The 54206-nt window shown below is 71.1% G+C and carries 63 protein-coding genes, 1 tRNA gene and 2 pseudogenes (2 of these 66 cut by a window edge); 39 read left to right on the top strand and 27 right to left on the bottom strand.

The annotated features are described in order from the left end of the window. Positions 1–399, bottom strand: the 5' portion of a protein-coding gene (locus ACZ597_RS08330; RefSeq protein WP_471326600.1) for a Gfo/Idh/MocA family oxidoreductase. 1068 nt of this gene lie to the left of the window's left edge; 399 of the gene's 1467 nt are visible here — the first part of the coding sequence; the start codon lies at positions 397–399; its stop codon lies off the left edge, out of view. Positions 400–720: 321 nt separating this feature from the next. Between ACZ597_RS08330 and ACZ597_RS08325 the strand changes: the two genes are divergently transcribed. The 7 genes from ACZ597_RS08325 (at position 721) to ACZ597_RS08295 (ending at position 7297) form a co-directional block, all read left to right on the top strand. Next, positions 721–1494 carry an aminotransferase class IV family protein gene (locus ACZ597_RS08325; RefSeq protein WP_471326597.1) on the top strand — a complete coding sequence of 258 codons (774 nt, stop codon included), beginning with the start codon at positions 721–723 and terminating at the stop codon, positions 1492–1494. A 65-nt stretch (positions 1495–1559) separates the two neighbouring features. Further along, entirely contained in the window at positions 1560–2501 is a 942-nt protein-coding gene (locus ACZ597_RS08320) for an SUMF1/EgtB/PvdO family nonheme iron enzyme (protein ID WP_471326594.1), read from the top strand. Positions 2502–2562: 61 nt separating this feature from the next. Continuing rightward, positions 2563–3276: a creatininase family protein gene (locus tag ACZ597_RS08315; protein WP_471326591.1), complete on the top strand. Its 714-nt coding sequence runs from the start codon at positions 2563–2565 to the stop codon at positions 3274–3276. A 235-nt stretch (positions 3277–3511) separates the two neighbouring features. After that, positions 3512–4674 (top strand): IS3 family transposase gene (locus ACZ597_RS08310; protein WP_471326588.1). Its coding sequence is split into 2 segments (ribosomal slippage): positions 3512–3796 and positions 3799–4674, totalling 1161 coding nucleotides; the frame shifts between segments, so codons are not numbered across the junction. Positions 4675–5007: 333 nt separating this feature from the next. Continuing rightward, positions 5008–5244 (top strand): hypothetical protein, encoded by a 237-nt coding sequence (locus tag ACZ597_RS08305; RefSeq protein WP_471326585.1) that lies wholly within the window; start codon positions 5008–5010, stop codon positions 5242–5244. Positions 5245–5924: 680 nt separating this feature from the next. Further along, a complete protein-coding gene (locus tag ACZ597_RS08300; protein WP_471326582.1) occupies positions 5925–6860 on the top strand; it encodes a DUF6192 family protein in 936 nt (311 codons plus the stop codon). After that, on the top strand, positions 6857–7297 hold the full coding sequence (locus ACZ597_RS08295) for a hypothetical protein (protein ID WP_471326580.1): 441 nt from the start codon (positions 6857–6859) through the stop codon (positions 7295–7297). The genes ACZ597_RS08300 and ACZ597_RS08295 overlap by 4 nt, the downstream gene beginning before the upstream one ends. Positions 7298–7651: 354 nt before the next feature. Here the strand turns inward: ACZ597_RS08295 and ACZ597_RS08290 are convergent. From ACZ597_RS08290 to ACZ597_RS08225, 14 genes and pseudogenes are all read right to left on the bottom strand, one after another. Further along, a pseudogene (locus ACZ597_RS08290) lies at positions 7652–7822 on the bottom strand (site-specific integrase); the annotation flags it as partial. Between the two features lie 9 nt (positions 7823–7831). Beyond that, the gene (locus ACZ597_RS08285) at positions 7832–8062 is read right to left on the bottom strand and encodes an excisionase family DNA-binding protein (protein ID WP_471326577.1); all 231 of its coding nucleotides are present in this window, start codon (positions 8060–8062) and stop codon (positions 7832–7834) included. Positions 8063–8309: 247 nt separating this feature from the next. Continuing rightward, positions 8310–9464, bottom strand: a complete 1155-nt coding sequence (locus ACZ597_RS08280; RefSeq protein WP_471326574.1) for a DUF3631 domain-containing protein — start codon at positions 9462–9464, stop codon at positions 8310–8312. Beyond that, positions 9461–9811, bottom strand: coding sequence for a hypothetical protein (locus tag ACZ597_RS08275; RefSeq protein WP_471326571.1), 351 nt, complete (start codon positions 9809–9811; stop codon positions 9461–9463). Before ACZ597_RS08275 ends, ACZ597_RS08280 begins: the two co-directional genes overlap by 4 nt. Beyond that, complete coding sequence (locus tag ACZ597_RS08270; RefSeq protein ID WP_471326568.1) at positions 9808–10710, bottom strand: bifunctional DNA primase/polymerase; 903 nt, start codon at positions 10708–10710, stop codon at positions 9808–9810. Before ACZ597_RS08270 ends, ACZ597_RS08275 begins: the two co-directional genes overlap by 4 nt. Further along, complete coding sequence (locus ACZ597_RS08265; RefSeq protein ID WP_471326565.1) at positions 10707–11444, bottom strand: DNA methylase; 738 nt, start codon at positions 11442–11444, stop codon at positions 10707–10709. The genes ACZ597_RS08270 and ACZ597_RS08265 overlap by 4 nt, the downstream gene beginning before the upstream one ends. A gap of 78 nt (positions 11445–11522) precedes the next feature. After that, the gene (locus ACZ597_RS08260) at positions 11523–11990 is read right to left on the bottom strand and encodes a hypothetical protein (RefSeq protein WP_471326564.1); all 468 of its coding nucleotides are present in this window, start codon (positions 11988–11990) and stop codon (positions 11523–11525) included. A 201-nt stretch (positions 11991–12191) separates the two neighbouring features. Then, positions 12192–14267: a plasmid transfer protein TraB gene (traB, locus tag ACZ597_RS08255; protein ID WP_471326561.1), complete on the bottom strand. Its 2076-nt coding sequence runs from the start codon at positions 14265–14267 to the stop codon at positions 12192–12194. A 33-nt stretch (positions 14268–14300) separates the two neighbouring features. Further along, positions 14301–14930 carry a plasmid transfer protein TraA gene (traA, locus tag ACZ597_RS08250; RefSeq protein ID WP_471326558.1) on the bottom strand — a complete coding sequence of 210 codons (630 nt, stop codon included), beginning with the start codon at positions 14928–14930 and terminating at the stop codon, positions 14301–14303. Continuing rightward, positions 14930–15463: a hypothetical protein gene (locus ACZ597_RS08245; protein ID WP_471326555.1), complete on the bottom strand. Its 534-nt coding sequence runs from the start codon at positions 15461–15463 to the stop codon at positions 14930–14932. The genes traA and ACZ597_RS08245 overlap by 1 nt, the downstream gene beginning before the upstream one ends. A gap of 29 nt (positions 15464–15492) precedes the next feature. Beyond that, the gene (locus ACZ597_RS08240; RefSeq protein ID WP_471326552.1) at positions 15493–15831 is read right to left on the bottom strand and encodes an RRQRL motif-containing zinc-binding protein; all 339 of its coding nucleotides are present in this window, start codon (positions 15829–15831) and stop codon (positions 15493–15495) included. Then, complete coding sequence (locus ACZ597_RS08235; RefSeq protein WP_471326549.1) at positions 15831–16706, bottom strand: DUF2637 domain-containing protein; 876 nt, start codon at positions 16704–16706, stop codon at positions 15831–15833. The genes ACZ597_RS08240 and ACZ597_RS08235 overlap by 1 nt, the downstream gene beginning before the upstream one ends. Further along, positions 16703–16975: a DUF6303 family protein gene (locus tag ACZ597_RS08230; protein ID WP_471326546.1), complete on the bottom strand. Its 273-nt coding sequence runs from the start codon at positions 16973–16975 to the stop codon at positions 16703–16705. The genes ACZ597_RS08235 and ACZ597_RS08230 overlap by 4 nt, the downstream gene beginning before the upstream one ends. After that, on the bottom strand, positions 16972–17241 hold the full coding sequence (locus ACZ597_RS08225; RefSeq protein ID WP_471326543.1) for a DUF6284 family protein: 270 nt from the start codon (positions 17239–17241) through the stop codon (positions 16972–16974). The genes ACZ597_RS08230 and ACZ597_RS08225 overlap by 4 nt, the downstream gene beginning before the upstream one ends. A gap of 467 nt (positions 17242–17708) precedes the next feature. Between ACZ597_RS08225 and ACZ597_RS08220 the strand changes: the two genes are divergently transcribed. Together ACZ597_RS08220 and ACZ597_RS08215 are read left to right on the top strand one after the other, a co-directional pair. Then, entirely contained in the window at positions 17709–18467 is a 759-nt protein-coding gene (locus ACZ597_RS08220) for a GntR family transcriptional regulator (protein ID WP_471326541.1), read from the top strand. After that, complete coding sequence (locus ACZ597_RS08215; protein ID WP_471326538.1) at positions 18437–18991, top strand: P-loop nucleotide/nucleoside kinase family protein; 555 nt, start codon at positions 18437–18439, stop codon at positions 18989–18991. The genes ACZ597_RS08220 and ACZ597_RS08215 overlap by 31 nt, the downstream gene beginning before the upstream one ends. Positions 18992–19312: 321 nt before the next feature. Here ACZ597_RS08215 and ACZ597_RS08210 read toward each other — a convergent pair whose 3' ends face one another. Further along, positions 19313–20587 carry a competence protein CoiA family protein gene (locus tag ACZ597_RS08210; protein ID WP_471326536.1) on the bottom strand — a complete coding sequence of 425 codons (1275 nt, stop codon included), beginning with the start codon at positions 20585–20587 and terminating at the stop codon, positions 19313–19315. A gap of 381 nt (positions 20588–20968) precedes the next feature. Between ACZ597_RS08210 and ACZ597_RS08205 the strand changes: the two genes are divergently transcribed. Next, positions 20969–22465 carry a hypothetical protein gene (locus ACZ597_RS08205; RefSeq protein ID WP_471326533.1) on the top strand — a complete coding sequence of 499 codons (1497 nt, stop codon included), beginning with the start codon at positions 20969–20971 and terminating at the stop codon, positions 22463–22465. 86 nt (positions 22466–22551) lie between these two features. Here the strand turns inward: ACZ597_RS08205 and ACZ597_RS08200 are convergent, their stop codons facing one another. Beyond that, positions 22552–22719 (bottom strand): hypothetical protein, encoded by a 168-nt coding sequence (locus ACZ597_RS08200; protein ID WP_471326530.1) that lies wholly within the window; start codon positions 22717–22719, stop codon positions 22552–22554. A 93-nt stretch (positions 22720–22812) separates the two neighbouring features. Between ACZ597_RS08200 and ACZ597_RS08195 the strand changes: the two genes are divergently transcribed. From ACZ597_RS08195 to ACZ597_RS08180, 4 genes are all read left to right on the top strand, one after another. Then, positions 22813–23202 carry a hypothetical protein gene (locus tag ACZ597_RS08195; protein WP_471326527.1) on the top strand — a complete coding sequence of 130 codons (390 nt, stop codon included), beginning with the start codon at positions 22813–22815 and terminating at the stop codon, positions 23200–23202. Between the two features lie 73 nt (positions 23203–23275). Beyond that, the gene (locus ACZ597_RS08190; RefSeq protein WP_471326524.1) at positions 23276–24022 is read left to right on the top strand and encodes an ATP-binding cassette domain-containing protein; all 747 of its coding nucleotides are present in this window, start codon (positions 23276–23278) and stop codon (positions 24020–24022) included. Beyond that, the gene (locus ACZ597_RS08185) at positions 24019–25272 is read left to right on the top strand and encodes a DUF7224 domain-containing protein (protein WP_471326522.1); all 1254 of its coding nucleotides are present in this window, start codon (positions 24019–24021) and stop codon (positions 25270–25272) included. The genes ACZ597_RS08190 and ACZ597_RS08185 overlap by 4 nt, the downstream gene beginning before the upstream one ends. After that, the gene (locus ACZ597_RS08180; RefSeq protein WP_471326520.1) at positions 25269–25844 is read left to right on the top strand and encodes a hypothetical protein; all 576 of its coding nucleotides are present in this window, start codon (positions 25269–25271) and stop codon (positions 25842–25844) included. The genes ACZ597_RS08185 and ACZ597_RS08180 overlap by 4 nt, the downstream gene beginning before the upstream one ends. Positions 25845–26674: 830 nt before the next feature. On the opposite strand, the gene ACZ597_RS08175 is transcribed toward ACZ597_RS08180, so the two are convergent. Next, on the bottom strand, positions 26675–27133 hold the full coding sequence (locus ACZ597_RS08175; protein WP_471326813.1) for a MarR family winged helix-turn-helix transcriptional regulator: 459 nt from the start codon (positions 27131–27133) through the stop codon (positions 26675–26677). Between the two features lie 188 nt (positions 27134–27321). Here ACZ597_RS08175 and ACZ597_RS08170 point away from each other — a divergent pair, with 188 nt between their 5' ends. The 4 genes from ACZ597_RS08170 to ACZ597_RS08155 are packed head-to-tail and all read left to right on the top strand — an operon-like array spanning position 27322 to position 29096. Then, on the top strand, positions 27322–28164 hold the full coding sequence (locus ACZ597_RS08170) for an NAD(P)H-binding protein (protein WP_471326517.1): 843 nt from the start codon (positions 27322–27324) through the stop codon (positions 28162–28164). Beyond that, the gene (locus ACZ597_RS08165; RefSeq protein WP_471326825.1) at positions 28133–28285 is read left to right on the top strand and encodes a hypothetical protein; all 153 of its coding nucleotides are present in this window, start codon (positions 28133–28135) and stop codon (positions 28283–28285) included. The genes ACZ597_RS08170 and ACZ597_RS08165 overlap by 32 nt, the downstream gene beginning before the upstream one ends. Positions 28286–28304: 19 nt before the next feature. Continuing rightward, on the top strand, positions 28305–28718 hold the full coding sequence (locus ACZ597_RS08160; RefSeq protein WP_471326514.1) for a MarR family winged helix-turn-helix transcriptional regulator: 414 nt from the start codon (positions 28305–28307) through the stop codon (positions 28716–28718). 18 nt (positions 28719–28736) lie between these two features. Then, a complete protein-coding gene (locus ACZ597_RS08155) occupies positions 28737–29096 on the top strand; it encodes a TOBE domain-containing protein (protein ID WP_471326511.1) in 360 nt (119 codons plus the stop codon). Between the two features lie 9 nt (positions 29097–29105). Here ACZ597_RS08155 and ACZ597_RS08150 read toward each other — a convergent pair whose 3' ends face one another. Beyond that, positions 29106–30263: a PucR family transcriptional regulator gene (locus ACZ597_RS08150; RefSeq protein WP_471326508.1), complete on the bottom strand. Its 1158-nt coding sequence runs from the start codon at positions 30261–30263 to the stop codon at positions 29106–29108. Between the two features lie 286 nt (positions 30264–30549). Between ACZ597_RS08150 and ACZ597_RS08145 the strand changes: the two genes are divergently transcribed. The 5 genes from ACZ597_RS08145 to ACZ597_RS08125 all read left to right on the top strand — a co-directional run bounded on the left by ACZ597_RS08145 (position 30550) and on the right by ACZ597_RS08125 (position 33176). Beyond that, a complete protein-coding gene (locus ACZ597_RS08145; protein ID WP_471326506.1) occupies positions 30550–30846 on the top strand; it encodes a hypothetical protein in 297 nt (98 codons plus the stop codon). A gap of 148 nt (positions 30847–30994) precedes the next feature. Continuing rightward, entirely contained in the window at positions 30995–31741 is a 747-nt protein-coding gene (locus tag ACZ597_RS08140) for a hypothetical protein (RefSeq protein ID WP_471326503.1), read from the top strand. Positions 31742–31833: 92 nt separating this feature from the next. After that, on the top strand, positions 31834–32298 hold the full coding sequence (locus ACZ597_RS08135; RefSeq protein ID WP_471326501.1) for a hypothetical protein: 465 nt from the start codon (positions 31834–31836) through the stop codon (positions 32296–32298). Positions 32299–32405: 107 nt separating this feature from the next. Beyond that, entirely contained in the window at positions 32406–32744 is a 339-nt protein-coding gene (locus ACZ597_RS08130) for an SCO4225 family membrane protein (protein WP_471326498.1), read from the top strand. Between the two features lie 207 nt (positions 32745–32951). Continuing rightward, complete coding sequence (locus ACZ597_RS08125; RefSeq protein ID WP_471326495.1) at positions 32952–33176, top strand: hypothetical protein; 225 nt, start codon at positions 32952–32954, stop codon at positions 33174–33176. Positions 33177–33249: 73 nt separating this feature from the next. Here the strand turns inward: ACZ597_RS08125 and ACZ597_RS08120 are convergent, their stop codons facing one another. Continuing rightward, positions 33250–34062, bottom strand: a complete 813-nt coding sequence (locus ACZ597_RS08120) for a VOC family protein (protein ID WP_471326492.1) — start codon at positions 34060–34062, stop codon at positions 33250–33252. Positions 34063–34194: 132 nt separating this feature from the next. On the opposite strand from ACZ597_RS08120, the gene ACZ597_RS08115 reads away from it, so the two are divergent. Both ACZ597_RS08115 and ACZ597_RS08110 read left to right on the top strand, forming a co-directional pair. Further along, entirely contained in the window at positions 34195–34779 is a 585-nt protein-coding gene (locus ACZ597_RS08115) for an HhH-GPD-type base excision DNA repair protein (protein ID WP_471326490.1), read from the top strand. 122 nt (positions 34780–34901) lie between these two features. Next, on the top strand, positions 34902–35375 hold the full coding sequence (locus tag ACZ597_RS08110) for a cupin domain-containing protein (RefSeq protein ID WP_471326487.1): 474 nt from the start codon (positions 34902–34904) through the stop codon (positions 35373–35375). On the opposite strand, the gene opcA is transcribed toward ACZ597_RS08110, so the two are convergent. Further along, on the bottom strand, positions 35324–36256 hold the full coding sequence (opcA, locus tag ACZ597_RS08105) for a glucose-6-phosphate dehydrogenase assembly protein OpcA (protein ID WP_471326484.1): 933 nt from the start codon (positions 36254–36256) through the stop codon (positions 35324–35326). The two genes, ACZ597_RS08110 and opcA, sit on opposite strands and share 52 nt — an antisense overlap. An 84-nt stretch (positions 36257–36340) precedes the next feature. Next, positions 36341–38014, bottom strand: coding sequence for a helicase HerA-like domain-containing protein (locus tag ACZ597_RS08100; RefSeq protein WP_471326482.1), 1674 nt, complete (start codon positions 38012–38014; stop codon positions 36341–36343). An 88-nt stretch (positions 38015–38102) separates the two neighbouring features. On the opposite strand from ACZ597_RS08100, the gene ACZ597_RS08095 reads away from it, so the two are divergent. Beyond that, positions 38103–38399 carry a type II toxin-antitoxin system VapB family antitoxin gene (locus ACZ597_RS08095; RefSeq protein ID WP_405979649.1) on the top strand — a complete coding sequence of 99 codons (297 nt, stop codon included), beginning with the start codon at positions 38103–38105 and terminating at the stop codon, positions 38397–38399. A gap of 79 nt (positions 38400–38478) precedes the next feature. Then, positions 38479–39162 (top strand): LytR C-terminal domain-containing protein, encoded by a 684-nt coding sequence (locus ACZ597_RS08090; protein ID WP_471326479.1) that lies wholly within the window; start codon positions 38479–38481, stop codon positions 39160–39162. A 34-nt stretch (positions 39163–39196) separates the two neighbouring features. On the opposite strand, the gene upp is transcribed toward ACZ597_RS08090, so the two are convergent. Continuing rightward, positions 39197–39832 carry a uracil phosphoribosyltransferase gene (gene upp, locus ACZ597_RS08085; protein ID WP_030225496.1) on the bottom strand — a complete coding sequence of 212 codons (636 nt, stop codon included), beginning with the start codon at positions 39830–39832 and terminating at the stop codon, positions 39197–39199. Positions 39833–40015: 183 nt separating this feature from the next. Here upp and ACZ597_RS08080 point away from each other — a divergent pair, with 183 nt between their 5' ends. From ACZ597_RS08080 to ACZ597_RS08025, 12 genes and pseudogenes are all read left to right on the top strand, one after another. Then, on the top strand, positions 40016–40978 hold the full coding sequence (locus ACZ597_RS08080) for a universal stress protein (protein ID WP_471326477.1): 963 nt from the start codon (positions 40016–40018) through the stop codon (positions 40976–40978). A gap of 124 nt (positions 40979–41102) precedes the next feature. Beyond that, positions 41103–41303 carry a hypothetical protein gene (locus tag ACZ597_RS08075; RefSeq protein ID WP_471326474.1) on the top strand — a complete coding sequence of 67 codons (201 nt, stop codon included), beginning with the start codon at positions 41103–41105 and terminating at the stop codon, positions 41301–41303. Positions 41304–41556: 253 nt separating this feature from the next. After that, positions 41557–42105 carry a tRNA adenosine deaminase-associated protein gene (locus tag ACZ597_RS08070; protein ID WP_471326472.1) on the top strand — a complete coding sequence of 183 codons (549 nt, stop codon included), beginning with the start codon at positions 41557–41559 and terminating at the stop codon, positions 42103–42105. A 62-nt stretch (positions 42106–42167) separates the two neighbouring features. Further along, positions 42168–42596 (top strand): tRNA adenosine(34) deaminase TadA, encoded by a 429-nt coding sequence (tadA, locus tag ACZ597_RS08065; RefSeq protein ID WP_471326811.1) that lies wholly within the window; start codon positions 42168–42170, stop codon positions 42594–42596. A 79-nt stretch (positions 42597–42675) separates the two neighbouring features. After that, positions 42676–42763, top strand: a tRNA-Ser gene (locus ACZ597_RS08060). 81 nt (positions 42764–42844) lie between these two features. Further along, positions 42845–43138, top strand: a complete 294-nt coding sequence (locus tag ACZ597_RS08055; RefSeq protein ID WP_471326470.1) for a hypothetical protein — start codon at positions 42845–42847, stop codon at positions 43136–43138. A 376-nt stretch (positions 43139–43514) separates the two neighbouring features. After that, positions 43515–43676 carry a hypothetical protein gene (locus ACZ597_RS08050; RefSeq protein WP_164720920.1) on the top strand — a complete coding sequence of 54 codons (162 nt, stop codon included), beginning with the start codon at positions 43515–43517 and terminating at the stop codon, positions 43674–43676. Positions 43677–43915: 239 nt separating this feature from the next. Beyond that, the gene (locus ACZ597_RS08045) at positions 43916–44962 is read left to right on the top strand and encodes an RNA polymerase sigma factor SigF (RefSeq protein ID WP_471326467.1); all 1047 of its coding nucleotides are present in this window, start codon (positions 43916–43918) and stop codon (positions 44960–44962) included. A gap of 229 nt (positions 44963–45191) precedes the next feature. Next, positions 45192–46031: an RNA polymerase sigma factor SigF gene (locus tag ACZ597_RS08040; RefSeq protein ID WP_401245505.1), complete on the top strand. Its 840-nt coding sequence runs from the start codon at positions 45192–45194 to the stop codon at positions 46029–46031. 73 nt (positions 46032–46104) lie between these two features. After that, positions 46105–46935, top strand: coding sequence for a hypothetical protein (locus ACZ597_RS08035; protein ID WP_471326464.1), 831 nt, complete (start codon positions 46105–46107; stop codon positions 46933–46935). Between the two features lie 128 nt (positions 46936–47063). Then, complete coding sequence (locus ACZ597_RS08030) at positions 47064–47495, top strand: MarR family winged helix-turn-helix transcriptional regulator (protein WP_471326461.1); 432 nt, start codon at positions 47064–47066, stop codon at positions 47493–47495. A gap of 82 nt (positions 47496–47577) precedes the next feature. Continuing rightward, positions 47578–49164: pseudogene (locus tag ACZ597_RS08025) on the top strand (MDR family MFS transporter); the annotation flags it as partial. 60 nt (positions 49165–49224) lie between these two features. On the opposite strand, the gene ACZ597_RS08020 reads toward ACZ597_RS08025, so the two are convergent. The 4 genes from ACZ597_RS08020 to ACZ597_RS08005 all read right to left on the bottom strand — a co-directional run. After that, positions 49225–49872 (bottom strand): TetR/AcrR family transcriptional regulator, encoded by a 648-nt coding sequence (locus tag ACZ597_RS08020; protein ID WP_471326459.1) that lies wholly within the window; start codon positions 49870–49872, stop codon positions 49225–49227. A 101-nt stretch (positions 49873–49973) separates the two neighbouring features. Then, complete coding sequence (locus tag ACZ597_RS08015; protein ID WP_471326456.1) at positions 49974–52244, bottom strand: glycosyltransferase family 39 protein; 2271 nt, start codon at positions 52242–52244, stop codon at positions 49974–49976. Further along, positions 52241–53509, bottom strand: coding sequence for a bifunctional glycosyltransferase family 2/GtrA family protein (locus tag ACZ597_RS08010; RefSeq protein WP_471326453.1), 1269 nt, complete (start codon positions 53507–53509; stop codon positions 52241–52243). Before ACZ597_RS08010 ends, ACZ597_RS08015 begins: the two co-directional genes overlap by 4 nt. A 25-nt stretch (positions 53510–53534) precedes the next feature. Further along, positions 53535–54206, bottom strand: partial view of a sensor histidine kinase gene (locus tag ACZ597_RS08005; RefSeq protein ID WP_471326450.1) — the end only. It continues 843 nt past the right edge of the window; only the last 672 of its 1515 coding nucleotides appear in the window; its start codon lies off the right edge, out of view; it ends in the stop codon at positions 53535–53537.

The raw sequence follows: 54206 nt of genomic DNA, 5'->3' as shown, positions 1-54206 counted from the left end.
CGCGATGTACACCTTCATCGGCAGCTCTGGCTGTCGAAGCTGCCGGAGGGCGGCTCCGATCAGCTCCGGCTGGTCCTGCTGCGCGGTCGATCCACGGCCCGACTCAGGGAGGTAGACGACCTCCCGAGGCTTCAGATCGGCTCCCTGGATGCGCTCCTCGATCGTCGCCCGCTCCGACTCCAGGTCGATGACGGAGTACGAGTCGACGTGGCCGGCCTCGACGGCGGCCCTGATGCAAGGCAAGTACTTGTTGGCGACGATCTCGTCGAAGCCGACCACGACGAGGTTGTGCCGACGGGTGGCGGGGCGGGCATCGCCGACGGCGGGTCGCCCCGTCGGCTCTTCGACACAGCGGAGGGTCTGCTGCCTGGGGATCAGGGTCGCTGTCGCCCGAGACATTCGAGAGTCGGTTTTCATCCGAGTTGCTCCCATTTGCACTGTCACTGCTCGGAGCTGTTCCGAGGCAGATCAGACGTTGATCACCGCGACGGTGGTCGCCTCTCGCCCGAGCTCATGCAGGGCGCGCCCACCGCGATCGGAGCCGACGCACCGACACCGGAGAGGCGGTGGCGGGGTTCGTGCTCGCATCACAAGGCTGCTGGCCAGGCCGCTCCGTCGGAACGTCCTCCGACCGCCCCAGCACCGAACTTTCACCGAACTAAGGGGCCCTGCCAGGCCCTTCACGGCTGTGAGCCCAGCACGAGATGGCACTCTGGCCGCATGGCAGAACTCAACGGAGAACCAGTCGAGCCGTCTCAGCTTCAGACCCTGGCCCTGACCAACTACGGCCACTTCACTTCGATGCGCGTGGACGACGGCCGCGTACGCGGCCTCTCTCTGCACCTGGAGCGGCTCCGGCGTGACTGCCGGACCCTCTTCGGTGTCGACCTCGACCCGCAGCGCGTCCGCGAGCTGGCCCGCCGCGCGGCTCCCCCGACCGGGTCCACGACCGTCCGCGTCACCGTCTTCGACCCCCAGCTCGACCTCGGGCACCCGGGCGAGGCCAAAGACCCGCACGTGCTGGTGACCTCCCGCCCTGCGGGCGCCCTCCCACTGCCGCCCCTTCGGGTGCGATCCACGACGTACGTACGTGACGTACCGAGCGTCAAGAGCGTCGGCCTCTTCGCGACCCTGCACCACCGCCGTCAGGCACAGCTGAACGGATTCGACGACGCCCTCTTCGTCGACCAGCAGGACGTGATCTCGGAGGGAGGCACCTGGAACATCGGCTTCTTCGACGGCAACCGGGTGATCTGGCCGAACGCCGACTGCCTCGTCGGCGTGACCATGGAGCTCCTCAAGGGTGCCCACGACCACGACGAGCGGACGGTCCGGCTGGACGACCTGCCGAGTATGACGGCCGCATTCGCCACCAACGCAGCGATCGGCGTGCGGGCCGTCAGCGCGATCGACGGAACCGAGCTACCCGAATCCCATGCGATCATCGATGCGCTCCGCAAGGAGTACATGGAGATCGAAGGCGACTTGTTGTAGCGCTCCGGAGCCGGGCTCCCACTGGCTAGGCTGGGCGGGAACAGTCGGCAACAAGGAGTCCTGGAGTGGCGACAGTTGAGCGATGGTCCGGACTGGAGGTCCGGGCCTTACGCGAGGCATCGCGGATGAGTACCGAGGAGTTCGCGACGCGCCTCGGTGTCAGCGATCGCATGGTGTCCAAGTGGGAATCACGCAAGGACACGATCCGGCTCAGGCAGGTCAACCAGGCGGCCCTGGACACGCTCCTCTCCAGTTCCGCACCTGACGTCCACGAGCGGTTCGCGAGCCTCGCGCGCTCGCTGGGCACGGTCCTCCCCGCCCAAGAGGCTCCGAGCCCCGGGGCCCAGCCACAGCAGCACCAGGTCCGTCACCCCCGCGACGGCAAGAGCATGGCCCTCGTCGAGGCCGGCACCTTCTTGTGCGGCGAGAAAAACGCGCCAGTCTGGCTCCCGTCCTTCTACATCGACGTCTTCCCGGTGACCAACAACGACTACGCCCGCTTCGTGGCCGCCACCGGTCACGAGCCGCCCCAGCACTGGCATCGTGGCAAGTGTCCTGACGCCATCCTCGACCACCCGGTCGTCTTCGTCACCTGGCACGACGCCTCGGCCTACGCGGCGTGGGCGGGCAAGGAACTGCCGACCGCCCAGCAGTGGGAAAAGGCGGCCCGCGGCGCGCGTGGGGACTCGTACCCCTGGGGCAACAACCCCACCCCGGCCAAGTGCAACTCCCGCGAGAGCGGCACCGGCTCCACGACCCCAGTGAGCCGCTACCACAGTGGCGTCTCCCCCTACGGGGTCTACGACCTCTGCGGCAACACCTGGGAGTGGTGCTCGACCCGCTCCGAGCCGGGTCGCTACGAGCTGAAGGCCGGCGCCTGGACCAGCCCCTTCGCCCGCGCCGTCCCCGCCGTCTTCAACGACGCCTCCGCTGAGATGCTCGACGACGACACCGGGTTCCGCTGCGCGACTCCCGCGACCGTGATCGAGGCCCTGCTTGGGGGCTGATCTCCCGACAGGGTAGATCGCCGCGGCCTACTCCAAGCCACCAAGCAAAAATAAGAGACCCGTGAACCTACTACCGACCGCCACAAGCAACGACGTCCGTGAACAGCAACCGCGCGTTGCCGTCCTCCCCATCGGCTCCTTCGAACAGCACGGCCGCTACCTCCCGCTGATCACCGATACGGCGATCGCCTGCATCATCAGCCAGGAGATAGCCAGCTGCTTCCCCGTGCACCTGCTGCCGCCCATCACTATGTCGTGCAGCCACGAGCACACCGCCTTCCCCGGAACGGTCAGTATCAGCGCGAAAACCCTGTACGCCGTGATCGACGACATCCGTGCGTCCCTCGCCCGCTCCGGCATCCACAAGCTGGTGATCGTCAACGGCCACGGCGGAAACTACGTCCTGTCCAACGTCGTCCAGGAAGCCAACGCCGACGGGCCCGCGGTCTCTCTGTTCCCCCTCGGAGCCGACTGGGACCGAGCCCGCGACCACGCCGGCCTCGTCTCCGACCGCCACGCCGACATGCACGCTGGCGAGATCGAGACGTCCATCCTTCTTCACGCGGCGCCCGAACTGGTGCGCGACGGGTTCGCCGATGCCGACCATGACGGCGGCAGCCGTCCCTTCCTGCTGGTCCAGGGCATGAGTGCGTACACCGAAACCGGTGTCATCGGCTTCCCGTCCCACTCGACCGCGGATAAGGGCAAGGCCGTACTCGCCAGCTTGGCCGACAGCTTCGCGGGTCACCTGGAAATCCTCGGCCTCAACGGCTGAACCCCACCAACACCTGCATTAGAAGGGCTCCCGCTTTGACGCCTGTGCCACAGAGGTTCCCAGTCGGCTCGATCGTCCTGTACCTGGGTAACCGCGCCAATGTCACTGGTCACACGGCCGACGGCAACGTCGAGATCCGAATGCTCAGCACGGGAAGCGAGCTATCGGGTCTGCCGCACGATCGGGTGACATCTGATCTGGCTTGCCCTGTGGGGCGGGTGGGAAGGATGTCGCTGTGCCGAAGCCTTATCCGGAAGAGTTCCGCCAGGACGTCGTGCGGGTCGCGAGGAACCGCGGCCCGGGTGTGACGGTCGAGCAGGTCGCCACCGACTTCGGGGTCCACCCGATGACCTTGTGGAAGTGGATGCGCCGGGCGGACATCGACGACGGGGCCAAGCCCGGAGTGAGCAGTCAGGAGAACGCGGAGCTACGCGAAGCACGCCGGCGGATCAAGCTGCTGGAACAGGAGAACGAGGTCCTGCGCCGGGCCGCGGCCTACCTGTCGCAGGCGCACCTGCCGGGAAAAGGATCTACCCGCTCGTGAAAGAGCTGGCCGCGGACGGGACGCCCGTCTCGGTGACGTGCCGGGTATTGAAGCTCGCCAGGCAGCCCTACTACCGCTGGCTCGACCAGCCGGTGGCCGACGCCGTCCTCACCCAGGCGCATCGTGCGAACGCGCTCTTCGACGCCCACCGCGAGGACCCGGAGTTCGGCTACCGCTTCCTGGCCGACGAAGCACGCGGGGCCGGGGCTGCGATGGCGGACCGGACCGCGTGGCGGATCTGCCGGGACAACCGCTGGTGGAGCGTGTTCGGCAAGAAACGCGGCCGCGGGGGCAAGGCCGGCCCGCCGGTCCACGACGATCTCGTCCGCCGTGACTTCACCGCGGCCGGCCCGAACCGGTTGTGGCTCGCCGACATCACCGAGCACGCCACCGGCGACGGCAAGCTCTACCTCTGCGCGGTCAAGGACGTCTTCAGCAACAGGATCGTCGGCTACTCCATCGACACGCGCATGAAGTCCCGCCTGGCCGTGACCGCCCTGGACAACGCCGTGGCCCGGCGCGGACACGTCGACGGATGCATCCTGCACACCGATCGAGGATCGCAATTTCGATCAAGGAAATTCGTCCGGGCACTCGACCGCCACCGCATGGCCGGATCGATAGGGAGAGTGGGAGCAGCCGGCGACAACGCGGCCATGGAGTCCTTCTTCAGCCTGCTGCAGAAGAACGTCCTCGACCGCCGACGCTGGACCACCCGCGAGGAACTACGGATCGCCATCGTGACCTGGATCGAGCGGACCTACCACCGACGCCGCCGGCAAGCCGCACTCGGCCGGCTGACCCCCATCGAATACGAGACCGTCATGACCACACCGGCCCTCCGGGCCGCGTGACTGAACCTGTCACCCGAACCTGCACCAGACCCATCCGTCCCTCCGGACAGACTGACCTCCCTGACGCCACCTGCTACTGGAAGGCCACCACTCTCCCGGGTTGGCCTGTTCGCCGGAGCCGGGCTCATAGCCGTCATCGCCTTGGCATTTCTTCTTGACTCCGGTGGCAACGACCCGGGCGAGGCCACTTCGGCGGCTCCGCACGTGTCGGCGGTACCTCCAGCACCGAGGAGCCCCTCGGCGGCTCCACCAACGACTGCGGCGACGCCACAGGCCGATGACACGCCCACCCCACTCGTGGCCCCCAGCTACGGTGCCGGAGTGCCCCCTTGGGTGAAGCGCGTCCAGGACGTGAAGGCGGCCTACATTCTGCCTGGCAACCCTGATGAAGAAGACCCAGCCGACCGCAGGGACTCAGTTGTGATCGAGTACACCAGTGGCGACGCCGGTCAGCGCTGCACCGCGATGCGGGCATTGGCCGGGACCGAGCACGGTGTCATCGCTTACACCCCGACCGGGATGGCGGTGGACTCGAACGACTGCCAAAGCCTGAAGCTCGATGCGCCCTGACCGAGAGCACTTTGTCTCAGGGGCCAACGCCTTCCGCCTAGGTTGACGGCTAAGACTCGAGCCCGCCTGTCATCGACGTGCTCTGCGCGCAGGTTTGATTAGGGCAAGGGGATTCGTACCTGCCGGGGCGGCCGGAAGACTTGGCACAGGCACCGCCGCCGGCGGCTGATGATGGAACATGGCATCGATGCCATCGAGATCAGCCTCGGAGAACGTTACGGTCTGGCCCTTCCTCGTATGCGGCAACCGCTTGATGTTGTCCTGCAGCCACCGCTCCTTCACCCGAAGAATCTCTGCCGCCTCTGGGTACGTGTACCGCTTCGCCGGCCCACTCGCTGGCTTGTCTGTCCGTGCCACGGGTTCCATTCGGCGCCTTCCTGATACGCAGTGCTCGGCGGACGGGAGCATCAGCTTGGCGCAGTACGCCTTCCCTGCAAGCTGGACGGCTTCTTCGATGCGCTTTGAAGCCCCTTCCATGTGGCGTGCGCGGGCTTGGCCCGGTGCGCCGTGTGGCGCGTTGCCGATTCCTCCTGCCGCAACGCGCCGGAAAACGTGCCTGCCCGAAAGGGTGGCCTAGCAGGACGCTGCTTGACAGGCACAGTCAGGTCTCGTGGGCGCGGCGATGGCCGCCTGGGGCGTTCTCCTGCACCTGGCTTCGAAGACAAGCACGGGAGCCCTGTATGCCTGCCCTGGAGATCCCTCCTGGCTATACCCGCGACGAGTGGATCAACTATGTCCACCGCGGTCGACGCATCCTGCGCACCAAGAGCGCGAGCAACTTCGAGCTGGGCGACATGCTGAACGAGATGATGACGGATCGCTCGCACGGAGAGATCGGCCAGCTCACCGCCCTCTTCGCCAGGCAAATCCGTTCGTCAGAGAGCAGCCTGACGAAGTACCGGTACGTGTCGAGGAAGTGGCCCGCCGAGATGCGCCGCGACGACGTTCCCTGGTTCGTCCACCTCGTCCTCGCAGGAAAGCCCGACAGGTTCCAGCTGATCCGAGAGGAGCCATCAGACGAGCTGGACCCCCGAGATCAGGGCGAGTGGCACTCCGACCAAGCCCGGCGGGCGGTGCAAGCCCCACCGCAGGCACCGGCCACACCGGTGGAACGCATCAACACCGCCAAGCGCCTCCTCCGCAACACGGACGAGGCCGCAATGGCCATCGCCCAGCTCGCCGACCGCACGGAGGTACTCAGGCAGGCTATCGAGGACCCGGGGTTCCGGCGTGCCGTCCGTGACGCGAGCCGCGATCGCGCACAGCGCCTTGAACAGGCCGCCGAGGCTTCGACGCCGCCTGACCGCACGTGCCCTGGAGCACCGGAGTCCGGCCGTTCCGCCCTGCCTTCCGGCCCCTCGGTCAACTATCGCGACACGCCCTCCTCCGTCCTGAAGATCCTCGGCTTGTGCACCAGCTTCTGCGTGTCCATGCAGAGCGCGGTCGTGCTGGCGCAGGAGGAGATGCTGACCACGGAAGAGGAAGAGGCAGTCCTCGACAGCATCAAGAAGGTCCGCGCCGTGTGCGACTGGTGCGAGCACGTCGTCACCACCGGCCAGGCGGACATGGACGCCGAACTCGCCCGACTCCTCGGCGGGGAAGGAGAGCAGCTGTGAAGCCCCGACGCAGGTCGCCTTCCGACCTCGGCCTCGAACTATGGGACCTCGTCAAGGAGGCCGGCGAGGACGGCATGCCGCGCGAAGCCGCGCTCGACCACATGTCGCCCAGCCAGTTCGAGATCGCCAAGGTCTGGGACCGGGACAACATGTGCGAGAGGGAGCACGAGTGCTTCCTCTTCGTGCTCGGCCAGTACCTGATCTCCCGCGACCCCCAGATGTCCGTCCTAGCCCTCAACCGCGAGATCGAACTCCTCTACCGGCGCGCTGTCCGCCTGCACCGGAGCGCGATAGCTCCGCTCGGCGAGAGCGGTCGGCAGAACCCGCAGCTCAGGGTCGCGCACACCGCGCTCGCCGGGATGATCGAGGCTGCCGCGCCACTGCGGCACGCCGGCTTCTCGGCAGACGTCGCAGTTCGCCACGGCACCGGGCCCTGATCTGGATCAGTGGCGGAGCCTGGTCTCAGTTTTGGTCTCATTCGGCCCCGTCCGGCGCTGTCCGGGCGGGGCCGCCCCGAACGCTCCGCCGCAGGTCAGGACACCCATGACCCCCACCGGACCCCCGTACGAACATTTGGAAAGCGTGTTGGGGGCAACCCCTCACGAGTTCGAATCTCGTATCCTCCGCCAGCTCAGAGGGCCGGACCGCGCAAGCGGACCGGCCCTCTGGCGTTTCTGCGTCTCAGTTTCCGTCTCAGTTGGCCCCTGAGGGGCTCCTCTCCTGAGTTCCGGAGAGACTCCCGCCCTCCCTCGCCTCAGCGCCCCAGAGAGCCTCTCCCACCTGCTGCGCCACCGTGGCGAGCTGTGGACCTCGGCTCGGGTCTTCCGCTCGACGTGTCGGCGGTCAGGCTTGCCGTCAGGCTTCACACCGACGGTCACGCGGCCGTGCCACTTCCCGTCGTTCCCCAGGTAGATCGATGACGCCCCGTTGGGCTGACGGGTGCGCTTGCTCTTCTCTTCCACGGATTCCTCTCAGGCGGCCGTCGCGGCGGTGGCCCGCGCGGCTCGGAGACGGGCGACGTATTCCTCGACGGCGGCGGCGGGCACCCTGCGCAGGCGACCGACAGGCACGGATTCCAGCTCGCCGGTCCCAATCAGGCGGAAGCAGACGGTTCGGCCGATGCTGAGGCGGCGAGCGGCCTCCTCCACCTTCAGCAGGACGAGAGTGGGGTCGATCGGCTGTCGCGAGTCCGAGGTGATCATGCGTCCTCTCTCCTTGGCTCTCAGATGTCCGCTACTGCCGCTACTCCGCTACCGCGCAGGTCAGGGGCGGTGTGTTGGTAGCGGATGGGGTAGCGGTAGCGGATGAGTGCCGCCACCGGCCCGGGTGCGGCGGGGGCCGGTGGCGGGGTGGGGGTAGCGGATCTTTGCCGCTACCTCAGGTGGTTGCCGCTACCTCGGCAGGTGCTCTGACCTGCGAGGTAGCGGGGGTAGCGGAGGTAGCGGACTTTCAGGAGCCGGGGGGCGGGCAGTACCTGCTCCAGGCGTCGGCGAGGTCGTCGGCGTAGTAGCCCTTCAGCACGGTTCCGGCGGTCTTGATGTTCCGGGCGACGATCGGCCGGTTGCCGATGGTCATGTACTCGCGGAGCATCTGGCCAAGTCCACGGGCGTCGAGCGGTCGGCCGTTCATGTCGCCCCAGGGGGCTTCGTCCAGGGAGCGGAGCTGTTCGAGGACGGCGGCGGTGGGCAGGCGGGGGATGTCGCCGAAAACGTGGTCGCGCAGGTCGGTCAGGAGCCGAATCCCGAGGCTGGCCTTGTCGTCGCTCTCGGCGGCGGTGACCAGTTCCAGGCAGGCGGCGCGGGCGCGGTCGGGCCAGTCGCCGCCGGCGGCGTCGGCGACGGCGAGGAGGGGCTCCCAGACGTCGGCGGGCCGGTCGGTGACCCCGTCGGGCATGACGGGGAAGGCGCCGGTGATGCGGTCGCGGACGTTGTCGGCCCAGGCGGCGAGCCGGTCCCGCAGGGCGTGGCCCTCGGTGGTGTGGAGGCGGGCGCGGAACGGCTCGACCTTCTCGGTGCGGGCGCGGCGGCGCATGCGGATGACTACGGAGCGGGTCAGGATCGTGTCGGGCAGGTTGCCCAGTCCGGCGACGGCGAGCGCGCAGTACGAAGGGAAGCCGACGACGGACTGGTTGCCGGCGCCGTCGCTGACGCACCGGTAGGTGACGCCGGAGCGGCGGTGCCCGGCGTTGATGAACCCGCGGAGTTCCTCGTTCTCCCCGGCCTTGGGGCCGAAGACGGTGTCGATCTCGTCGAAGAGGATCGTGGGCCGTCCCTCGCCGCTGGAGACGGCGCGGAAGAGCGCGGCCGGGGAGGCGTTGACCGCCACCATCGGCGCGGGCACCAGCGTCTCCACGATCTCCAGCGCGCGGGACTTGCCCGAGCCGGGCTCCGGCGACAGGAACGCGATCCGCGGCGTGGCGTCGAACGCTTCCAGGAGGTGCGCGTGCGCGTCCCACAGGGCGACCGCCACGTAGGCGGCCTCGCTGGGGAAGACGTTGAACCGCCGGTGGAAGGCCTCCACCGCGTCGAGAAGGGCCGCCCCCTCCGGAGCCTGCTCCGGGATCTGGGTCTCGGCGGGGGCGGGGTGGATGGTGGTCAGGGTCATGCGGCGGCACTCCTGTCGTCGGCCCGCAGGGGGCAGGCGGTGCGGTGGTCGGTGTGGCGCTGGACGAGCGCGAGGATCTGCCGGGGCCCGTACGCCGTCTCGTCCCGTCCGCAGGCGCAGACCGAACGCGCGGAGGGGACCGCCCCGTACGGGGCGCAGATGTGGAGCGTGGCGACGATGTACCGGCCGTCCGCCGGGCGCGGGTCAGGGCGAACAGATGAAGGGACGCCTTCGGCGACGACCTTCGGCGCCCCACTGCCGTCCGCGGCCGGGGTCGGTTCGGCGGAGCTGGGCCCGGCGGGTGTGGAGGCAGGGCTGTTAGCCGGGGGCTGTTCGCGGGCGCTCACGCCGTCCGCCGGCTGCTGGAGTTGTTGCGGATGGACCAGTTGAGGGCGCTGGTGATGGCGGAGCGGTACTCGTAGCGCTTCAGGCCGGCCGCTTCCGCCCCCCGGCTAAGAGCCTCCACCACCACCGCGTGGTCGAGGTCGCCGGACGCCACCAGCCGCCCCAGAGCCCGCGCGGCCCGGACCAGCGCGGCGTTCCGGGTTCCCTCGGGGGCACCCGCGACGTTCGCCTCCTCGTTTCGCAGAGCGGCGGAGGCGTAGTTGGCGCGGCGCCCCGCGGACGGGCCGACGAGCGGGTAGATCGGGCTGGCCTTGATGCGCGGCGGTTCGGTGAGCTTGGCGTGCACCCAGGCCGGAAGCGGCGCGACGGGCCGGTCGTCGGTGACGGTGTAGGTGCCGGTGGGGATGGTGCTGCCGGGGGCGACGACGTATCCGCCCCAGGCGCGGTGGTCGATGTGCCGGCCGAGGATGTCCTGGTTGGACCGGACCTTGGGACCGGGCGGGGCGGCGAAGTACAGATGCCGTCCACCGGACGGCGTCGTCACCGTGAACGTGGGCGACAGAGTCTCGCCGGTCGCCTGGCACAGGGCGTCGAGGATCTGGGTGCCGCTGAGGGTGCCGGGCGGGTCGGACGGCTTGGGCGGGTCGAGGTCGACGACGACCAGCCCGGCCGGACCGGTCGCCAACCCCACGTTGAACGGCTTCGCGGTCCAGGCGGCGTGGATCCGGTTGGGGTCGATGGTGGCCCGCCGCTCAGGCTTGGCGTGCCCGCCCGCGCAGTCCCCGGTGCCGGGGCAACTGGTCTCGCCGTGGAGAGCGGACACCTTGGTGCCGGGCCGGAGCGGGATGACGGGCCAGCCCCGGGCGGCGGTGGCGAGGGCGGCGTTCAGGAGGTCGCTCATGCCGCCACCTGCCCCATGCCGAGGTTGTCGAGGAGGGCGCGGCCGATCCACTGGCTGTAGGCCGGGGGGATCGCCTCGGTCAGTTCCTCGTGGACGTCGGTCCAGGTGATGCCCATGGCGGTCTGCATCTCGGGGACGGTGGCCTTTCCGCCGCCCTTGCCGTAGGCGGCGACGTACGGGCCGTCGCGGTAGACGCCGTGGCGCCACCCCCGCACGTAGCCGCGGTGCTTCACGTGCCGGGGCTTGCCCGTGCTCCAGCCGCCGAGTTCGAAGTTCCGGTGCCGGAGCACGGCGAGCCCGAACATCTCGCCGCACAGGCTGATGTCCTTGCGGACCTCGGCCTTCCCGTCGGGCTGCTCGATCACGTACGGCAGCCCGGACGCGTCGAGAAGCTCCCGGGTGGGCGCGACGAGGTCGACGTGCTCGCCGCCCCACCCCTGGGACCGGTTCGTGCCAACGGTCAGGGCGCACTTGTCCTGGCAGGGCGGGGAGGCGTGGATCGCCGCGTACGCGCCGATCTCCCCGGACGCGATCAGGTCGGCGAGGACGGTGAGCGCGTCGCCCTGGTGGAAGGTGAAGGGGTAGCGGTCGGAGCGGTCGACGATGTCGACGCCCACGACCGCGAACCCAGCGCGGTGGTAGCCCATCGCGGCTCCGCCGGCGCAGCAGAACAGGTCCAGGAGTAACGGCCGTTTGGCCTTGTGGTCTCGCCGAATGTGGATGGGTTGGGTCATGCTGGTGTCTCCAGTTCTTGTGGGTTCTGGAAGACGAGGGCGGCCCGGCTTTGGCGAGACGGGGCCGCTCTCGGCGTTTCAGCGGTAGTTGATCGAACCGGTGGCCTTTCCGAACCAGCCGGTGGCGGTGATGTGCTGGGTGATGTGCGTGGCGGCCGGGCCGCGACGGCCCCGGCGGGGCCGGGCGATGGCGACGAGGGCCCCGGCGGCGATGAGGGCGACGGTGGCCCAAAGGGCTTCGGTCAGGGCGATCAGTCCCGGGGCGGCGTAGGCGATCCCGAACCCGGCCGCGGCGATGCCCCCGCCGATCGTCGGGGCGAGGAGCGCGGTCGTCTTCGCCCATGCCGGGATCGGCCGGGTGGGCGGGGTCTCGGGGAGGGGGGTGTAGGCGAGGGTGCGGGTGCCGTCGGGGAGGGTGACGTACTGGACGCCGGCCGGTATCTCGGCGAGCGGCATCCGCGGTTCGGGGATGGCGGGCGGGTAGAGGACCGTGTCCCCGTAGCGGACCGGTTCGGGGACGGCCGGGCGGGTGCGGTAGTCGGGCATGGTCGGCTCCTGGGGAAGACCGGCAGGGCCCCGGCGCGTGTGGCTGGGGCCCTGTCAGGGCTGGGTGTCTGGGGGTGTCAGGCCGGGTGTCTGGTGGGGGTGTCAGACATGTCAGGCACCCGTCTGACACCCCTCGCGCGCACGTATGACCCGGGTTTCGGGGTGGTTGCTGTCAGGGGTGTCTGACACTGTCTGGCGGTGTCAGGCGGCCACGTCGTAGGGGACGATGCGGTAGCGGCCGGCCTCGTTCGTCTCGGCGAGACGTCCGGCGAGGAGGAACTGGGTGACCTGTCCGGAGACCCAGGAACGGCCCCGGCCGTAGCGGTCGCAGTACTCCATGAAGTCCCGGGTTCCGACCGTGTCGCGGCCCTCCTCCTCGAACGCGTCGAGGACTTCCTCCATCGCGGCCCGCGCTTCGGCGGTCGAGATGGCCCGCTGGGGTTCCTGCGGGGGGCGGGCGGCGAACTGGAGGACTTCCTCGACCTCGGGAAGTTCGGCCTGCGGGTCGACGTACTCGCCCTCGTCGTCCTCCTCGTGCTCGTACCCGGCCCCGGCGGGAAGGGGGCGCGGGTCGTAGCCGTCCTCGTCGTAGTCGTCGTCCTCGTAGTCCGCGTACCCGTCGTCCGGCTGCTGGGCGGGCATGGTGGTCTCCGGCTGGTCGGTGGTGCCGGGCATCGGGTAGCGGGTGCGGGCGGTGAACGCCCGGTCCACGGCGCGGGCCGCCGCGCCGGCGGTGACCGGGTCGATCTTGGCGCGGATGTCAGCGAAGGTGACGACGACCCAGTTCAGGTAGTCGACGCTGCACAGGTAGTCCCGCAGCGGCGTCGCCCACAGTTCGTCCTCGACGCCGTTGGCGACGAGGTAGGAGTAGCCGGGCTTCTTGTCCTTCCACACGTGCGGCGAGGCCCCGGCGTCGAGTACCTCGTCGTCCAGGGCGAAGCGGGCGTCTCCCTCGGTGCGGACGCCGTGGACCCAGGACGAGCCGAAGGAGGCCCGGGTGTCCGTGGAGACCTGGTTCCCGGAAGCCCGCTGCATGGAGATGACCAGGGAGACGCCAGAGGAGCGGGCTTCCTGGGCGATGCCGGTGAAGACGTCGTCGTCGGTCTCGCGGATCGTCTTGGCGGCTTCCTCGAACCAGGCCACCAGGTAGGGCATGCCCGGGGAGCCGTCCGCCTGTGTCTCGGCGCAGCCCGGGACCCACTGCTTGTAGCCGTACTTCGCCATCCACGCCGTACGGGCCGGGATGACGGCCTTGAGGGCTTCGATCATGGCCTTGGTGGAGGGCATGTCGAGTGCGGCCCAGTCGATCGCCGGGAGGAGCGGCCCAAGGGTCTGCTCCTTCTTGGCCGGGTCGGACGCCCACACGATGACGTCCTTGCGGCTCAGGATCTCCGCGAGGGCGGTCAACCCGCCCTCGGACTTTCCGGACCCGGTCATGCCCATGAGCAGGAGCATCATGGCGTTGCGGGCCGCGTCCGGGTCCCCGGGGAACCACATGGTGACCGGCGCGCCGTCCTCGTAGATCCCGACCACGACCGGGTAGCTGATCGACTCGCCAGGGGCGCTGGGGCCGGGGCAGGGGACGGTGTTCTTGAGGAGGTCGAGCGGGACCACGGTGAGCATGACCCGCGACGCGGAGTCCGGGTTCTCCTGGATCCGGATCGCGGTCTTCGGGACATCCAGGGCACCGGCGATGCGAGTGAGGTTCTTGCTGACGTCGTCCGGGGTCAGCTCCCCGCGCGGCAGCTGGAGGTCGAAGGAGGCCTTGTTCGGGCCGACCTCGGAGCGGAGCACCTGCGTCTTGGCCAGGCCGACCTTCTCCAGGAATCCCCCGTCCGCGCCGGCGGTGGGGCCGTCGACGTTCTTGCGGAGGATCTGACGGATGTTCCACGACAGGGCCAGCGCCGGGGCGCCGATGAAGTACAGCTCCCCCAGCGGCCCCGCCGCCGGCCCCGCGATGGCGGCCGCCGTGAACCAGGTCGAAGCCGCGGCGACCGTGACCGCCGAGTGCAGGCGCCGCTGCTGGGTGGTGGAGCGGCCCGCCCACCAGGTGAGGCCGGTGAGGGCGACGGAGGCGAGGGTGAGGCCTGCGGTGGTGCCGGGCTGGCCGGACCAGAAGTAGTGGGCGGGCAAGGAGGCCAGACCCGTTCCGGCGCCGGCCAGCCACGGCGGCAGGTGCGGCTTCGCACGGTGCAGCAGGTACTCCCCGACCCCACCGCCCTCACCGTGGGCGTCGTGCGGGGGCGGGTGTTCGTCGGTCTGGACGCTTCTAGGCATGCTCTGACCTCCCTACGGAGCCGAAATGGGCGGTTAGCCGTTGAAGTCGAAGTGCCTGTTCTGGCGCGGGCGCCGGTTCTGCGCGAGCTGGGGGTCGAACTCCCGCTGGAACGCCGCGTAGGTCGCGGCGAGGTTCTTCGCCGTGCCGAGGGCGTCCTCGGCGGCCTTCTTCATCCGCCGCGACACCCGCCGGGCCCGCATCCGCGACCCGAAGGGGTGCCCGTCGGGGTCGGGGATCTCCTTGAGGACGGCGTTGAGCATCTCGGCGGCGTTGGCCAGCTCGAACGACATCTGCAGGAACAGCCCGCGGCCGCCCTCGCAGTAGTTGCGGATGTCCACGTTGTTGAAGAACTCCGGGTCCCCGAGCGGCGAGTGCATCCGCCCGCCGCCCCGGCCCCGCCCGCCGCCGCCCTGCTGCTGGAAGCCGGCCTGCTGGCCACCGGCGCCGGCGCCGGTGCGGGGGCCGGAGTCGTTGATGTGGAAGTGGTACTCCCGGGTGCGGTTCGAGGTCCGCGACCGGCTGTTGCCGCCGGGGGTGGCGCCGGGGCCGGGCTGGCCCGGCTGCTGCCAGCCGCCCGGCTGGGCGCCGTAGGGCTGGCCGTTGCCGTTCGGGGCGCGGCGGGGGCCGGGGGTCTGGCCGTTGTTGGGCATCCAGTCGGACATCAGCAGGTCCCCTCAGGAGCGGTGACGGTCTTGGCGGTGTGGGTGGTGCGGCGGCCGATCAGCCACATGACCTGTCCGGCGAGCGTGGTCAGCGTCCACAGGCCCATCAGGGCCGGGCTGGCGGGGCCGGACCACAGGGCCAGGCAGAACCAGACCAGGGCGGCCAGAGCGAGGACGGCCACGGCGGTCCGCCAGGCGGAGACGGTGCGGGTGGCGGGGGTGGTCTTGGCCTTCCAGACCCAGAACGCGAGCGGCACCAGGCCGGCCGGGGCGGCGATGAACGCGGCCCACGGCGCGATCAGGTGGACGATGCCCGCCAGGGCCAGCAGGAGGACGGCGATACCGGTGGGGGCCCAGGCACGGCGGTGCTTCCACACCCACCGGCCGGTCGCGGCGGTCGCGCGGGCGGTCAGCGTCGGCTCCTCCGAGACGACCACGATCACCTGCGGCGCCTGACGGCCCCCGCGCTGGCGCGGGATCCGCACCACGCCGGGCGCGGCCTGGGCGGACTTCGAACGTATGCGGCGAGACACAGCAGAACTCCTTCGAAGACAGGGAGGGTTCAGGCGACGCGCTGATCAGGAGAGTCGTGACAGGCCACGCACATGCCGAGCGAGGCCGGGATCACGTACGGGAGGTGATCGCGGCAGACCGGGCACCGGCGGCGGGCGGCATCCGCCTTGGCGAGGGCCGCCCACCGGTTCTGGGTCATCGGACGGACCGGCTTTGCGAGGTCGATCCGGTAGAGGAAGGCGACGAGCGGGCCGCGCCGGCGGCGGGGCCGCTCCAGCTGGGCGACGACGTCCTGACCCCCGGGCCGCAACCCCAGGACGCGGAGCTGTCGGCGGGTGGCGAGACCGTCCGGGGCCAGGCGCCAGCGGTAGACGGGCAGGGTGCCCATCAGCCGGTGGCGGCGGGGACGGCGGTCAGGTGAGGGCGCTCGCCCTCGCGGGCGGCGAGGATCTGCTTGCGGCCCCACGACTCGCTCATGCCGAACGCCTCACCCAACGCACGAGCGGACAGCGGGCGTGCGGCCTGTACGGACTCGGCGTACGCACGGCGTGCGTCCTGCCGCATCCGCTCCAGCTCCGCCTCCTCGAACACGTCCACCACCACCCCGGCACCCTCGGCGGGTGTGGGCTGCGCGGGGACGGCGTGCGGGGTGTGCGGACCGTCGTCCCGCACGCCGTCCGCATAGGCGGCCAACTGCGGCAACGCCTCCCGCACCAGCAGATGCCCGGACTCGGAAGCCGGGGCCGGATCTCGGTCGACAGCGACCGCGTCGGGGGTGTGCGGGTGCTGTGCGGGCACCTCCGCACGCTCCTCGTCCAGCACCGGTTCCACCAGTTCGGGGCGGTGGTGGAGAACCTTGGCGACGAGGTCGGAGCCGAAGTAGATCGACCCGACCGGAAGGCTCGTGGCGAGGAGTACGAGCGCCCAGTTCGCCGGATCCCACTCCGCCAGCCGCATCCAATCGACCGTCCGGTCGTGCAGTGCGGGCACCAGCCCGTGCACGTAGTTCAGGACCAGGGAGGCGACCGTGTAGGCGGCGAGGACCCGGAGGGCGAACCGTCGGGCATCGTCGGTCAGGACCAGGGTGGCGACGAGGGCGAGTGCCATCAGGCCGTCCACGACGAAGGGGTAGAGCGTCGCGGCCGTGGTGTCCGCGCCGATCGCGCGGGCCACGTCCCGCAGCGCGTTCCACGAGACCCGGAACGCCATGCCGACCACGGCCACCAGCGCCACCACCAGGAGGGCCTTCGGGTCGCGCTTCATGAGTCGTCCCCCGTCTGGTGGACGTCGAGCGAGGCGAGGAGCGTCACGTCGGCCCCGGTGCCGTTGTGCATCTCCTGCCACTCCCAGACGGCCTCGTCGACCGCCTCGTAACCGAGGTGGGCCAGCGCCGTGGTCCGCTCGGCGACGGTCGGGATCGGCTCGATGCGGCGGAACTGGTACGACGGCCAGAACTGCGAAAGGCGGTGGTTGACGACGTAGATCTCCCACTCCCCGAAGGGGGAGTTGGTCAGCCGGGCGGAGTGCGTCATGCCGCGTCCCCCGACTCCATCAGGCCGGCGGCGCGGTTGGCCAGGTCCCGGCGGGCGTCCAGGACCCGGTTGCGGGCCCGGCGGATCCGGCGGGCGTCGAACTCCGAGGGCGTCCGGTCCAGCTGCGCGATCAGCGCGTCCAGCAGCTCGACCTCGGCCAGGACCACCGGCATCTCGGTCTCGATCGCGTCCAACTCCGCAGCCGTCGGCTCCAGGTCCGGCGGCAGACTGGTAACGGGCTTCTGACGTGCAACGATGAACTTCATTGGGTCTTGCTCCTCTCACACAGGAACGGGCCCGAACAGCAGCCCCGGCGTTCCCGCGCCGGGGCTGCACGTCGTTGTGAAGCAGGAAGAACTCCGGCTCCCCTCAACCCCGCCCGTACGAGCGCCAAAGGCGCCGGACGGGCGGAGGAGGCAACCGGCCGCGGCGACGCTGCGGCGTGCTTCAAGGTGGTGCGGTATCTCCTTCTGGCTGCGAGCCGAGGCGTATGGAGACGTGACCTTTCGGTCTAAGCCCTCCGGTTAATGACCAGGCGCCGGGTTCACCTCGGCCCGCTCTATCCCGGGCCCCTTGACCTCGAACGGCCCATGACTCAGGGCACATTGAGGTCCCGCCCCTTCCGTCCGGCGAACCATCCGGCGGGGACATCCCTAAGGTTCCCTAGGGTTCCCTGTGGTGTCAAGCGGTAAGCTAGGGAACCCCAGGGAAGTCGTCGCGAGGAGCGGACAACATGGCAGGCCAGGCCGACAATCGGGCGCCTTACGCGAGGATTGCCGCCCACTACTCGGAGCTGATCACGTCCGGTCAGCTACAGCCCGGGACCCTCTTGCCGAGCATCAAGAACCTGTCGGAAGAGTGGAAAGTGAGCACGGCGACAGCGGAAAAGGCGCTGCGCAAGCTGCGCAACGAGGGGCTTGTCCGTGGCATCCACGGCATCGGGACCGAAGTGCTGGACCGGCCGGCCTCCATGTCCTCGGGGTCCCAGCGGCAGGATCGGGGACGCCGTACCGGGTCCAGCTGGGGAGCAGGCGAGCGGTCCGACTCGCACCAAGCGGCCGTGGTACCCGCGCCCGAGGACGTGGCGCAGGCGCTGGACATCCAGCCTGGCTCAGACGTGGTTCGGCGCAGTCGCGTGTACAGGGACCGACACGGCATCGTCGCTCACAGCACGTCGTGGATCCCGGCTCGGTACGGGAAGCTGATCCCCCAGCTCGCAGAGAGCGAGCGACTGACCGGGGGCACCTCGCTTCAGCTCATCGCCCAGGCAACCGGCCACCCGATCAGCCACCGCATCGACACCGCTTCAGCCCGTCCGCTGACGCCGGAGTACGCCCGGCTCTTGGAGCTGGACCCCGACGAACCGTCGACGGAACCGGTAGTCGTGATGACGGCCAGGTTCGTGGACAGCGAAGGCAACGTCGTGGAGTACGGCGTGGACCTCGGGGGCCCCGGCCGGACATGGCGAACCGAATCAGAGGTGACCGCGTGACGGTCTGCGTCCTGATGGCCGGCCTTCCCGGCTCCGGCAAGACGACCCTCTCCCGCGCTCTCACCGCTCGCGGCTTCGTACGGATGTGTCCGGACGAAGAGATGTTCCGCCGGCACGGCGTCTACGGGGTGGACTTCCCGCGGGGTGTCTTCCCTACCCTTGAGCGCCCCGTCCTGGAAGACGTCGCGGCCGAGCTGAGGGAGCAGCTCAAAGCCGGGCGCGACGTCGTGGTGGATCACGGTTTCTGGACGCCGGAGGAGCGGGCGAAGTGGCGGGCGACCGCTGCGGATGCGGGTGCCACGCCCGTACTCGTTTACCTCGCCGCCAGCCACGACGAACTGTGGGCGAGGATCAGCAAGCGAAACGAGTTCCACGCCAACGATCCCAACTCGATCTACTTCTCCGAAAGCGATCTACAGCGGTACCGCGCGAGGTTCTTCCCCCCGGCAGCAGATGAACCGCATGTGCTGTACGACGGCGATCCGGCAGCTGTGATCGCAGCTGTGGACGACCTTCGATCCTGACGCCAGCGGGTACGGAAGCGCGGCTACCCGGACGGTCCCCCGTCTCAGTTTCCGTCTCATTCACCCCGGTACATCGGCGTTCACGGGCGTCCACGCAGCAGCTTTCCGCTGCGGCGCGAACCTCCCCGAACGCAGGTGAACGCCCCTGAATCTTGCTCCGAGGTGCGGCAACAGACTTGGAAAGCGTGTTGGGGGCAACCCCTCACGAGTTCGAATCTCGTATCCTCCGCACTCGCCCACCAGGGCACACGAAGGACCCGACCGCACTGCGGCCGGGTCCTTCGTCGTTCCGTGGTTGCAGTTCTGGTTGCAGTTCCCGATCTACGCCCCTCGCTGCCTCGGGATGGCCGATGCCCGGCATGCCGCACAGGCCATCGCCGCGTTGCGCCCGTACCGGCGCATCAGCTGCCCGCAGCCGATGCACGGACCGACCTCCCACAGAGGACATCCCAGGGTGGCCGCGGCCGCAGCCCGCTCGACCTGTGTGATCCACGTCGCACGCCGCTTCCGCTGGGTCGGCATGCGGGCGAGCGTGAGGCCGCCGGTGGGCTGCCCAAGGTCCCTGACCGGCCTGGCGTCGCTCCGAAACCAGCCCTCCTCGCCCGCTCGGCAGGAGCGATCGATCTCCTGCTCGGAGAAGGTGATCTCGTCGTCAGCCTCCGGCTCCTGCACCTCGGGCAGGGGGTCCCACTGACCGGTCAGCTCCCGCCAGGTCCGGCAGTCGGTGCGCGGAACCCACATGTGGCGGCCGGCCCGACCGCCGCCACGGCTCGGTACGAAGACCGGCACGCTGTCGCCGGTGGCGCTGGTCAGGATCAGGTCCTCGATCCGGACGGGAGGCTTGGGCGGGTCGCAGAGCGCCGAGAGAAACCACTCGGCGTGGATCGCGCCGCAATGGCCCGCGCCGCCGCTGTCGGGGCAGTGGAGCGCGCTGCTCGACAGACAGCGCCAGACCTGTAGGTGCCGATATCCGCCGCGGATGACCATCTCGCTGCCGTCGGCGATCTCCCGCCAGGACATGTCGTCGACCCTGGCCCAGGGTGCTCGGTCGATCAGGGCCGCCGTGTCGTCCTTGGCGACCCACAGCGGTGTGATGTCGTGCTCCATGGCGTTAACCGACCTGCGGTGGACGCTGCTGGGGCTGAGCGGGGAGTACTGGATCTCCCAGCCGACCTGAATGCCGGAGGGCCCGGTGACCAAAGCGTCGGTGACACCGCGCCGGTTGGCCATGCCCACCTCGGCGTTGGCGGTCAGCCCGTACCCCTCGGCGGTCTCGACGATCCGTTCCTTGGTGGCCTTGTGCTGATCGCTCTCCGCCGGCGTCGGTTTGTGCGTGATCGGCAGGTGGGCGGCGACCAGCGGTGAGCGGCCACCGACACGAGCGCGCCGGATGAACATCCACGGGGACTTCCCGCCCGCCTCAGACGCGCATGGCTTGCCTCGGCGGTGCGCGAGGCACTCCAGCAGCTGGGGGTTCCGCTCCGAGACGCTGGTCATGATCTCTTTGAGCAGACCGGGGTAGCCGCGGACCCCCAGGTCTGGCTGGGTCAGGTTGATCTCAATGCCGTATTCGGTGTGCCACACGCCATTGGCCATCCATCCACGATAGGAACGTCCACTGACAGGCAACAGAGCGCGGTACAGCATCACTTCGACAAGGTCGCCTTCAGCCGACCTTGCATCCACCGCTTGGCACGCCCCTAGGCTGCGGCGCAGAGGGTGCCGTTGGGGCCCTTCTCGCCCAACTCGAACTCCGCCGCAGGTGGGCGACCATCAGGGACTCGGCCTTCTCCCGAGGCGGTCGCTTTCGAATCGGCAAATGATCGGTTACACGCCGCCTGCGCGCTGAGCCTGCGGCGCACCGACCGAGTACATGCTTTGCCAGAAGCCGTCCCGCTTCTGGAGCTGTTGGCGAGAAACCTCCCGCGCACACCGCCAAGTGCGTCACCATCCGAACCATGAATTACGGAGCAACGCGTGGGTAAGCGCGAACGTCGGCGCAAGCGGGAACAGGCGAAGAGGAAAAGCCAAGCCCAGCCGCGGCCGGCCACCCCGCAGCCGATCATCTTGGAGTACCCAGAGGAAGCCCCCCGCATCCGCGTCGTGATCAAGCACGACGCGCCGGAGGACGCCCACAAGGTCAGCGCCCTCTACTGGGAGATCAAGACCGACGGCAGCTGGACACGGACCGTCAGCAGTATCGGGGTGTCCAGCAACGTCGGCGCGGTGGCAACGACGTACTCTCACGCCGTCCTGCTCGGCTGCCCGTGCGCGAGCTGCTCTGAACCGATCAGCGTCACCAACAGATCCTGGGCCAACAAGGTCGGCGGCAAGTACCTCGACGCCGAGGCCCCCACCTACCTCTGTTGGGACTGCTCGGCAGTTCAGAAACGCCAGGAGACGGAGCGGCAGCAACGCCTCGCTGAGGAGAGGCGGGCCGAGCAGGAACGCGAGAAGCAGAAGGCCGAAGAACTCAAGCGCCTGATTGCCGATGCCATCGAGGACGAGGAGGGAAAGTCCGAGACCATCAGCCGCCTCCCGGAGGACAACGCCCCAGCCTTGGCCCTCTACGTGGCGCTGGTCAACTACGCCGCACACAACCCCGGCAAGTCACTGCCCAGCATCACGAGCATCGGTTCCACGGGGTGGACGGGTGACACCGCGCAGGACCGGGAACTCCTCCTCGTGCTCTACTACGCAAACCTGCTCGCCATCTCCCAAGAAACCCCGGCACAGGCTTTCAGCCTCTCCAAGGACGGCGATGACATCACGTTCGTCGCCAAGAAGGTGGCTTGGCGTCTTATCGGCGGCGTCCCGATCGCTCAGGAACGCGTCAGGGAGATCACGTACAGCTTGCAGACCGAGCCTGGACCCCGAGGATCGGAGGCACGTAAGGCGGTCGCCACGCTCGTGGAGCAGATCGAAGTCACCAACATCGCTACGTACCTCAATGGGCTGCTCACGAAGAAGTACAGCTACCCCGAAGTGCCCGAGGCCCGGCGCGAAGAACTCACCGACGTCATCCGCAAGGGGTTTAGCCACGGCTACACCCCAGGGCAGATGATCTGTTTTGCGTGGCGGGCGGCTGACTCGGCCGCAGCCTGGAAGGAGCGCAACGCCCGGATGGGGCCACCGGAGGCAGCTTCAGCCTCTGTGACGAGCCTCAACGGGAAGATTGACAAGGCGATCGAGCTGCACCACGCCATCCCTGAGTACGAGGCGCCTCGCTGGCACACAGCACCCCTCGCGCTCGGCAGCCTCCGACGGCTGCATGCGGATATTCAGTGGGTCTACAACCGGGAGGTCATCGAAGCCTGTACCCACTGCGATCACCACGGCCTCGAGGACACCGTTCACCCCGAAACCGGAACAGGGGCTGTTTGGCGCTGCACGCACCCCGTCGAGATTCCGGCCCAGCAGGAGGAAGAAGAGCCGAACTGGTGGGATGACGCCCCTGAGCCGGCCGATACATGAAACTGCCCAGCCGCTCTCCGAAGGTCATCGGGGACCGGCTGGCAAAGGTCATCGGCTACCGAAGGCGATCAGCGGCGCCACCGGTCCTAGAACCACCCAATGGCCGTGACCGTCACGAAGCCGAGCACCTGCTGCGCCTCGTTGCCGATGCCAGCGGTGTAGCCCGCCGCGTAGCCGACCGCGACCGCGGCCACGAACATCTCGAACCTGGGCGGCCGCTCGCTTCCGACCAAGGGGACACGCATACTGGACATGGTTCTTCTCCTCATCAGATGGGTTGGACCATCCGCCGGACCCCGGAGATCTGTGGAAGGTGACACGGGATCCGGCGGAAGCATGTGGGCTAGTTGTCGTCGCCGCGCTCCTCAGCCACCGGCAACTCCTCGTACAGCTCGGAGCTCACGAGCTCGCCGAGCCTCGCCGCCATTTCACGACGCTGCCGCTCGGACGGGCCGCGGAAGGCACGCCATGCGAGTTCGGCGGGGGAGCTGGGTCGGCGGCCCATTGCGATCCTGGCCAGGATCAGCGACCTCTCCTCCAACGTCGCCCTACGCAAGGACCTCGACTTCCAGCCGGACCCGCAGTACACCACGGCAGCCTTCACCAACTGCTTCAACGGCTACAACTCGATGTCTTCGGGTAACTGGGACGACAAGGGCAGCGGCAACTACTACTTCGCCGTGAACTACGGCGGATGGGCGTACCTGTCGGTCAGAGTCGTGGACGTCTACTACTGATGCACTCCCTGTTCGGGCGGGAAGGGGCCTTCCCGCCCGAACGGGCTTTCCCTATAGCGCACTTGAGGTCTGCATGCCCCTGCTCTACCAGGACTGTACGTTTCGCTACGGTCGCCGCACACGTCCTGTCCTGAACGGGCTGGACTTGGCGTTCGCTCCAGGTCACACCGTCCTGCTCGGCCCCAACGGCGCCGGGAAGAGCACACTGCTCTCGCTCGGCGCCGGCGCCTTCCGGCCTGGCACGGGGCGGGTGGACCTCGGCAGGCTGTCCACCAGTGACTCCCGCGACGCCCGCACCTACCGGCGCAAGGTCGCCTGGCTGCCGCAACGGCCCGGCTTCATGCCGGGACTGACCGCTCGTGAACACGTGGCCTACATCGGCTGGCTCAAGGGAATGCGGGAGCGTGACGCCTGGACAGCTGCCCCCGCAGCGATCGATCGTGTCGGGCTTGCCGACAGGCTGAACGACCGCATCAAGACGCTCTCCGGCGGTCAGCAGCAACGCGTCGCCATCGCCGGCGCCCTCGTCCACGAGGCCGAGGTACTGCTCCTGGACGAGCCCACTGTGGGGCTCGACCCGCACCAGCGCCGCCGCTTCCTCGATCTACTGGTGTCCCTGCGCGGCACCATGCATGTCATCGTCTCCACCCACGACATCGGTGACCTCGACCAGGCCTTCGACGAGGTGGTCGTGTTCGAGTCGGGCAGGGCTAGGTTCCAGGGTCCGGTGTCGCTGTTCGACAGCTATGCTGCGCCCGACTGTGCGCCCGGCCGCCGGTTGGAGAGCGCGTACGCGTCTCTGCTGGAGGCCGCGGAATGATCACCTGGGCCAACCTCCGTGCGTCGGCCGCCCCTTGGATGGTGCTGCCCGCCCTCGTCTTCTCGGGCCTTTACATCACCGCCAACCGCATCACTGTGCCGACCGCCTACGGGGTCGAGGCCGGTGAAGTCGTTGCGCAGGCCTCACCGATCGTGGTCGGCGCCGTGGCCGCGGTCGCGGCGTGGGAGGCCGGACGACACCGTCTGCTCGGCGCGTTCCCCACGACGGCCGCACGCGGTGCGCTCCGCCGCTTCGTCTGGGCCGTTACACCTGTCGTTGTGCTGCTGGCGGTGCTCATTGTCGGCTCCTTCCTGCTGGCCGCCAACACGGTCGGGACGCTGCCGAGCGGCGCGGCCGGCTGGCTGGGTGTCGCCCATGCCGTCGTGCTTCCGCTCGGATGGACGGCCATCGGCTGGCGGCTGGGACACATCCTTCCCCGCAGCCTGGCCGCCCCCATCGCGGGCATCGGCGGCTGGATGTTCCTTTCCTTCCCGCAGGGCATGGCGAACCCGTGGCTGCGGCACCTGGGCGGATTCATCGACGGTCTCTCCTCCCCGACCGACACGCGATCGCCGCTCGCGTACCTGATTCCATGGGCAGTGCTCGGCGGCCTGGTCCTCGCGTTCTGGCTTCCCACATTGGTCCGGCAACGGGTTCCCGCAATCTCCCTCGGGTTCGCCCTCGCACTCGCCGCGATCTTGCTCGGCCGGGGGGCGGTCGCGGACTGGGGCTACTTCCGGCCTTCGGATGCTCGGGTCGTCACCCCGGTGTGTGCCGGCGAGGCGCCCCGAGTGTGCCTGCCGCCCGAATACGCAACCTACACAGACGGGATACGCAAGGACCTGACGGAGCCGCTGACCAAGTTGCGCGACGCGGGCGTGCCCATGCCCAGTGAACTGCTCCTGGCATCCTCGAAGGAGTCACTGAAGCCCGGAGTCTGGCCGCTGATCTGGTCGCTGCCGCTCGCCAATGGACAGACGAACCCCGACTCCTTCCGGGCCGACCTGGCGGAATCCGCCGTCACCGGCACCTCGGCGAGCGCCGGGGTCACTCCCTGCCGCCGCCCCGGCTCCATGCCTGCAGCCTGGGCCGCCCTCGTCGTCGGCGTGAACGAAGAGAACGTACGGAGGGCGATGCCGCCCCCGGCCTGGCAGGAGATCACGAAGATCCGCACCCTCCCCAGGGAAGAGCAGGTCGCGTGGTTCACCGAGGCAGCCCGGGCACAGAAGCACTGCGGAGCAGGTTCGTGAGGCTGTACGCGCTGTCGGTGCGCCGCTGGTGGGTCATGGTCCCCTCAGTGCTTGTGCTCGTGCTGATCACCTGGGTGATCGGGGCGAGCCAGGTGCCTGTTCCCAGCCTTCTGGGAGGTGGGGGCATGGCCCAGATCAAGCATTTCGTGCCGGTGATCGCGAGCGTCGCCGTCATGTACTGCCTGGACCGGCGGCTGCTGCAGGCGGAGCAGACGGCGGTCGTGCCGATCCGCCGTATGGACCGAGCGGCGATATCAACAGGGGCGGTGCTCCTACTGGCCGCCACACCCGTCGTCGGACTGGACGTGGCCCGCAACACCCTTCTCATCCTGGCTCTGGCCCTGGTGGTGCGTCGGATCGGGAACGAGGCCACGGCAGTGGCTGCCGGGCTTCTGTACATCATCGCCAACGTGATGCTCGGACAACCTCCTGACCCACTCGGCTACCGGATCGGCTCTTGGTGGGCGCTGCCCCTCTACCCCGCCGGCAGCATCCCCGCCCTCGTGATCGTCGTCGTCCTGTTCGCCGGGGCGCTCGCCTGGGGCCTGGCACCCCGTGCTCGCATGCGCTGAGGCGCAAGGCCGGACGACGCTTCTATCGACGGGGCACCAAGGGCCGCATGCGTGAGCGATGCGTGAGCGGACGGGATGGGGAGACCCGGTACGGAGTGGATCAAGCGGCATGCTCCATTCCTCTGAACAGGCAGTTCCCGACCTCAGCGGACCGAGCGGGAGCGGCCCGCCTCCTCGCCTGCCAAGAGGCGGACCACTCACCTTCGGTATGCACGGAGACGCCGGGCATCGGGACCTGTCAGACCGCATCAAGCAGGGGACGCAGGGCGTCCATTCCGGCCGCTCGTGGCGGTGTCAGTACGCCATGAGAGAGTCGGGCCCTGGCCAAAGGATCACGGGAGGGGCTGACATGTTGCCTGAGGTCGTCGGACGTGACGAGTTCGCCGCCTTGATCATCAGGACCGACTACAACGATGCGGCGGCATGGCAGACGGTGACGGTGGACCTACGTCAGCCGTGGGGAGACGACGGGGAGTTCGAAGCCGTCGTCCAACGAGTTCGAATCTCGTATCCTCCGCCAGCTCGAAGGGCCGGACCGCATCAGCGGTCCGGCCCTTCGGCGTTTTCCGGCCCGGCCCCGTCCGCCGCGAGGGCCGCCCAGCGGTGGAGGAAGGCGGGCAGGGCGTCGGCTTCGGTGTCGGCGATTTCGGCGTCGAAGGCGGCGAGCCGGTTCCCGGGGAGGGACTCGCGGATCCCGCGGATCGTCGGGCGCGGGCGGGCGGGCCGGGGCGACGGGGGCCGGGGCGGCGGCCGGTGCCGTGCTCATCAGCAGCCCCTCCACGCCCGGCAGCCGGCCGAGGCATCTATGCACGGCGCACGCGCCGGGCGGCTCAGCCCTCGCGGCGGCGCAGGGACTCCTGGGACGCGACGTACCTCAGCATCAGGCGGGCGAAGTCGAGGCGTTCGCGCTCGTCCCAGTCGGCGGTGATGTACTCGAAGGCCGAGCGCTGGTGCCGACGGAAGCGGACCATCAGCTCCTGGCCCTCGGGGCTGAGGTGGAGGACCGTACGGCGGCCGTCCTGCTGGGAGGCGGCGCGGACCAGGTAGCCGGCGGAGATGCAGTCGGACACCATGCGGCTGGCCACCGAGGGGTCCGTGCCCAGGTGCGCGCCCACGCCGCCGACGGTGACCTCGCGGGCGCCGCCCTGCCCGATCTCCAGGACCACGTTGAGGACGAGGGTCCGGCCCAGGTCCTTCTGGGAGATCGGGTCCTCGACCTCCAGGAGCGAGGAGCGCCGCAGCTTCCCGAACGCCGGACCGACGGCGTTCAACAGCTCTTCGTCACTCATGTCCGCCGAGTTCGCCAGGTCCGTTTTCGTGTTCGCCGTGTTCGCCGCGTCCGGCCGCTGCTTCGCCATGCCCTCGATCGTATATCCGTGACTGCCCGCAAACATGTGTTGACGTGAAAACGTGTGCATGTAAGCATGCATATGTTGGCAGCCACCGAAACGCTGCCGCCGCCACGAACGGAGAACCCATGACCACCCTCGTCACCGGCGCCCGCGGCAAGGTCGGCCAAGCCCTCGTCAACCGGCTGCACTCCGCCGGGCTCGCCGTCCGCGCCGCCAGCGCCAACCCCGCCGGACTCACCGTCCCGGCCGGCGTCGAGACGCACGAGCTCGTCCTCGACCGCCCCGAGACCTTCGCCGCCGCGCTGGACGGCGTACGCCAGGTCTTCCTCTACCCCGAGCCCGCCGGCATCCACGAGTTGATCGCAGCCGCCGGGGCCGCCGGCGTCGAGCACGTCGTCCTGCTCTCCTCGTCCTCCGTCCTGGCCCCCGGCGCCGAGGACGACCCGCTCGCCGGCCACAGCCTCCAGGTCGAGCGCGCCCTCGCCGCCTCCACCCTGACCTGCACCTTCCTCCGCCCGGACGCGTTCGCCAGCAACTCCTTCGGCTGGGCGTACCCCATCGGCCGGTCCGTGCCGGTCCAGCTCGCCTACCCGGACGCGCACATCGCGCCCATCCACCCCGAGGACATCGCCGACATCGCCTTCGAGGCCCTCACCGGCGACTCCCTCACCGGCCGCCGGCTCACCCTGACCGGCTCGGAATCGCTCACCTTCCGCCGCCAGCTCGCGGTCCTGGCCGACGCCATCGGCCGCGAGATCCCCGTCGAGCACATCACCCGCGCCGAGGCCGAACGGCAGATGGGCACCCACATGCCCGCGCCGATGGTCTCCTCGCTGCTCGACCTGTGGGAGGCCGCCTGCCACGGCCCCGCCGCCGTCGCCGACACCACCCAGACCCTCCTCGGCCGCCCCGCCCGCACCTACGCGCAGTGGGCCCGTGAGAACGCCGCCGCCTTCACCGGCCACTGAGCCGGCCCCCGACCGGCGGGGCGCCGCCGCGCACGGCCCGGCCGTCGTCGCGGTGGCCCTCCTCGCCTGCTGCGGCCTCGTACGGCTGCTGCCCCGGCACGCCCGCACCCGTCACCACTGACCTCAGGAGGAGCACCGTCGTGAAGCCCGTCGGCTACTGGCTCAACCGCACCGACCAGGCCCTCACCGCCGCCATGGACGCCCTGCTGGACGGGTTCGGCCTCACCCGCCTCGGCTGGCAGGTGCTGAACGTCCTCCGCGACGACCCCGCCGCCGGCGACACCGCCGTACGGACCGCCCTCGCGGCCAACGCCGAAGCCGCCGCCCTGGACTCCGCCATCGCGGCCGTCCTCGACGGCGGCTGGGCGGCACGGCCGGAGCCGGACCGCCTCGCCCTGACCGACGACGGCCGCGCCCGGCTCGTCCTGGTGGCCGAGCGCGTCCGCGCCTTCCGCGAGGTGTCGACGGCCGGTATCTCCCCGCAGGACTACCGGACCGCCGTCGGCGTCCTGGAGCGGATGACCCGCAACTGCGGCGCGGGCACCACCCCCTAAGCCGCGGACCTGCTGTGCGTGAGCCCCGAGACCGTCCGCCGCTGGGCCGACGCCGGCCGGCTGCCCTCCCTGCGCGCCGCCGACGGCACCCGCTCCGTGGACGGCGCGGCGCTGGCCGCCTTCGCCGCGCAACGGGCCGCCGGACTGCACCCCGTGCCCGGCCGGACCGTCGCCACCTCCGTGCGCAACGCCTTCGCGGGCATCGTCACCGCCGTACGGGTCGACGAGGTCGCGGCCCAGGTGGAGGTCCAGTCGGGCCCGCACCACATCGTCTCGGCGGTGACCCGCGAGTCCGTGGAGGAGCTCGGGATCGCGGTCGGCGTCAGCGTCACCGCCCGCGTGAAGTCGACGGAGGTCCACGTCGACGTCCCGGCGTAGCGCACGGGGTCAGCGGCAGAGCAGCGCCGCGTACAGGTCCAGCTTGTGGTCCAGGCGCGAGAGGTCACGGCCCGTCAGGGCCTCCACCCGCTCCATCCGGTAGTGCACGGTGTTCACGTGCAGGTGGAGCGCCTCCGCCGTACGGGCCCACGAGCAGTTGTTGGCGAGGAAGACCTCCAGCGTCTCCCGCAGCATCCCGTCCCCCAGCGCCCCCAGCGTCGACGTCCCGAACACGGAACGGACCTCCCCCGGCACCCCCGACAGCAGTTCGGCGAGGGTGTCCAGCTGCTCGACCGCCCGCACCCGGCCCTCCCCCTCGGCGGCAGCCGTCAGGGCGAACCGGGCCTGGCCCAGGGAAGCCCGCAGCCCCTCCGGCCCCGCCGCCGGGGCGCCCGCGCCGAGGCGCAGGTCCGCTCCCGGGGCCCCGCAGGCCTGGAGCAGCGGCCACAGTGCGCGCAGCTCGGCGGCGACGTCCGCGTGCCCGCGCGGGTCCTCGTACAGCACGGCGGCCGCGTCGCCCGCCGCCCACGGGACGCCCTCCAGGTGCGCGAGCGCCTCGGCCAGCGCCGTCCCGGAGGTGGCCGCGAGCACCCGGTACGGGCCCGCGGCCGGCAGTCCGGCCCCCGCGAGGGCCTCCTCCAGCGCCGCCGGGTCGGGCTCCGCCGGGCCGGACAGCAGCCCGGTCAGGGCCTGCCCGGCCGCCCGCGCGCCGGCGGTGTCGCGGCGCTCGCGGCCCTCCCGGTACTGGGCGAGGACCTCGGCGATCTCGTGCAGCACCCGGGGCGGGGCCGCGTCGGCGTCCGGGACGTGGAGCTGCCAGGCGTCGTACGGGGAGCTGTCGGCCTGGACGCGCAGGGTGAGCCCGCCCCGCGCCGGGGCGGCCGCCCGCTGTGCGGGTATCGCGGGGGCGGTGGCGGTACGGGCCACCGTGCGGCCGCTCGCGGTCAGCAGGTAGCACGCCACCCGGCCGAGGTGCGCGCAGGCCCGGTCCAGCAGTTCGGCGGGCCCGGCACCGGCCTCCAGCAGCCGGCTCAGCTCGCCGCGCACGTTCTCGGGGAGGGCGAAGGGCCTGGTCGGGCGGCGGCTGAGGTCGCCCCACTGGCGCAGGTACACCGCTTCGGTGACGGCCCGGAAGCTGGTACGCCCGGGGACGGCCACGATCGGCATACGGTGGGCCCGGCAGGAGGCGACCAGTTCGTCGGGGACCCGGCGCTGACCGCGGTGTGAGGACCCCGGGACCGGGCACGCCCGCGTGCGCCTCCACGAGCGGCCGGCCGTGCAGGTACGCGGCGGCCTGGAGGCCGGCCTCCTCGCCGGAGGCGACCAGCGCCTCCACCACGCCCTGAAGCTCCGCGCGCCCCTCCTTCACCACCGCACGCCGTATCACGCATCGTCACATCGCCCCTACCGTGGGTCACAACTGCTGGTCGGACGAGAGGAACGAGGCGGGCGGATGGCTATGCGCAGGAAGGCAAGGCTGCTCGGGGCGTGCGCGGCGGCCGCGGTGCTGGCACTGGCGGCGCCCGGCACGGCACAGGCGGCCCAGGGGGTCCTGTTCATCGACGGCGCCCCGAACGCCGATCCCGGCGGCTGCTTCCCGCTGGGGGACTTCGCCCCCTCGGAGGTCGTCAACCTCACGGACGGGGTGGCCTGGGTATGGAGCGGCCCGGCGTGCGACGGCCGGGTGGTACACCCGATCCTCCCGGGCCGACTGGCGATCGGACACGGCCGGAGCCTCTACATCGAGTGACACTCCGCACGGCTCCCCGCCTTCTCGTCGACCGCATCACACCTCGGTTCCGAACAGCCGTCCCTGACTTCGCATCAGGGGCGCGTCAGGGTGGCTCCGGGGCTTTCCCGGTGACCTTCCGGGCGGACCGCGCGGCACCTTTGGGGGCATGCAGACCAACGCCCTCCTCCGCCGGACCGCCGCCGGGCTCGGCCTCGCCGCCGCCCTCACCGTCGCCGGCGCCGGTACCGCCGGCGCCGCCCCCGTGCCCGCGCCCAGCCCCTCGTACGACTTCACCGACTGCCCGGCCATCCCCGCCGGGGTCGACGCCACGCAGTGGAAGTGCGAGGTCCTGACCGCCACCGGGTCCCTCGAACTCGGCAACCGCACCCTGCCCGAGTTCGCCCCGATGACCATCACCCACGCCGAGGGCCCCATGCCCGACGGGAGCAAGGGCCAGGTCTGGGGCGCGCTGCGCAGCGGGCCGACCGCGGTACCCGGCGGACTGTTCGGCAACCCCGGCGGCGACCGCAGCCCCGTACTCGGGCTCTCCGTCCAGCCGGAGTACGGCGGGCGCTCGGACTTCTACAGCGTCGGCGACGACATGGGCCTCTTCACGCTCCGCTACCGCGCGCTGAGCCCGCTGCTCCCGCAGGGCTGCACCATCGGCGCGGGCGACGCCCCCATCGAGATCCGGCTGAAGCGCGTCGGCAAGTCCGAGCGGATCTCGAAGAACCCGCCGGTGATCAAGTTCGCAGCCGCCGACGACTCCTTCGCGGTGCCGGCCGCCGAGGGCTGCGGGCCGCTGGGCAAGGTGTTGAACGACAAGCTCGGCCTCCCCGCGAAGACCGGCAACTCCATCACCCTGTCCGCGCTGTACACCTTCAAGACGTACGACCAACTGCCCCCGCGTTGACGGCGTTCCGGCCCGCCTCACCGGCCCGCGGGAAAGCGCGGGCCGGTGGGCCCGTACGTTTCAGTTGCTACGCAGTACCAAGGGAAAGCACCTTGGGCGCGTACATCCAGTCGCTGCCTCCCGGGACGCCGATCAGCATCAAGGAGCTGGTCAAGCGGGTACCGGAGGGGGAGATCCGGATCGCGGCGGCCCTGCGCGAGCTGGAGGCCCACGGCTATCTGAGGCGCTTCCGGGAACAGCTGCCGGACGGGCCGATCGTCACCCGTATGCAACGCGGGGCGAGCAAGGAGGCGATCGTCTCCGTGCTGACGGCGAACATCCCCCACCCGGTCCGCAATCCGGGCGGACTGATCGCCCACCGCCTCGGCGTCCAGGAACCACCGGCACTGGCCGCCGCGTTCCGCAAGGCGGCCTACGTCCCGCCCGACCCCTTCCAGACCTGCGACACATGCGACCTGGCCTTCCGCGGCCCCGCCCCCGGCACCTGCCGCTCCTGCGCGGCAGAGATCACGCCGGGTCCGGACCCATGGCCCCGGACCGCCAGGCCGCGAGGCTGAACCACACCGCAACTGCTGCCGTACCGAGTGGAATTGGGTACGGGTACTCACGACACCGCGCTCGTCCGGGCCGACTCTTGAGGCACACCACGCACCCGGGAGAACCGATGAACAAGCGCACGCTGATACGCCTGGCCTTCGCCAATCCCGCCTCGGCGGTCTACCTCACCGTCGTCGCCGGTGCCATCGCGGTCGCGACGGGCGTCTCCCTCTTCGGTCAGGACCCGGGGTTCATCTGGATGTGGCCCACCCTCTTCACCGCTCCCTCCTCCTTCGCCACCATGTCCGTCGGCATGCTGATCTGGGGTGCGTCGAAGCCTCCCCTCTGGTTCTCCGTCGGCGTGCTGGTCGCCTGCGCCCTCGTGCAGTCCGCGGCCCTCGGCGCCGCCTGGGAGGCCGTCCGCCGCGGCCGCCGCCACCCGCTCACCGGCCCCCAGCACGGCTGACAGACCCAGCCGAGGAGCAACGGGACCCAGCGGGGCAGCCCCGCGGGCCGGCCCCCCACCTCCCCCAGCAGGGGGAACCCGGTCCTCCGCACGGGGGGAGGGAGACGTGCGAGTGATCGATTCTGCGGTGAATCGGCTGCGGCAACCGGGTGATCAGGAGTGTCCTCGGCTGGTGGGCGCGAGCGGGCCGGCGATATCTCTGCACGCATGATCAAGAACATCGCCGCCGCCGCGGCGCTCGCTCTCAGCACCGCCCTGTTCACCAGCACCCCCGCCGAGGCCGCGCCGGGCTCCTTCCCGCTCCCGCCCTTCGGCTATCCCGTCGTCTACACCGTCAGCTCGGCCCCGACCGCCTGGGACGGCCCGCTGGTGCTCCACCCCGCGTACCAGCCGCCCTTCCAGAGCGCGTTCACCGTCCACACGCTGCGCTGATCCCCCGCACGCCCGTGCCCCCGCCGTGTTGACCGGCGGGGGCACGGGGCCGACACGGCCCAGAGGACACCCCCTAGCCGAAGCTCGGCATCTCCCCGACCGTCGTCGACAGGTCGATCACCGCGAACGCCGCGCCCTGCGGGTCGGCGACCGCCGCGAAGCGGCCGAAGGGACTGTCCATCGGCCCGAAGTGCAGCTTCCCTCCGTGCTTCTTGGCCTTGGCGACCGCCTCGTCACAGTCCGGCACCGCGAAGTAGACCTGTACGTAGGACGGGACCTCCGGCGGGAACTCCTCGCCCATCCGCATCCGGCCCAGCACCGGGTTCTGCGGGCCTCCCACGCTGAAGACCTTGAAGTCCATCCCGGCCGCCTCCGGGTCGTCACCGGGGTCCATCTGCTGGGACTCGTACGGGAAGACCTCCGACAGGAACCCGTCCGCCTTCTCGGGCTCCCGGGTGAAGACCTCCGCCCAGGCGTACGCGCCGGACTCGCCGAGCTTCTCGAAGCCCTTGTGCTCGCCGGGCTGCCAGACGCCGAAGACCGCGCCGCTCGGCTCCTTGGCGATCGCCATCGTGCCGAACGCGCCGACCTGCATCGGCTCCATCATCAGCGTGCCGCCCGCCGCCTTGATCTTCTCGGCGGTGGCGGCGGCATCGGACGAGGCGAAGTAGAGGCACCACTGCGAGGGCGCGTCACCACCCGGCATCGGCGGCACCACGGCCGCGACCGCCTTGCCGTCGGAATAGGCCTGCGTGTAGTTGCCGTACTCGCTGCTGGACTCGCCGAAGGTCCAGCCCAGCACATCGCCGTAGAACTCCTTGGCGCCCTCCACGTCGGTGAACATCGCGTCCACCCAGCACGGGGCGCCTTCCGGGAACTCAGCCATGGTCGATCGACTCCTGTGTCGTGCGTCGTCCGTACGCGTGCTTGCTCGTCCTGTCGCAACCACGCTAGGCGGGGGGTCCGACGATCGCGCGCCGACCGGGCGCAGACACCCTCGCTGGGGGAGGCTGGGGGCATGGACGACATCACCATCCGGCTCGCGCAGCAGCCCGAGGCCGACGCCCTGCTCGCCCGCAGCCCGCTGGCCGCGCTCACCGGCATGCTGCTCGACCAGCAGGTACCGATGGAGTGGGCGTTCTCGGGGCCGTGGACCATCGCCCAGCGACTCGGCGCCGACGACCTCGACGCGCACGCCATCGCCGCCCACGACCCGGAGGCCTTCGCGGCGCTGCTGTCGCAGAAACCCGCCGTGCACCGGTACCCCGGATCGATGGCCAAGCGGATCCAGCAGCTCTGCGCGTACCTGGTGGAGCACTACGACGGCGACGCGTCCGCCGTGTGGGCCGACGCCGCGAGCGGCACGGAGCTGCTGGCCAGGCTGAAGGCGCTGCCGGGCTTCGGGGAGCAGAAGGCGCAGATCTTCCTGGCCCTGCTGGGCAAGCGGTTCGGCGTCCGCCCGCGGGGCTGGCGCGAGGCCGCCGGCGGCTACGGCCTGCCGAACGTCCACCGCTCGGCGGCCGACATCACGGGCCCGGAGTCCCTGGCGAAGGTCCGCGAGTACAAGCAGGCTCAGAAGGCCGCCGCCAAGCGCTCCGCGTAGCCGTGCGCCCGGTTGGAACGCGGCGCCGCTCCGCGCGCCCGTTCCCTGCCGGGGAACGACAGTTGACGGACCGTCGACCCCGCCGGGCAGGGCTGTGCACGGGGCGACGTAAGGTCGGCCACATGACCGAGAACCTCATCCGCGCCGCCGGTGCCGAAGTCATCTCCGACGGCCCCGGCAGCTTCATCACGCTGCTCACCGACACCCCCGAGCTCACCTGCAACACCGCGTGCTTCGAGGTCGGCGCGGCCGGCGCCCCGGTGCACTTCCACACCAAGGCCACCGAGTTCTTCCACGTCACCGACGGCAGGCTCGACGTACTCGTCGGCGACGAGATCCACACCCTCACCAAGGGCGACTTCATCAGCGTCGCCCCCGGTGTGAAGCACGCCTTCGCCCCGGCCGCCGGCCACACCGCCGAGGTGTTCGTCGGCTTCACCCCCGGCATGGCCCGGTTCGACTACTACCGCCTCCTCGGGCGGGTGCGCGCGGGCGAGGCCACCGTGCAGGACATCATCGACAGCCAGCCCACGTACGACAACCACTACGCCGAGAGCGACGCCTGGGCCGCCCGGCCGCGCAGCGCCGACGCGTAGACCTCGTCGGCGTCGAGCCGCCGCAGCTCCTCCGCGATCAGTTCTGCGGTGCTGCGGATCTTGAGCGCGACCTTGCGGTCGGGCCAGCCGGGGAGCACCAGGGTGGCCAGCGAGCCGGTCGGGCGGTCCACGACCACCTCGCCGGCGGAGGTCTCCAGCCGGGCCCGGGTGATGACCGGCCCGTCCGTGGGCACCCGGGCCACGGACACGCCCAGGCGGTCCTCCAGCCAGCGCGCCAGCAGCTCGGCGCTCGCGTTGTCGGGCTCGCTCTCCACCGCCGCGGCGGTGACCGGCAGCGGCTTCTGGTCGAACGCGCAGGCCAGCAGGGAGCGCCACGGCGTGAGCCGGGTCCAGGCCAGGTCGGTGTCGCCGGGGGCGTACGAGGCGGAGCGCGCGTCCAGCACGCCGACCGGGTCGGGTGCCTCCTGCGAGTCGGTGATCCGGCGCTGCGCCAGCGCGCCCAGGTCGTCGCGGGCGGGATCGGCGGGGGCGTCGGCCGGCCACCACGCCACCACCGGCGCGTCCGGCACCAGCAGCGGGAGCACCACCGAGCCGGCCTGGGTGGTGAGGTCGCCGTGCAGGCGCAGGATCACGATCTCCCCGGACCCGGCGTCCGAACCCACGCGCAGCTCGGCGTCGAGCCGGGTCCGGCGCCGCCGTTCCGGACCCCGGTGGGTCCGCTTGATCACCGCGATGATCCGGCAGGGGTGCTCCCGCGAGGCCTCGGAGGCCGCGCGTACGGCGTCGTAGGCGTTCTCCTCGTCGGTGACTATGACGAGGGTCAGCACCAGCCCCATGGTCGGGCTGCCAACGGCCCGGCGGGCGTCGAGCAGCGCCCGGCCGATCTTGCTGGACGTGGTGTCGGTGAGTTCGGTCCGCATGCCCCCGAGTCTGTCAGCGCCCGCCGCCTGGCCGACAGCCGGTTCGCTCGATTCCGTCTGGAGGGGGGACCCTGGCGTCCCGGGTCAGCGCCGGCGCCGCGCCGTGCCGAAGACCGACCGGGAGATCTCGCGCCCCAGCTGCGTGCCGATCGACCGCGCCAGGGAGCGGAACAACCCGCTCCCCACGACCTGTTCGGCCAGCGAGGGTTCCGGTTTCGGGGCGGAGCGCGCTGCCTTCGCCGCTTCTTCGCTCTGCTTCCCGGCCTCCTCCGCCGCCGCGGCGGCCTCCGCCGCGGCCTCTGCGGCGGCCTGTTCGGCGGTGATCTTCTCGTACGCGGACTCGCGGTCGACCGGCTCCGCGTAGCGCGAGTGGAGCAGCGAGGACCTGACGGCCCGGTCCAGGGCTCCGGCGTCGATCGGCCCCATCAGCGACTGCGGTGCGCGCAGCCGGGTGGCGGCGACCGGGGTCGGGGCGCCGTTCTCGCTGAGCACCGTGACGACGGCCTCGCCGGTGCCGAGACCGGTGAGCGTCTCCTCCAGGTCGTAGGCGGAGTTGGGGAAGGTCCTGACCGTGGCCTTGAGGGCCTTCGCGTCGTCCGGGGTGAAGGCGCGCAGGGCGTGCTGGACGCGGTTGCCGAGCTGGGCCAGCACGTCCGCCGGTACGTCCTTGGGGGTCTGGGTGACGAAGAAGACGCCGACCCCCTTGGAGCGGATCAGCCGGACGGTCTGGGTGATGGATTCCAGGAACGCCTTCGAAGCCCCGCTGAACAGCAGGTGCGCCTCGTCGAAGAAGAACACCAGCTTGGGCTGCTCCAGATCGCCGACTTCGGGAAGTCCTCCGTAGAGGTCGGCGAGCAGCCACATCAGAAATGTAGAGAAAAGCTGCGGTTTGTCCTGAATTGCCGGGAGTTCCAGCACGGAGACCACTCCGCGCCCGTCGGCGGCGGTCCGGAGCAATTCACCCGTGTCGAATTCGGGCTCCCCGAAGAATTCCGTGGCGCCCTGCTGCTCGAATGCGGTCAGGGCGCGCAGGATCACTCCGGCGGTCACCGTGGAGAGCCCGCCGATTCCCTTGAGCTCGGGTTTTCCCTTGTCGGAAACGAGGAAGGCGACGACCGCCCGAAGGTCCTTGAGGTCGATCAGCTCCAGGCCCTTGGAGTCGGCGTAGTGGAAGATCAGGCCGAGGGACTGCTCCTGCGTCTGGTTCAGCCGGAGCACCTTGGACATCAGCACCGGCCCGAAGGCCGTGACGGTCGCCCGGACCGGGATCCCGGGGCCGATCCCGCCGAGGGAGTAGAACTCGGCGGGGTATCCGGTCGCCCGCCACTCCTGCCCGACCTCGCCGGCCCTGGCCGCGGTCCTCTCGTTCGCCGCGCCGGGGGCCGAGATGCCGGAGACGTCGCCCTTGATGTCGGCCAGGAAGACGGGCACACCGTTCGCCGACAGCTGCTCGGCGATCAGCTGGAGGGTCTTGGTCTTTCCGGTGCCGGTGGCTCCGGCCACCAGGCCGTGCCGGTTGAGCATGGCGAGGGGGATCCGGATCTGCCGCTCCGGCAGGCACTTCCCGTCCCAGAGCAGGGCTCCGAGGTCGAGCGCGGGGCCGGTGAAGGCGTACCCGGCGGCGATCGCGGCGACGGCGGGGTCGGCCGCCCCGCTCGGTCCGGGCGCACCGGGCGGCTTGGGCGCACCGGGCGGTTCGGGTGCCCCGGGCGGTTCGGGCGAGCCGGCCGGAACGGCCGGGTCGGTGCTCGGGCTCATGCATCCCTCCCGGAATAGACCTGTCTGCCACTTTTGCACCGACGGCGCGAGGCTGCGCCCGGAGGCACCGGCCCGGTAGGCTTTCCGTGTGATCTTCAAGCGCATCGGAAACGGGCGGCCGTACCCCGACCACGGCCGGGAGAGCGTCCGGCAGTGGGCGGACGTCGCGCCGCGCCCGGTACGGCTCGACCAGCTCGTGACGACCAAGGGGCAGCTGGACCTCGAAACCCTGCTCGCCGAGGACTCCACCTTCTACGGGGACCTCTTCGCCCACGTCGTGAAGTGGCGGGGCGACCTCTACCTGGAGGACGGGCTGCACCGCGCCGTGCGCGCGGCCCTCCAGCAGCGCCAGGTCCTGCACGCACGCGTCCTCGAGATGGACTGATTGCGCCTTTCGGGTCTGCCTTACCCGATCAGCAGATCATTTAGTAGGCATCGTTCCGGTACGGCACTACGCTGCGCCCATGAGCATGCTCACTCCCCCCGGCATGGGCGGAAAGTACCGCGTAACGGGAGCTGCCTACCCCCGTATGAGCCGCCCCCGGCGGCGTCGGAAGATCGTCCTCGCCCTATTCGGATCCGTCCTGGCCCTGGCCCTGCTCGGCTACGGGGCGCTGCAGCTCATCGACGTGTTCAGCGCCGACGACAGCGGCAGGCGCAATACGGCGGCGGCCAACGGGAACTGCCCGACGGCCTCCGCCAAGCCCGCGAACGCCGTGAAGCCCGCCACCGCGCCGGACGCGGGCCCCGCCGCCTCCAAGGCCCCGGCGGCCGCCCTCCCGCAGCCCGGCCAGATCACCGTCAACGTCTACAACGCGACCCCGCGCGCGGGCCTGGCCAAGGCCGTCGGCGACGAGCTGAAGAAACGCGGCTTCGCCATCGGCCACGTCGGCAACGCCCCCGCCGACTTCGACAAGAGGGTCCCCGGCCCCGGGATACTGCTCGGCTCGCCGACGACCGACAAGGCCGCCTACTCCGTCCTCGGCACCCAGCTCGCCGGGGTCACCACCCAGACCGACGCCCGCGAGGGCGCGGACATCGACCTGATCCTCGGCGACTCCTTCAAGGAGCTCAGCACGAAGGAGGACGCGGACAGGGCGCTGGCCGTCCTGGCCAACCCCGCGCCCGCGCCCTCCGCGAAGTGCTGATCCCCCTGTCACAGGGGAACGGGAACTGCTCCGACTACTCCGCCGAGCCGTACATGCGGTCGCCCGCGTCGCCCAGGCCCGGCACGATGTAGCCGTGCTCGTTGAGCCGCTCGTCCACGGCGGCCGTCACCACCGTCACCGGCGTGCCCGCGAGCTCGCGCTCCATGACCTCGACGCCCTCGGGCGCGGCCAGCAGCACCACGGCGGTCACGTCGTCGGCGCCGCGCTTGATGAGTTCCTGGATCGCGGCGACCAGCGTGCCGCCGGTGGCCAGCATCGGGTCCACGACGTACACCTGGCGGCCGGAGAGGTCCTCGGGCATGCGCGTCGCGTACGTGGAGGCCTCCAGGGTCTCCTCGTTGCGGACCATGCCCAGGAAGCCCACCTCGGCGGTCGGCAGCAGCCGCACCATGCCGTCCAGCATGCCGAGGCCGGCGCGCAGGATCGGGACGACGAGCGGGCGCGGGTGCGACAGCTTGACGCCGGTGGTCGGGCCGACCGGGGTCTCGATGTCGGACTGCTCGGTGCGCACGTCGCGGGTGGCCTCGTACGCGAGGAGCGTCACCAGCTCGTCGGCGAGCCGACGGAAGGTGGGGGAGTCGGTGCGCTTGTCGCGCAGCGTGGTGAGTTTGTGCGCCACCAAGGGGTGATCGACGACCTGCAAACGCACAACATCCTCCAAGACTCAGCCGGGCTTCGACCTGCGATCTGCGAACTGCGAGACCCTGCTACCTGCGAAAACGGTCGCCTGTTCGCGACCCACTTGGCAAAAGGCTACGCGCTGTGCGCACCGCCGCGCGTCCGCCGCGGGCCCTGAGATGCGGGCCGCTCCGCCGCCCAGCACCCTTGACTGGTGAGCAACGGACTGGTGATCGCGGCCGTCGACGGATCCGAGCACAGCCTCCGCGCCCTGGAGTGGGCCCGCACGGCGGCGCTGCGGCACGGCACCGGGCTGATGGTCGCCCACGTGCTGCCCGAGGCCACCCAGCTGTACGCCGGCCGCCGGTCGGCCCTGCACGACCCGAACGAGCCCGAGGAGTACGCGGACCCGGTGGGCGACCGCGTGCGCGCCATCCTGGAGGCCTCCCCCGGGCGCCCCGCGGAGATCCGCTACGAGGCCTTGGAGGGCTCGGTGCCCGCGGCCCTGCGGGTGATCAGCGGCGAAGGCTCGCCCCGGATGCTGGTGATGGGCTCACGGGGGCGCGGCGGGTTCGCCGCGCTGCTGCTCGGCTCCAACAGCAGGGCCGTGGCCACCACCGCCTCCTGCCCCGTGGTGGTGGTCCCGCACGCCGACCGCGAAGCGGCCGCCGACCCCGCCGGGGCGGCGGCGGGCGCCTCGGCCGGCAAGGTGGTGCTCGGGCTGCACGTCACCGAGACCCCCGACGACGTGCTCGCCTTCGCCTTCGCGGAAGCCGCCGCACGGGGGACCACCGTCCAGGTGGTCTCGGCGTACGCGATCCCGCCCGGCCCGGCGAACGTGCTCGGCGGCCCCTTCGCGGTGATCCCGCCCGAGGCGCTCGCCGACGACGGGGACGCGGTGCCGGCCGAACGGGAGATGCTGCGGGCCCAGACCCGGCGGCTGGAGGCGGTGCGGGCCCGCTACCCGGACGTGGCCGTCGAGCAGGCCTCCGAACCCGGGAACGCGGCGGGGCGGCTGGTGGAGGCGTCGCGGTCGGCCGCGCTGGTCGTGGTGGGCCGCCACCACCCGCGCGTGCGGTCGCTGCTGATCGGGTCGGTGGCGCACGCGGTGCTCCAGCACGCGCACGGTCCGGTGGCGGTCGTACCGGCCCTGACGGAGGAGGACGACGGGGTCTGACCCCTGACCTGGGACTCTCTGCGCGGCGGTGGCATCAAACGAGCCGGCCGGGGGAAGGTGGGAGCCGGGGGGTCTGCTCCGTGACGGCGGAGGAGGACGACCGGACCAGCCTGGGGTGGTGCCGATGCCCGAGACGCAGCCCAACGACACCGACGGGAGAGAGGCGTACGAGTCGCCGGAGACGGCGGCGCAGCGCAGGGCGCGACGCGCGCAGTTCCTGCGCGACCTGAACGAGGCCAGGGAGCTGCGCGACCGGGTCCAGCCCCGGCGCGCCCGGGCGGCCCGGATGCGGCAGCAGATGCGGATGCGCACCTTCCGCTGGTGAGCGGGGGTGCGGCCGGGCGCGTCGCCGGACGTGCCGCCGGGCGTACCGGCGTGCGCGCCGACGGCCCCGCGACCGGGTGCGCCGCCGACGCCGCGACACGGCCGCCGCGCGGAAGACCTCTCGCAAAGCCGCTGTTTCTGCCACGATGCCGATTGGGCGGGGTGCGGACGGCAAGCGTCACGGCCGTTCACACCCCAACCTCCGGCCGGGGGGACCTCCAACCGGCACGCCTATGACCAGTGGGAGAGTCACGGTGTATTTCGCCGCACTGCTCGCGCGCACCGAAGACGGGTGGGAAGCGAGCGACCTGGAACTCGACGACGTCGAGTCCCTCAGTGATCTGATCGATCTCGCACGGTCCGCCGCTGTCGACGACGACACGGTGGTCGCCCTCATCGAGCAGGAGGACGCATGGTTCGGCGTCATCCGCGTGGACGGAGAGGAGGACCCCCGGTACTTCGTGTCGAACGCCTCCGTGGCCGACCGCAGCTCCTACGGATCGATGCTGACGAAGGAGCTGCTGGGCACCGACGAGGAGGACGACGACCTCGACGAACTGGACCTGGACGGCACCGAGGACGGCGAGGACGAACCGGTCACCGCCTACACGGACGAGGACGACGACGCTGACGACGAGCCGCGCGCCGGCTCCGAGCCCCTGCCGGCCGGACCCCTCGGCGACCCCCGTCTGCTGGACGATCTCGGGGTCGGCCACAAGGAACTGCTGACCCTGGACGGAGACGCCCTCACCGAGATCGCCGACTCGCTCGGCGCCACCGACGTGCTGGAGGCCGTCCGCTAGTGATCGCCGAGCACGACATCACGTACGACCCCGATCCCGTACGGGATCCCTGGCGGGACTCCATGCGCCTGGCGCTGAAGGAGGCCGCCCTGGCGGTACCGGCCGGCGACGTGCCGGTCGGTGCCGTCGTGCTCGGGCCCGGCGGGGAGCTGCTCGCCACCGGACACAACGAACGGGAGGCCGTCGGAGATCCCACGGCGCACGCCGAGGTGCTGGCGCTGCGCCGGGCGGCCGCCCGGCTCGGGGAGTGGCGGCTGACCGGCTGCACTCTGGTGGTGACCCTGGAACCGTGCGTGATGTGCGCGGGCGCGCTCGTGCAGTCCCGCGTGGCGCGGGTCGTCTACGGCGCGGGGGACGAGAAGGCGGGCGCGGCCGGCTCGCTCTGGGACCTCGTGCGCGACCGCAGGCTCAACCACCGTCCCGAGGTGATCCGCGGGGTGCTGGAGCGGGAGTGCGCGCGGCAGCTCACCGACTTCTTCCGGGATCTGTGAGCCCCTCCCGGGGCTGGTGAGCCAGGCCACGTACTGCGGATTTGCAAAGCACTCCCCACCTTGGGCTAGGATCTCTCTCGGTGGTGTGTCCGAGTGGCCGAAGGAGCTCGCCTCGAAAGCGAGTATGGGGCAACCCATCGGGGGTTCAAATCCCTCCACCACCGCCATTGAGAGCCCCGGTTCGTACGAACCGGGGCTCTCGTGCGTGCCCGCCGTGACCGGCCGCCCGCCCGGGCCGTTGTCACGGCATGACCAAGACCCAGCGCATGCTCGCCGCCTTCGCCCTCGCGGGGGCCGCCGCGGGCCTCGCCGCACCCGCCGCCTCCGCCGCGCCCGTGGACGCGGCCCCGCTCAGCCTCCCCGACCTCCCGGCCGCCGCCCCGGGCATGCCCGCCGGCGCCCAGCCCTCCGTCCCCGAGATCGGCGCGCGGCTCAGCGAGGGCGCCAACCAGCTCAACCAGCTGATGACCCTGCCCGACCAGCTCGCCCCCGTGATCGCGCCCGTCGAGCCGGTCCTGGGCCTCGCCGGCGCCATCCAGTAGCCCCCGGCCCTCCCGGCACCCGGACACGAAGAAGGTCCCGACCGGAGTCGGGACCTTCGACGGTGGGGACGGGGGAAGTGGCGATCGGGGGGACAAGCCACTTCCCCCGACGGGGACCGGACCTGCCAGCCCGAGCCGCAGTCAGGGGGGAAGCTTGCGGCTCGGACCCCGCAGTGAGGTCCTGTCCCTCACCCACCGGTTTCCTGCCAGAACCGGTGGGCTCGTGTTCCATCCTGCGCCCGCCCCGACCGGCCACCCAGCGGCAAAGGGCCCCAACCACCGGGTCATTGGTCCTTAAAGGACAGGTGAGTGACCAAACCTGACCGGTTAGACTCACCCGACTTTGCAGCACCGGTTGGGGAGGCCGACACCGTCCATGGACACCAAGAAGCTCATCACGGGCGTCCTCACCGTGTTCGTCCTCTTCGTGATCATCACCCAGCCCAAGCGGGCGGCGGAGATGGTGGGAATAGGCTTCCAGGGCATATCCGATGCCGCATCCGGCATCGGAGAGTTCATCACCGAACTGGTGAACTGAAACCGTACGCCGAAGCGATTTCCGGACCTCCAGGTCCCTCACTCCGACGGGTGAGGGACTTTTCGCGTTCACGGTCGGCGGAGCCGGTAAAAAGAATACCCCGAAATGCCCAACTTGCCCTCAACACGGCCATATACGGTGCTTGCACATAGTGCACATCTCTTGTGATGCTATGACCGCTTTTGACCGATGAGTTGATCGAAGGGGTGGCGTCCGTGCCGGCCAGTACTGCGCCTCAGGTGCCTCCCCAGCAAGAGCTCCGTCCGCACGAGCCGCGCCACCAGGAGCCGCGCACCGCCGAGCCCCGTCCGGGCGGGCCGCGGCCGGGAGAACCCCGGCCGGGGGAGCCGCGCCCCGAGCCGCGTCCGCAGGAGGCGCTCCCCGGGGTCCTCCCGGGCACCCCGCGGGAACCGGCCCAGGACCCCGCCCGGGACCCGGCCCAGGAACCGGCCCGGGACCCGGCCCAGGAACCGGCCCGGGACCCGGCCCAGGAACCGGCCCAGACGCCTCCGAGGCCGCAGGGCCGGGGCGCCGACACCCGGGCCCTGACCCAGGTGCTCTTCGGCCAGCTGAAGGACCTGGAGCCGGGCACCAGCGAGCACCACCGGGTGCGCGGGGCCCTCATCGAGGCCAACCTCCCGCTCGTCCGGTACGCGGCCGCCCGCTTCCGCAGCCGCAACGAGCCGATGGAGGACGTGGTCCAGGTCGGCACCATCGGCCTGATCAACGCCATCGACCGGTTCGACCCGGAGCGCGGGGTCCAGTTCCCCACCTTCGCCATGCCGACGGTCGTGGGGGAGATCAAACGATACTTTCGCGACAACGTCCGCACCGTTCACGTCCCGCGCCGCCTCCACGAGCTGTGGGTGCAGGTCAACGCCGCCACCGAGGACCTCACCACCCTCCACGGCCGCACCCCGACCACCGCCGAGATCGCCGAGCGGCTGCGGATCGGCGAGGACGAGGTGCTGTCCTGCATCGAGGCCGGGCGCAGCTACCACGCGACCTCCCTGGAGGCCGCGCAGGAGGGCGACGGCATGCCCGGGCTGCTGGACCGGCTCGGCTACGAGGACCCCGAGCTGGCAGGCGTCGAGCACCGCGACCTCGTGCGCCACCTGCTCGTACAGCTGCCCGAGAGGGAGCAGCGGATCCTTCTCCTGCGCTACTACAACAATCTGACGCAGTCGCAGATCAGCGCGGAGCTGGGCGTCTCGCAGATGCACGTGTCCCGGCTGCTCGCCCGGAGCTTCGCCCGTCTGAGATCCGCAAACAGGATCGAGGCTTAACCGGATCGGGTGGAGCTGTTCCAGCGTTTCCCTACAGAATCGGCTCATTCCGCTCGGTCGGCCTTCTGTCGCTGGAGATACTTGTCGACATGACGCTACAGCGTGTTGCCGACATGTGACATTCTGCTGGAACCGCGTTTGCCGCAGCCCCGCCTCCGGTATTCAGGTGGAGGCTGCGTTCCTCCGACGGGCGCAGAGACGCGACCGTCCGCGACCTCAAGGGGGTGGCATGTCCGCAGAACAGGGCAGCTCCAAGGTGCTCACGCTCGACAAGCGTGAGCTGCCGGCAGTGGCCGACCGCTCGGAAGCCATCGACACCCGCACCCTCTCCCGCTCCCTCTTCCAGCGACTCGCCGCCCTGGACGCGGACAGCCCCGAACGGGCCTACGTACGAGACACCCTGATCGAGCTGAACCTGCCGCTGGTGCGCTACGCGGCGGCCCGGTTCCGCAGCCGCAACGAGCCGATGGAGGACATCGTCCAGGTCGGCACCATCGGCCTGATCAAGGCGATCGACCGGTTCGACTGCGAACGCGGCGTGGAGTTCCCGACGTTCGCGATGCCGACCGTCGTGGGCGAGATCAAACGATTCTTTCGGGACACTTCCTGGTCCGTCCGCGTCCCTCGCAGGCTCCAGGAACTGCGCCTCGCGCTGACCAAGGCGAGCGACGAGCTGGCCCAGAAACTGGACCGGTCCCCGACCGTTCCGGAGCTGGCGGCCGTGCTCGGCGTCTCCGAGGAGGAGGTCGTCGACGGGCTCGCCGTCGGCAACGCCTACACCGCCTCCTCGCTCGACTCGCCCTCCCCGGAGGACGAGGGCGGCGAGGGCTCGCTGGCGGACCGCCTCGGGTACGAGGACACCGCGCTGGAGGGTGTCGAGTACCGCGAGTCGCTCAAGCCGCTGCTCGCCAAACTCCCGCCCCGGGAGCGGCAGATCATCATGCTGCGGTTCTTCGCGAACATGACCCAGTCGCAGATCGGCGAGGAGGTCGGCATCTCCCAGATGCACGTCTCCCGGCTGCTCACCCGCACGCTCGCCCAGCTGCGGACGGGCCTGATCGGGGACTGAGCCCCGGAGCGCCGGGCCGCCCGGTCACGTGCGCGGGGTTCACATTTGACATGGCGTCAGGAACACTGGCGCGATGCGAACGGGACCCCGCGCCGCCCTCACCCTCGCCCTCTGCTGCGCGGCCCTCGCCGCCGTCACCGGCTGCGGTCAGGACCGGGACGGCTACGTCGTCGTGGGCGCCGCCGCCGCGGGCCCCGAGCGGGGCGCGGGAGAGAACGTACCGCCCCGGGGCCAGGTGGAGTTCCAGCCGCTGGCATCCGGCGGACCGGCCTCCTCCGCCGGCGCCCACGCCTCTACGCGGCCCGGCGCGCCCGGGTCCCAGCCGGCCGACGGCTCCGCCCAGGGCGGAGGGACGGCCACCGCCCCGGTCGGCTCCGCGCCCGCCCCCGGCACCCCGCCGGACCCGGGCACTCCGGCCACCCCCGGCGGCACCGGGGGCGCGGGCACGGGCGCCACCACCCCGGGCGCGCCCGGCACCCCGGCCCCACCCGCCCCGCCGACCTCACCCGGCACACCCGGCGGCCCCGGCACTCCCGGCACCCCGGCCCCTCCGGCCCCGAAGCCGGGCACCCCGCCGCCGCCCGCCCCGCCGGCCACCCCGGCGCGGCTCACCCTCGGCGCCCCGGTCCGCGCGGCCGCGTCCGCCCGCTGGTGCGAACGCGTCACGGTGACCTTCACCAACGCCGGCACCACGGCGGCCCACGCCGGCACGGTCAGCTTCGCGACGCACGTCATCGGCGCCCTCGGCGTCGACTGGGCCACGATCACCACGACCCAGCCCCTGCCGGCCCCCATCGCTGGCGGCAGCTCGAAGACGCAGGCCTACACGGTCTGCCTGGAGGCGTGGCGGGTCCCGCTGGGCATGCACGTGGAAACCAGGAACGTCAGCGCCACCTGGAGCTGAGGCCGGGACCCCCGGGCCCGGCCCGGCGGTTTTCCGATTCCTTTACCGCCCCACCCGCGAATTCATTTGCCTGTAGCAACCATGCGCTTATATGGTTGCCCAAAGCAACAAGATGGGGGCGGTTCCCGGTGACCACGCAGACGGCCCAGCACACCCGCTACGAGGAGCTGGCCCGCCGGCTCACCGGGATCGGCGCGGTCAAACGCGACCTGGCCCGGATGCTGCCCCCGCACTGCCCGCCCGGCTCCGCCGCCGTCCTCACCATCCTCGACCGGCACGGCGAGATGCGGCTCAGCCGGCTCACCGAGTTCATGGCCGTCGACACCTCGGTCAGCAGCCGGCACGTCGCCCACGTGGTGCAGCACGGCTGGATCGAGCGGGAGACCGACCCCGGCGACGGCCGCTGCCGGATCCTGCGCCTCACGGACGCGGGGCGGGCCGTGCTCGCCGAGCTCGGCGCCCGCTACACGGACGCGCTGGAGAAGGCCCTGGCCGACTGGTCGGCCGAGGACATCGACGTACTGAACACCCTGCTGGCCCGACTCCGATCGAGCTTCTAGGCAAAGGAAACACATGGCTACGACCACACCCAACGGTGTGCGGGGAGGCGGCCAGTCGGAGACCACGTCCGACGGCGCACCCATGACCCACCCCCAGATCATGAAGGCGCTGTCCGGGCTCATGCTCGGCATGTTCGTGGCGATCCTGTCCTCCACGATCGTCTCCAACGCCCTGCCCCAGATCATCAGCGACCTCGGCGGCACCCAGTCCTCCTACACCTGGGTCGTCACCGCCGCCCTGCTCTCGATGACGGCCGCGACCCCGCTGTGGGGCAAGCTGTCCGACCTCTTCAGCAAGAAGCTGCTGGTCCAGATATCCCTGGTGATCTACGTCCTCGGCTCCGTGGTCGCGGGCATGTCCCAGAACACCGGGATGCTCATCGCCTGCCGGGTGGTCCAGGGCATCGGCGTCGGCGGCCTCTCCGCCCTCGCCCAGATCGTGATGGCCGCGATGATCTCCCCCCGCGAGCGCGGGCGGTACAGCGGCTACCTCGGCGCGGTCTTCGCCGTCGCCACCGTCGGCGGCCCGCTGCTCGGCGGCGTCATCACCGACACCGAGTGGCTGGGCTGGCGCTGGTGCTTCTACGTCGGCGTGCCGTTCGCGGTCATCGCGCTGATCGTCCTCCAGAAGACCCTGCGGCTCCCGGTCGTCCGCCGCGACGTCAAGGTCGACTGGCTGGGCGCCTTCCTCATCAGCGGGGCCGTCTCGCTCCTGCTGATCTGGGTCACGCAGGCCGGGGACTCGTACGACTGGATCTCCTGGACCACCCTGGCGATGACCGGCGGCGCCGTCGTGCTCGGCCTGCTCTTCCTCCTCGTCGAGTCCCGCGCGAGCGACCCGATCATCCCGCTGCGGCTGTTCCGCAACAAGACCATCAGCCTCGCCTCCGCCGCCTCGCTGTTCGTCGGCATCGCGATGTTCTCCGGCACGGTCTTCTTCAGCCAGTACTTCCAGCTGGCCCGGGGCGAGTCCCCCACCATGTCCGGCATCCTGACCATCCCGATGATCGGCGGCCTGTTCGTCTCCTCCACGGTCTCCGGCCAAGTCATCACCAAGACCGGCAAGTGGAAGGCCTGGCTGGTCTCCGGCGGCGTGCTGCTGACCGCCGGACTCGGACTGCTGGGCACGCTGCGCTACGACACCCCGTACTGGCACATCGCGCTCTACATGGCGCTCACCGGGCTCGGCCTCGGCATGATGATGCAGAACCTGGTCCTCGCGACGCAGAACCAGGTGGCCCCCGAGGACCTCGGCGCCGCCAGCTCCGTCGTCACCTTCTTCCGCTCCCTCGGCGGCGCCATGGGCGTGTCGGCGCTGGGCGCGGTCATGGCCAACCGGGTCACCCACTACGTCCAGGACGGCCTGGCCGCACTCGGCCCGAAGGCCGCCGCCCTCGGGCACGGAGGCACGGGCGGCGGCGGGATCCCCGACCTCGACAAGCTGCCCGCGCCGTTCCGGACCGTCATCGAGTCCGCCTACGGGCACGGCGTCGGCGACGTCTTCCTGTACGCCGCTCCGACCGCGCTGCTCGCGCTGCTGCTCGTCCTCTTCATCAAGGAGGTCGCGCTGAAGTCGAAGCCGGCCCTGCACGACCCGGCCGCCGAGGGCGGTACCGGGGCCGCGGCCCCCGCCTCCGGGACGGCCGAGAGCGCCGCCAGGGCCAAGGCCTGATCGACGGTTCGCCCCGGCCGGACATGAGGCGGCCCGGGCCGGGACCCCCGACGGGGTTCAGGCCCGGGCCGCCGACGTATGCCCGGCCTTGGCCTGGATACCGGCGATCAGGACGTCGAGGGCCAGGGCGAACTCCGCCTCGGGCGCCCGCCGGACCGTGCCGCCGCAGCCGTTCAGGGCGCAGCCGCCGAGGAACTGGGAGACGGCCAGGTGCGCGCCCGTCCGGGCGGCGTCCACCAGACCGGTGGCCTCCAGCAGCCGGTGCAGGGCGGCGTCGAAGGCCCGCGCGTGCGGCCCGATGTTCGGATAGGCGACGCTGAGCGGAGCCACCCACGGATGTTCCGCCAGCAGCCGCCGGTAGCCGCAGGCGAGGGACCGCAGCCGGGCCGGCCAGCCCTCCCGAGGAGGTTGGCCGGCCGGCAGCCGCTGCTGGCCCAAGGCGCTGTCCAGGGCCAGTTCGAGCAGATCGTGCTTGGTGTCCACGTACCAGTACAGGGACATCGCGGTGACCCCGAGCTCGCCAGCCAGCCGGCGCATCGAGAACCGGCCGAGCCCCTCCGCGTCCAGGAGCCGTACGGCGGCGGCGGTGATCCGGTCCCGGTCCAGACCCGTGGGCGCCTCGCTGCGGCGTCTGGTGGGGGCGGCCGGCCTGGCGGCCAGCCACACACTGGTCCTGGCCTCGCCCGGATCAGCCTCGGTCACCATGGAGGCGCCCTCCTCACCACAAGGGAATCAGCCCGGAATGCCCGGTCCGCCCTCTTGATGCTAGGGGGTCACGCGTTGATCGGGGTCGGATCGGGGGAGGATCAGGACGGGTCGGCCGAGGGGGCCGTCAGGTCGTAGAAGGTGGCTCCGCCGATGGTGACGGCCTTGAAGTTCGCCTTCACCCAGCTGTCTATGGCGGTACCCGCCGTTCCGCCGGGACCGCCCGTTCCGCCGGGCCGGTTCGCACCCCTACCCCCCTCCCCGGAAGCGCCGTCGAGGCCGCCCTGGGCGATGAACCAGTGGATCTTCCCCGCCTTCACGTACCCCTTGAACCGCTCCAGCGTGGGCGAGGGGTCGCTGCCGTTGAAGCCGCCGATCGGCATCACCGGCGCGCCGGAGGCCAGCTGGTAACTCGCCGCGTTCTGGGAGCCGATGGTGGCCGCCGCCCAGGTGTAGCGGCCTGCGTCGGTGCTCAGCGCGGCCTTGGCCTCCGCACCGACCCGGGTACCGCCCAGCAGTCCCCCGGGTCCGCCGCCGGCACCGCCCGGACGGCCGCCGCCCGCCTGCGCGCCGCCCGGGACACCGCCCTGGACACCGCCCGGGGCGCCACGCCCGTTGGCGCCGCCCGCCTGGCCGCCGTCCGGCCGCATCGTGCCCGGGCCGCCCATCGGGCCCCCGCCCTGCTGTGCCCCGCCGGGGAACCCGCCCGGCGCGCCCTGGCCCGACCGGCCGGCGGGGCCGCCGGGGAACTGCTCGGCGCCGGGGGCGAAGCGCATCCCGCCCGGTCCGCCCCGCCCCCCGGCCACCGCCGGGCCCGCCGTCGGGATGGACCCGGTGTGGCCCGTGCCGACGGTGGTCAGGCAGTAGGCCAGCGGCCCCGCCAGGGCCGCGCCCAGCCCCAGCGCGGCCGTCGCCAGCAGCACCCGGCGTCCGAAGCGGGCCGCGAACGGCAGCAGCGCGGCGGCGAGCAGGCCCCCGACCAGCACCGCCCAGCGCAGCCACGGCAGATGGCCCGAGGAACGGCCGAGGAGCACGTACGACCAGACGGCGGTCAGCGCCAGCGTCCCGGACAGCGTGAGCGCCGCGGCCCTGCCGCCCCGCTCCTCCCACAGCACGGCCGTGCCCATGCCGACCAGAGCGGCCACGAAGGGCGCGAGCGCCACGGTGTAGTACTCGTGGAAGATGCCCTGCATGTAGCTGAAGACGAGCACGGTGATCAGCAGCGAGCCGCCCCAGGCGAGGAAGGCCGCACGGCCCATGCCCTCCAGGGAGTCGGTGGCCCTGCGGGCCCGCCAGGTGACCACCAGCCCGGCCAAGAGCAGCACCAGCGCCGCCGGCAGCAGCCATGAGATCTGGCCGCCCACATCGGCCGAGAACAACCGGTCGATGCCGGTCTCCCCCCAGCCCCCGCCGCCCCGAAGGCCCGGGCCGCCCTCGGGCATCCCGTACGCCCCGGCCCCGCCGGCCGCGGCACGCCCGCCGCCGCCCACACTGCCCGTCTCGTTGCCGTTCAGCCGGCCGAGGCCGTTGTAACCGAAGGTCAGCTCAAGGAAGGAGTTGTTCTGCGAGCCGCCGATGTACGGGCGGGAGGAGGCGGGCCACAGCTCCACCACGGCCACCCACCAGCCGCCGGACACCACCGCGGCCAGCCCGGCGAGCAGCAGCTGCCCGAGCCTGCGGCGCAGCCGGGTGGGCGCGCAGACGGCGTACAGCAGGGCCAGCGGCGGCAGGATGACGAAGGCCTGCAGGGTCTTCGTCAGGAAGCCCAGGCCGATCGCCGCGCCGGCCGCCACCAGCCAGCCCGTCCGCGCCCCGTCCAGGGCCCGGAGCACGCAGTACACGGTGACGGTCAGCAGCAGCGTCAGCAGCGCGTCGGGGTTGTTGAAGCGGAACATCAGCGCGGCCACGGGCGTGAGCGCGAAGGCGGCGCCGCTCAGCAGGGCGGCCCCGGCCCCGAACTGGCGCCGCACCGCCGCGTGGAGCACGGCGGTGGTGCCGACGCCCATCAGGGCCTGGGGTACGAGGATCTGCCAGGAGCCGAGCCCGAACAGCCGGACGGACAGCGCCATCGGCCACAGGGCGGCCGGGGGCTTGTCGACGGTGATGGAGTTCCCGGCGTCGGAGGAGCCGAAGAAGAAGGCCTTCCAGCTCTCCGAGCCGGCCTGCACGGCGGCGGAGTAGAAGGAGTTGGCATAGCCGGAGGCTCCCAGGTCCCACAGCAGCAGGACCGCGGTGGCGAGCAGCAGCGCCGCGTACGCGGGCCGTTCCCAGCGCGGCCGTGCGGCGTCCGCCCGGTGCGCGGCGGTCCCGGCGGCCGCGGCGGGCGGCCGTTCGGGGAAGGGGGATCCGAAGGGGGCTGGTGCGGTGGTCATCGGTGGTCGTCCTTCACGGGAGTGGTGCGCCGCTCGGGGAAGACCCAGGCGCGGAAGAGCAGGAACCGCAGCACGGTGGCGGCGAGGTTGGCCGTGATCAGGACGGCCAGCTCGGTGCTGTGGGCGGGGTCCGCGGCGGCCGCGTCCAGGGCGGCGAGCGAACCGCCGGTCAGGGCCAGTCCGATGGCGAAGACCACGAGCCCTTGGGCCTGGTGGCGGACGGCCCGGTCGCGGCCGCGGACGCCGAAGGTGAGCCGCCGGTTGGCTGCGGTGTTGGCCACGGCGGAGAGCAGCAGGGCGGCCGCGTTGGCGGGCTGCGGGCCGGCGCCGAGCCGGAAGAGGGAGTACAGGGCGAGGTAGCAGAGGGTGGACAGCACCCCGACCACGCAGAAGCCGAGGAGCTGGCGGGCCAGCCCGCGCGGTACCCCGGGCAGGGCCGTGCGGTCGCGCGGGTCGTCGCCGAAGGGGCGGGCGAGCCGGTCGAGCGGGAGCGCTCCGACGGCCAGGGCCCGCCCCACCCGCCAGACGCCCTTCAGGTCCTCGGCGGCGGTCTTCACGATGTGGACGGTGGAGTCGGGATCGTCCACCCAGTCCACCGGCACCTCGTGGATCCGCAGCCCGGCCCGCTCGGCCAGCACCAGCATCTCGGTGTCGAAGAACCAGCCGGTGTCCTCCACCAGCGGCAGCAGCCGCTCCGCCACCTCACGCCGGATGGCCTTGAACCCGCACTGGGCGTCGCTGAACCGGGCGGCGAGGGAGGAGCGCAGCAGCAGGTTGTAGGCGCGCGAGACGAACTCCCGCCTGGCTCCCCGTACGACCCGCGAGGAGCGCGCCAGCCGGGTGCCGATGGCCAGGTCGGAGTGGCCGGAGATCAGCGGGGCGACCAGCGGCAGCAGGGCGTTCAGGTCGGTGGAGAGGTCCACGTCCATGTAGGCGAGGACGGGCGCCTCCGAGAGCGACCAGACGGTGCGCAGGGCACGTCCGCGGCCCTTCTCCTCCAGCCGGAAGCTGCGTACCCCCTCGACCGAGGCGGCGAGCCCGGCCGCGACCTCGGGGGTGCGGTCGGTGCTGGCGTTGTCGGCGATGGTGATGCGGAAGGCGTACGGGAACGTGCGGGTGAGGTGCGCGTGGAGCCGGCGTACGCAGGGCCCCAGGTCCTTCTCCTCGTTGAAGACCGGGATCACCACGTCGAGTACGGGCTCGCCGGGCGCGGACGCGAGCGGCGCCCGGGCCGGGAGGGCGTCGGGAGAGGTGTCGGTTGGCATGCTCCGACCCTCGCCGGGCGCCCTGTCACCTCGGTGTGGTGAGCCTGTGCACCGTCTGTGAGTGCGTGCCGGGGTCGTGGGCCGCCAGGGGGAGCAGCACTTCGAAGCAGGTCCGTCCGGGCTCGCTGCGTACGCCGACCCGCCCGTCGTGCGCACAGACCACGGCCTGGACGATGGCGAGGCCGAGCCCCGTCGACCCCGCCGCGCGGGAGCGGGAGGCGTCGCCGCGGGCGAACCGCTCGAAGACGTGGGGCAGCAGCTCGGGCGGGATTCCCGGCCCGTCGTCCTCGATCCGCAGCCGGACGGCGGATGTTTCACGTGAAACAACCGCCGTGACGGTGGTACCCGGCGGGGTGTGGGTGCGGGCGTTGGCGAGGAGGTTCACCAGGACCTGCTGGATCCGGGCCGGGTCGGCGCGGACGGGTGCCGGCTCGTCGGGGAGGACGAGTCGCCAGTGGTGGCCGGAGCCCGCGGCGCGGGCGTCGCTGACGGCGTCGACGACGAGCGGGGCCAGTTCGGTGTCCTCGAAGGACAGCGGGCGGCCGGCGTCCAGCCGGGCCAGCAACAGCAGGTCCTCGACCAGCCCGGTCATCCGGGTCGCCTCGGACTCGATCCTGCCCAGGGCGTGCCGGGTGTCGGGTCCGGGTTCCTCCCGTCCCCGGCGGGTGAGTTCGGCGTAGCCCCGGATGGAGGCGAG

The organism is Streptomyces sp. NPDC040718 (assembly GCF_055593565.1).
Note: the sequence above shows the minus strand (reverse complement) of the source record. Positions and strands in the feature narration are given on the sequence as shown.

Excerpts from the sequence above, each read along its gene's own strand:
- ACZ597_RS08325 (WP_471326597.1), top strand. The coding sequence starts at position 721 with ATGGCAGAACTCAACGGAGAACCAGTCGAGCCGTCTCAGCTTCAGACC.
- ACZ597_RS08300 (WP_471326582.1), top strand. The coding sequence starts at position 5,925 with ATGCCTGCCCTGGAGATCCCTCCTGGCTATACCCGCGACGAGTGGATC.
- ACZ597_RS08285 (WP_471326577.1), bottom strand. The coding sequence starts at position 8,062 with ATGATCACCTCGGACTCGCGACAGCCGATCGACCCCACTCTCGTCCTG.
- ACZ597_RS08280 (WP_471326574.1), bottom strand. The coding sequence starts at position 9,464 with ATGACCCTGACCACCATCCACCCCGCCCCCGCCGAGACCCAGATCCCG.
- ACZ597_RS08270 (WP_471326568.1), bottom strand. The coding sequence starts at position 10,710 with ATGAGCGACCTCCTGAACGCCGCCCTCGCCACCGCCGCCCGGGGCTGG.
- ACZ597_RS08265 (WP_471326565.1), bottom strand. The coding sequence starts at position 11,444 with ATGACCCAACCCATCCACATTCGGCGAGACCACAAGGCCAAACGGCCG.
- ACZ597_RS08260 (WP_471326564.1), bottom strand. The coding sequence starts at position 11,990 with ATGCCCGACTACCGCACCCGCCCGGCCGTCCCCGAACCGGTCCGCTAC.
- traB (WP_471326561.1), bottom strand. The coding sequence starts at position 14,267 with ATGCCTAGAAGCGTCCAGACCGACGAACACCCGCCCCCGCACGACGCC.
- traA (WP_471326558.1), bottom strand. The coding sequence starts at position 14,930 with ATGTCCGACTGGATGCCCAACAACGGCCAGACCCCCGGCCCCCGCCGC.
- ACZ597_RS08240 (WP_471326552.1), bottom strand. The coding sequence starts at position 15,831 with ATGGGCACCCTGCCCGTCTACCGCTGGCGCCTGGCCCCGGACGGTCTC.
- ACZ597_RS08235 (WP_471326549.1), bottom strand. The coding sequence starts at position 16,706 with ATGAAGCGCGACCCGAAGGCCCTCCTGGTGGTGGCGCTGGTGGCCGTG.
- ACZ597_RS08230 (WP_471326546.1), bottom strand. The coding sequence starts at position 16,975 with ATGACGCACTCCGCCCGGCTGACCAACTCCCCCTTCGGGGAGTGGGAG.
- ACZ597_RS08225 (WP_471326543.1), bottom strand. The coding sequence starts at position 17,241 with ATGAAGTTCATCGTTGCACGTCAGAAGCCCGTTACCAGTCTGCCGCCG.
- ACZ597_RS08220 (WP_471326541.1), top strand. The coding sequence starts at position 17,709 with ATGGCAGGCCAGGCCGACAATCGGGCGCCTTACGCGAGGATTGCCGCC.
- ACZ597_RS08215 (WP_471326538.1), top strand. The coding sequence starts at position 18,437 with ATGGCGAACCGAATCAGAGGTGACCGCGTGACGGTCTGCGTCCTGATG.
- ACZ597_RS08210 (WP_471326536.1), bottom strand. The coding sequence starts at position 20,587 with ATGGCCAATGGCGTGTGGCACACCGAATACGGCATTGAGATCAACCTG.
- ACZ597_RS08200 (WP_471326530.1), bottom strand. The coding sequence starts at position 22,719 with ATGTCCAGTATGCGTGTCCCCTTGGTCGGAAGCGAGCGGCCGCCCAGG.
- ACZ597_RS08190 (WP_471326524.1), top strand. The coding sequence starts at position 23,276 with ATGCCCCTGCTCTACCAGGACTGTACGTTTCGCTACGGTCGCCGCACA.
- ACZ597_RS08185 (WP_471326522.1), top strand. The coding sequence starts at position 24,019 with ATGATCACCTGGGCCAACCTCCGTGCGTCGGCCGCCCCTTGGATGGTG.
- ACZ597_RS08175 (WP_471326813.1), bottom strand. The coding sequence starts at position 27,133 with ATGAGTGACGAAGAGCTGTTGAACGCCGTCGGTCCGGCGTTCGGGAAG.
- ACZ597_RS08170 (WP_471326517.1), top strand. The coding sequence starts at position 27,322 with ATGACCACCCTCGTCACCGGCGCCCGCGGCAAGGTCGGCCAAGCCCTC.
- ACZ597_RS08150 (WP_471326508.1), bottom strand. The coding sequence starts at position 30,263 with ATGCCGATCGTGGCCGTCCCCGGGCGTACCAGCTTCCGGGCCGTCACC.
- ACZ597_RS08145 (WP_471326506.1), top strand. The coding sequence starts at position 30,550 with ATGGCTATGCGCAGGAAGGCAAGGCTGCTCGGGGCGTGCGCGGCGGCC.
- ACZ597_RS08140 (WP_471326503.1), top strand. The coding sequence starts at position 30,995 with ATGCAGACCAACGCCCTCCTCCGCCGGACCGCCGCCGGGCTCGGCCTC.
- ACZ597_RS08130 (WP_471326498.1), top strand. The coding sequence starts at position 32,406 with ATGAACAAGCGCACGCTGATACGCCTGGCCTTCGCCAATCCCGCCTCG.
- ACZ597_RS08125 (WP_471326495.1), top strand. The coding sequence starts at position 32,952 with ATGATCAAGAACATCGCCGCCGCCGCGGCGCTCGCTCTCAGCACCGCC.
- ACZ597_RS08120 (WP_471326492.1), bottom strand. The coding sequence starts at position 34,062 with ATGGCTGAGTTCCCGGAAGGCGCCCCGTGCTGGGTGGACGCGATGTTC.
- ACZ597_RS08115 (WP_471326490.1), top strand. The coding sequence starts at position 34,195 with ATGGACGACATCACCATCCGGCTCGCGCAGCAGCCCGAGGCCGACGCC.
- ACZ597_RS08110 (WP_471326487.1), top strand. The coding sequence starts at position 34,902 with ATGACCGAGAACCTCATCCGCGCCGCCGGTGCCGAAGTCATCTCCGAC.
- opcA (WP_471326484.1), bottom strand. The coding sequence starts at position 36,256 with ATGCGGACCGAACTCACCGACACCACGTCCAGCAAGATCGGCCGGGCG.
- ACZ597_RS08100 (WP_471326482.1), bottom strand. The coding sequence starts at position 38,014 with ATGAGCCCGAGCACCGACCCGGCCGTTCCGGCCGGCTCGCCCGAACCG.
- ACZ597_RS08090 (WP_471326479.1), top strand. The coding sequence starts at position 38,479 with ATGAGCATGCTCACTCCCCCCGGCATGGGCGGAAAGTACCGCGTAACG.
- ACZ597_RS08075 (WP_471326474.1), top strand. The coding sequence starts at position 41,103 with ATGCCCGAGACGCAGCCCAACGACACCGACGGGAGAGAGGCGTACGAG.
- tadA (WP_471326811.1), top strand. The coding sequence starts at position 42,168 with ATGCGCCTGGCGCTGAAGGAGGCCGCCCTGGCGGTACCGGCCGGCGAC.
- ACZ597_RS08055 (WP_471326470.1), top strand. The coding sequence starts at position 42,845 with ATGACCAAGACCCAGCGCATGCTCGCCGCCTTCGCCCTCGCGGGGGCC.
- ACZ597_RS08050 (WP_164720920.1), top strand. The coding sequence starts at position 43,515 with ATGGACACCAAGAAGCTCATCACGGGCGTCCTCACCGTGTTCGTCCTC.
- ACZ597_RS08040 (WP_401245505.1), top strand. The coding sequence starts at position 45,192 with ATGTCCGCAGAACAGGGCAGCTCCAAGGTGCTCACGCTCGACAAGCGT.
- ACZ597_RS08035 (WP_471326464.1), top strand. The coding sequence starts at position 46,105 with ATGCGAACGGGACCCCGCGCCGCCCTCACCCTCGCCCTCTGCTGCGCG.
- ACZ597_RS08020 (WP_471326459.1), bottom strand. The coding sequence starts at position 49,872 with ATGGTGACCGAGGCTGATCCGGGCGAGGCCAGGACCAGTGTGTGGCTG.
- ACZ597_RS08015 (WP_471326456.1), bottom strand. The coding sequence starts at position 52,244 with ATGACCACCGCACCAGCCCCCTTCGGATCCCCCTTCCCCGAACGGCCG.
- ACZ597_RS08010 (WP_471326453.1), bottom strand. The coding sequence starts at position 53,509 with ATGCCAACCGACACCTCTCCCGACGCCCTCCCGGCCCGGGCGCCGCTC.